50 protein-coding genes and 2 pseudogenes are annotated in these 51003 nt (G+C 70.7%); 17 read left to right on the top strand and 35 right to left on the bottom strand.

The annotated features are described in order from the left end of the window. A partial coding sequence (locus QIS99_RS28030) for a response regulator transcription factor (RefSeq protein ID WP_282516489.1) occupies positions 1-810 on the top strand: 810 nt, incomplete at its 5' end. 107 nt (positions 811-917) lie between these two features. Here QIS99_RS28030 and QIS99_RS28025 read toward each other — a convergent pair. Then, positions 918-1925, bottom strand: coding sequence for a TauD/TfdA family dioxygenase (locus QIS99_RS28025; protein ID WP_282516488.1), 1008 nt, complete (start codon positions 1923-1925; stop codon positions 918-920). A 128-nt stretch (positions 1926-2053) separates the two neighbouring features. After that, entirely contained in the window at positions 2054-2881 is an 828-nt protein-coding gene (locus QIS99_RS28020; RefSeq protein WP_282516487.1) for an ArsR/SmtB family transcription factor, read from the bottom strand. A gap of 64 nt (positions 2882-2945) precedes the next feature. Here QIS99_RS28020 and QIS99_RS28015 point away from each other — a divergent pair, with 64 nt between their 5' ends. Together QIS99_RS28015 and QIS99_RS28010 are read left to right on the top strand one after the other, a co-directional pair. Beyond that, positions 2946-4490, top strand: coding sequence for an MFS transporter (locus QIS99_RS28015; protein WP_282516486.1), 1545 nt, complete (start codon positions 2946-2948; stop codon positions 4488-4490). Between the two features lie 236 nt (positions 4491-4726). Beyond that, entirely contained in the window at positions 4727-5293 is a 567-nt protein-coding gene (locus tag QIS99_RS28010) for a TetR/AcrR family transcriptional regulator (RefSeq protein WP_282516485.1), read from the top strand. A 266-nt stretch (positions 5294-5559) separates the two neighbouring features. Here the strand turns inward: QIS99_RS28010 and QIS99_RS28005 are convergent. From QIS99_RS28005 to QIS99_RS27975, 7 genes and pseudogenes are all read right to left on the bottom strand, one after another. Beyond that, positions 5560-6102 (bottom strand): annotated as a pseudogene (locus tag QIS99_RS28005) (NUDIX domain-containing protein). Next, positions 6050-6811, bottom strand: a pseudogene (locus tag QIS99_RS28000) (tetratricopeptide repeat protein); the annotation flags it as partial. The pseudogenes QIS99_RS28000 and QIS99_RS28005, both read right to left, overlap by 53 nt. Positions 6812-6885: 74 nt before the next feature. Beyond that, positions 6886-7428 (bottom strand): NUDIX hydrolase, encoded by a 543-nt coding sequence (locus QIS99_RS27995; RefSeq protein WP_282516484.1) that lies wholly within the window; start codon positions 7426-7428, stop codon positions 6886-6888. Positions 7429-7433: 5 nt separating this feature from the next. After that, positions 7434-8555, bottom strand: a complete 1122-nt coding sequence (locus QIS99_RS27990; protein ID WP_282516483.1) for an adenosylhomocysteinase — start codon at positions 8553-8555, stop codon at positions 7434-7436. A gap of 52 nt (positions 8556-8607) precedes the next feature. Beyond that, positions 8608-9078: a DUF5949 family protein gene (locus tag QIS99_RS27985; protein ID WP_282516482.1), complete on the bottom strand. Its 471-nt coding sequence runs from the start codon at positions 9076-9078 to the stop codon at positions 8608-8610. Next, on the bottom strand, positions 9075-9476 hold the full coding sequence (locus tag QIS99_RS27980) for an ATP-binding protein (protein WP_282516481.1): 402 nt from the start codon (positions 9474-9476) through the stop codon (positions 9075-9077). Before QIS99_RS27980 ends, QIS99_RS27985 begins: the two co-directional genes overlap by 4 nt. A gap of 8 nt (positions 9477-9484) precedes the next feature. Then, positions 9485-9913 carry a hypothetical protein gene (locus QIS99_RS27975; RefSeq protein ID WP_282516480.1) on the bottom strand — a complete coding sequence of 143 codons (429 nt, stop codon included), beginning with the start codon at positions 9911-9913 and terminating at the stop codon, positions 9485-9487. A gap of 154 nt (positions 9914-10067) precedes the next feature. Here QIS99_RS27975 and QIS99_RS27970 point away from each other — a divergent pair, with 154 nt between their 5' ends. Genes QIS99_RS27970 through QIS99_RS27960 form a run of 3 tightly spaced genes read left to right on the top strand, consistent with a single transcriptional unit; the run spans position 10068 to position 12590 of the window. Then, positions 10068-11189 carry a helix-turn-helix domain-containing protein gene (locus tag QIS99_RS27970; protein WP_282516479.1) on the top strand — a complete coding sequence of 374 codons (1122 nt, stop codon included), beginning with the start codon at positions 10068-10070 and terminating at the stop codon, positions 11187-11189. After that, positions 11186-11854, top strand: a complete 669-nt coding sequence (locus QIS99_RS27965; protein ID WP_282516478.1) for a YdcF family protein — start codon at positions 11186-11188, stop codon at positions 11852-11854. Before QIS99_RS27970 ends, QIS99_RS27965 begins: the two co-directional genes overlap by 4 nt. Further along, positions 11826-12590 (top strand): WbqC family protein, encoded by a 765-nt coding sequence (locus QIS99_RS27960; protein WP_282516477.1) that lies wholly within the window; start codon positions 11826-11828, stop codon positions 12588-12590. The genes QIS99_RS27965 and QIS99_RS27960 overlap by 29 nt, the downstream gene beginning before the upstream one ends. A gap of 97 nt (positions 12591-12687) precedes the next feature. Here the strand turns inward: QIS99_RS27960 and QIS99_RS27955 are convergent, their stop codons facing one another. The 3 genes from QIS99_RS27955 to QIS99_RS27945 form a co-directional block, all read right to left on the bottom strand. After that, a complete protein-coding gene (locus QIS99_RS27955) occupies positions 12688-13113 on the bottom strand; it encodes a hypothetical protein (protein WP_282516476.1) in 426 nt (141 codons plus the stop codon). A gap of 75 nt (positions 13114-13188) precedes the next feature. After that, a complete protein-coding gene (locus QIS99_RS27950; protein ID WP_282516475.1) occupies positions 13189-14370 on the bottom strand; it encodes a pyridoxal phosphate-dependent aminotransferase in 1182 nt (393 codons plus the stop codon). A gap of 67 nt (positions 14371-14437) precedes the next feature. After that, positions 14438-15055 (bottom strand): cysteine hydrolase family protein, encoded by a 618-nt coding sequence (locus tag QIS99_RS27945; protein WP_282516474.1) that lies wholly within the window; start codon positions 15053-15055, stop codon positions 14438-14440. A 147-nt stretch (positions 15056-15202) separates the two neighbouring features. On the opposite strand from QIS99_RS27945, the gene QIS99_RS27940 reads away from it, so the two are divergent. Beyond that, a complete protein-coding gene (locus QIS99_RS27940) occupies positions 15203-17095 on the top strand; it encodes an FAD/NAD(P)-binding protein (protein WP_282516473.1) in 1893 nt (630 codons plus the stop codon). A 78-nt stretch (positions 17096-17173) separates the two neighbouring features. Continuing rightward, entirely contained in the window at positions 17174-17584 is a 411-nt protein-coding gene (locus QIS99_RS27935) for a cupin domain-containing protein (protein WP_282516472.1), read from the top strand. 37 nt (positions 17585-17621) lie between these two features. On the opposite strand, the gene QIS99_RS27930 is transcribed toward QIS99_RS27935, so the two are convergent. From QIS99_RS27930 to QIS99_RS27865, 14 genes are all read right to left on the bottom strand, one after another. After that, positions 17622-18518, bottom strand: a complete 897-nt coding sequence (locus QIS99_RS27930; RefSeq protein ID WP_282516471.1) for a LysR family transcriptional regulator — start codon at positions 18516-18518, stop codon at positions 17622-17624. Further along, on the bottom strand, positions 18515-19123 hold the full coding sequence (leuD, locus tag QIS99_RS27925) for a 3-isopropylmalate dehydratase small subunit (RefSeq protein WP_282516470.1): 609 nt from the start codon (positions 19121-19123) through the stop codon (positions 18515-18517). Before leuD ends, QIS99_RS27930 begins: the two co-directional genes overlap by 4 nt. 58 nt (positions 19124-19181) lie before the next feature. Next, positions 19182-20582: a 3-isopropylmalate dehydratase large subunit gene (leuC, locus tag QIS99_RS27920; protein WP_282516469.1), complete on the bottom strand. Its 1401-nt coding sequence runs from the start codon at positions 20580-20582 to the stop codon at positions 19182-19184. A gap of 314 nt (positions 20583-20896) precedes the next feature. Beyond that, the gene (locus QIS99_RS27915) at positions 20897-21934 is read right to left on the bottom strand and encodes a TauD/TfdA family dioxygenase (RefSeq protein WP_282516468.1); all 1038 of its coding nucleotides are present in this window, start codon (positions 21932-21934) and stop codon (positions 20897-20899) included. Between the two features lie 5 nt (positions 21935-21939). Further along, positions 21940-23079, bottom strand: a complete 1140-nt coding sequence (locus QIS99_RS27910; RefSeq protein ID WP_282516467.1) for an amino acid kinase family protein — start codon at positions 23077-23079, stop codon at positions 21940-21942. Beyond that, a complete protein-coding gene (locus QIS99_RS27905; protein WP_282516466.1) occupies positions 23076-24119 on the bottom strand; it encodes an aspartate-semialdehyde dehydrogenase in 1044 nt (347 codons plus the stop codon). Before QIS99_RS27905 ends, QIS99_RS27910 begins: the two co-directional genes overlap by 4 nt. Beyond that, on the bottom strand, positions 24116-25177 hold the full coding sequence (locus tag QIS99_RS27900; RefSeq protein ID WP_282516465.1) for a DMT family transporter: 1062 nt from the start codon (positions 25175-25177) through the stop codon (positions 24116-24118). Before QIS99_RS27900 ends, QIS99_RS27905 begins: the two co-directional genes overlap by 4 nt. An 81-nt stretch (positions 25178-25258) precedes the next feature. Next, a complete protein-coding gene (locus QIS99_RS27895; RefSeq protein WP_282516464.1) occupies positions 25259-26197 on the bottom strand; it encodes a transporter substrate-binding domain-containing protein in 939 nt (312 codons plus the stop codon). A gap of 118 nt (positions 26198-26315) precedes the next feature. Next, the gene (locus QIS99_RS27890) at positions 26316-27662 is read right to left on the bottom strand and encodes a methylaspartate mutase (RefSeq protein ID WP_282516463.1); all 1347 of its coding nucleotides are present in this window, start codon (positions 27660-27662) and stop codon (positions 26316-26318) included. Continuing rightward, entirely contained in the window at positions 27659-28126 is a 468-nt protein-coding gene (locus QIS99_RS27885) for a cobalamin B12-binding domain-containing protein (RefSeq protein ID WP_282516462.1), read from the bottom strand. The genes QIS99_RS27890 and QIS99_RS27885 overlap by 4 nt, the downstream gene beginning before the upstream one ends. A gap of 197 nt (positions 28127-28323) precedes the next feature. Beyond that, positions 28324-29223, bottom strand: a complete 900-nt coding sequence (locus QIS99_RS27880; RefSeq protein ID WP_282516461.1) for a LysR family transcriptional regulator — start codon at positions 29221-29223, stop codon at positions 28324-28326. Between the two features lie 297 nt (positions 29224-29520). Beyond that, positions 29521-29646: a hypothetical protein gene (locus tag QIS99_RS27875; protein ID WP_282516460.1), complete on the bottom strand. Its 126-nt coding sequence runs from the start codon at positions 29644-29646 to the stop codon at positions 29521-29523. Between the two features lie 45 nt (positions 29647-29691). Continuing rightward, positions 29692-30507, bottom strand: coding sequence for a class I SAM-dependent methyltransferase (locus tag QIS99_RS27870; protein ID WP_282516459.1), 816 nt, complete (start codon positions 30505-30507; stop codon positions 29692-29694). Positions 30508-30909: 402 nt separating this feature from the next. Beyond that, a complete protein-coding gene (locus QIS99_RS27865; protein WP_282516458.1) occupies positions 30910-31836 on the bottom strand; it encodes a ScbA/BarX family gamma-butyrolactone biosynthesis protein in 927 nt (308 codons plus the stop codon). A 119-nt stretch (positions 31837-31955) separates the two neighbouring features. On the opposite strand from QIS99_RS27865, the gene QIS99_RS27860 reads away from it, so the two are divergent. The 3 genes from QIS99_RS27860 to QIS99_RS27850 all read left to right on the top strand — a co-directional run bounded on the left by QIS99_RS27860 (position 31956) and on the right by QIS99_RS27850 (position 34381). Next, the gene (locus QIS99_RS27860) at positions 31956-32609 is read left to right on the top strand and encodes a ScbR family autoregulator-binding transcription factor (RefSeq protein ID WP_282516457.1); all 654 of its coding nucleotides are present in this window, start codon (positions 31956-31958) and stop codon (positions 32607-32609) included. Positions 32610-32617: 8 nt separating this feature from the next. After that, complete coding sequence (locus tag QIS99_RS27855) at positions 32618-33472, top strand: NAD(P)H-binding protein (RefSeq protein WP_282516456.1); 855 nt, start codon at positions 32618-32620, stop codon at positions 33470-33472. A gap of 120 nt (positions 33473-33592) precedes the next feature. Beyond that, positions 33593-34381: an SDR family NAD(P)-dependent oxidoreductase gene (locus tag QIS99_RS27850; protein WP_282516455.1), complete on the top strand. Its 789-nt coding sequence runs from the start codon at positions 33593-33595 to the stop codon at positions 34379-34381. A 110-nt stretch (positions 34382-34491) separates the two neighbouring features. On the opposite strand, the gene QIS99_RS27845 is transcribed toward QIS99_RS27850, so the two are convergent. Continuing rightward, positions 34492-35100 (bottom strand): TetR/AcrR family transcriptional regulator, encoded by a 609-nt coding sequence (locus QIS99_RS27845; protein ID WP_282516454.1) that lies wholly within the window; start codon positions 35098-35100, stop codon positions 34492-34494. Positions 35101-35384: 284 nt separating this feature from the next. On the opposite strand from QIS99_RS27845, the gene QIS99_RS27840 reads away from it, so the two are divergent. From QIS99_RS27840 to QIS99_RS27820, 5 genes are all read left to right on the top strand, one after another. Continuing rightward, positions 35385-36647, top strand: coding sequence for an IS701 family transposase (locus tag QIS99_RS27840; RefSeq protein WP_282516453.1), 1263 nt, complete (start codon positions 35385-35387; stop codon positions 36645-36647). 157 nt (positions 36648-36804) lie between these two features. Beyond that, positions 36805-37536, top strand: coding sequence for a 4'-phosphopantetheinyl transferase family protein (locus QIS99_RS27835; protein ID WP_282516452.1), 732 nt, complete (start codon positions 36805-36807; stop codon positions 37534-37536). Between the two features lie 100 nt (positions 37537-37636). Beyond that, on the top strand, positions 37637-38458 hold the full coding sequence (locus tag QIS99_RS27830) for an AfsR/SARP family transcriptional regulator (protein WP_282516451.1): 822 nt from the start codon (positions 37637-37639) through the stop codon (positions 38456-38458). Between the two features lie 126 nt (positions 38459-38584). Continuing rightward, entirely contained in the window at positions 38585-40069 is a 1485-nt protein-coding gene (locus tag QIS99_RS27825; RefSeq protein WP_282516450.1) for an MFS transporter, read from the top strand. Positions 40070-40115: 46 nt separating this feature from the next. After that, a complete protein-coding gene (locus QIS99_RS27820) occupies positions 40116-40526 on the top strand; it encodes a PPOX class F420-dependent oxidoreductase (RefSeq protein WP_282516449.1) in 411 nt (136 codons plus the stop codon). A 68-nt stretch (positions 40527-40594) separates the two neighbouring features. Here the strand turns inward: QIS99_RS27820 and QIS99_RS27815 are convergent, their stop codons facing one another. From QIS99_RS27815 to QIS99_RS27780, 8 genes are all read right to left on the bottom strand, one after another. After that, positions 40595-41587, bottom strand: coding sequence for an EamA family transporter (locus QIS99_RS27815; RefSeq protein WP_282516448.1), 993 nt, complete (start codon positions 41585-41587; stop codon positions 40595-40597). After that, positions 41584-42567 (bottom strand): hydroxyacid dehydrogenase, encoded by a 984-nt coding sequence (locus QIS99_RS27810; protein WP_282516447.1) that lies wholly within the window; start codon positions 42565-42567, stop codon positions 41584-41586. Before QIS99_RS27810 ends, QIS99_RS27815 begins: the two co-directional genes overlap by 4 nt. Before the next feature lie 74 nt (positions 42568-42641). After that, positions 42642-43661, bottom strand: a complete 1020-nt coding sequence (gene sbnB / locus QIS99_RS27805; protein WP_282516446.1) for a 2,3-diaminopropionate biosynthesis protein SbnB — start codon at positions 43659-43661, stop codon at positions 42642-42644. Positions 43662-43772: 111 nt separating this feature from the next. Continuing rightward, positions 43773-44789, bottom strand: coding sequence for a 2,3-diaminopropionate biosynthesis protein SbnA (gene sbnA / locus QIS99_RS27800; protein WP_282516490.1), 1017 nt, complete (start codon positions 44787-44789; stop codon positions 43773-43775). 225 nt (positions 44790-45014) lie between these two features. Next, entirely contained in the window at positions 45015-45800 is a 786-nt protein-coding gene (locus QIS99_RS27795) for a thioesterase II family protein (protein ID WP_282516445.1), read from the bottom strand. Beyond that, positions 45797-47374, bottom strand: a complete 1578-nt coding sequence (locus QIS99_RS27790; protein ID WP_282516444.1) for a GMC family oxidoreductase — start codon at positions 47372-47374, stop codon at positions 45797-45799. The genes QIS99_RS27795 and QIS99_RS27790 overlap by 4 nt, the downstream gene beginning before the upstream one ends. Before the next feature lie 50 nt (positions 47375-47424). Further along, a complete protein-coding gene (locus QIS99_RS27785; protein WP_282516442.1) occupies positions 47425-47691 on the bottom strand; it encodes an acyl-CoA carboxylase epsilon subunit in 267 nt (88 codons plus the stop codon). Continuing rightward, positions 47688-49259 carry an acyl-CoA carboxylase subunit beta gene (locus QIS99_RS27780; RefSeq protein WP_282516441.1) on the bottom strand — a complete coding sequence of 524 codons (1572 nt, stop codon included), beginning with the start codon at positions 49257-49259 and terminating at the stop codon, positions 47688-47690. The genes QIS99_RS27785 and QIS99_RS27780 overlap by 4 nt, the downstream gene beginning before the upstream one ends. A 278-nt stretch (positions 49260-49537) precedes the next feature. Between QIS99_RS27780 and QIS99_RS27775 the strand changes: the two genes are divergently transcribed. Further along, positions 49538-51003 (top strand): type I polyketide synthase (locus QIS99_RS27775; protein ID WP_282516440.1); only part of this gene is annotated, 1466 nt, incomplete at its 3' end.

Below are 51003 nucleotides of genomic sequence, written 5' to 3'. Positions count from 1 at the left end.
CGGGCGGGGCCCGGACCGTCCGGGCCCGGCCCGCTCGTGGCCACCGCGGTGGCTGGGAACGGAGATCGGAGTATCGGAGTGGAGATGACCGTGGATTACGCGGCGGACGGTCTGGTGCTGCGGTACGAGCAGGAGCGTCCGGACGTGTGCGTGCTGCTCGCCGATGCCGATCCGGTGGCCCGGCATGTGCTCGCGGCGGCGCTCGGCGGCGCGGACGGGGTCACGGTGCTCGGCACCGCCGACAGCCGGGAGCCGCTGCACCGCTGGCCGCTGGCCGGAGTGCAGGTCGTCGTGCTCGCGGACGGCTCGCGAGCCCAACCCGGTCCGCTCGCCGGGGAGTTGGTGCACAAGGGCATCCGGGTCCTGCTCCTCGGCACGGGCTGGACCGGCCGCTCGCTCGGGGCCGCGCTCGCCACGGGCTGTGCGGGCGTCCTCGTCAAGGACCCGGAGATCGGCCGGCTCGCGGCGGCGGTGCGGGCGGCGGCGGCCGGGTACGTGGTGGTGTCGCCGGAGCTCGTGGGCCTGTGGCCGCCGCAGCAGCCCCGGCCCGCCGCGGCGCACCGGCCGCGCCGCGAGGACCGTACGGCCGGTCTGCTCCTTCGCTCCCTCACGGAGCGGGAGCGGGAGGTGCTCACGCTGCTCGCCGAGGGGCTGTCCACGCGCGAGGCGGCCCGCCGTCTCAAGGTCACGCCTGCGACGGTCAAGAGCCATGTCTCGCACGCCCTGGCCAAGTTGTCGGTGCGCAACCGCCTGGAAGCGGTCCTGCTGATGCGCCAGGCGCTGGACGGGGACCGGCCGCCGTGGTCGTGAGTTTCCGGGCCTTTCCGGGTACGCAGATCCGGCCGACGGTGCCCGGGGGCGGGCTGCACCGTCGGCCGGAGGTTCTGGGTCACTGACGTTCTGCGTGTGCGGCCGGGTCAGTCGCCCACGCGCCCGCGCACCCCGTCGAGCCAGCGGTCCGCGTGCTGTTCGGCGGCGGCCGCGTCCCGGAAGGCGTACGTCTTCAGGAGCCAGCGGCGCCGCGCCCTGGCCGGGTCGTTGATCTCCATCTTGTCGCGGCTGTGCAGCCCGTCCTGGTTGGCGAAGGTGAACAGGTCGCCGGTGCGGATGCGGTGCCGGGTCTTGTCCGCGCGCACCATCGCGTTCTTCAGGGCGAGCAGCGCGTCCTTCGCGGATTCGGGGGCGCCCGGGGCGGTCGTGGTGCAGGTGTCCAGGTAGCGGAAGCTGTGGTGGTTCTCCAGGATCGGGTGGACCTCGGAGACCGTCAGATCCTTGTTGTTGTCCCGCGAGAACACGTCGAACGGGGTGATGAACTGCGCCTCCCTGAGCTGCAGTCGGTCCTGATCGCTCAGCTGCGCGAGCAGGTCGCGGCCGTCCGTGAAGCCGGTGTAGACGAAGTCGCCCTCGGGGCAGTTCATGCCGAGCAGCGAGATGAAGTCCGCGCGCACGGGGTGCGCCGTACGGTCGTTGTGGTAGACGAGCTCGCTGTCGCTGAAGCCGGTCTGCATGCCGCTGTAGCGGTTGATCGCGACGACGTCCGTGAAGAAGTCGCCGTTGAACCGCGTCGCGTACGACAGCAGCGGGGTCTGCACCAGCTGCGCGAACAGTTCGAGGAACGCCTCGCCGACGAAGGTCTTCTTCTTCGCGTGCTTGTCCGCGACCGGGTCGTCCAGGTCGAGGACCGGGATCTCCTCGTCCAGCGGGCAGTTGCGGAGCACATGGGCGTCGGAGGCGCCGCTGCTGCGGTCGGCCCTGATCCGCGCGCAGACCTCGGTGAAGAACCCGGGCACCTCTCCCCGGGCCACCACGTCGCCGACGGCGCGGGAGAAGTCCTCGTAGTCCTCGTACGGGTGCTTGGCCACGGAGAGCAGCACGGCGGCGAGCCGGTCGCGCTCGGCATCGGAGAGTACGTAGGTCGGTTCCATGCCCGCAGCCTCCCGCCCGCCCGACCCCCGCACATCGGCTGACGGAGGAGCCCGGCGCGGGGGCGTACGCCAACGGTGGGGGCGGGGTCGGCCGAAGGTGGAGGGCGCCCGTGCAGTCCTGTCCCGGGTCAGTCCGAGAGGACCAGGCCCAGGGAGCGTTCCAGGCCCACCGCGCCCTCGTCCGTCAGGTGGACGACTCGGGGGGCCGTGCCCCAGCGGATCCAGCCGAGGGTGAAGAGGCGGGACGTGAGGGCCGCGCCGAGGCCGCCGGCCAGGTGGTGCTGGTGTTCGCTCCAGTCGACGCAGTAGCGGATCGCGGGGCGGCGGGGCGGAAGCCGGCCGGCGTCGACGCCGAGTCCGGCCAGGGTCGTGCGGCCCTCGTCCGTGAGGTCGTAGTGCACGTCGCGGCCGTACGCGGAGGGGCGGTCCCGTACGGCTTCCTTCGGGCGGTGGATGCCGTCGTGGCCGGTCAGCACATTCCGTTCGATCAGGGTCCGCATCAGGGCGACGCCGAGCTGCCCGGCGAGGTGGTCGTAGCACGTGCGCGAGCGGTGCAGGGCGTTGGCGCGGCTGCTCTGCCGGAGCGAGGTGATGGCCAGGGGCGGGGCGATCAGGGCGAGCGCCTCCAGGGCGGCGCTGACGTCTGGCCCCGCCAGGCGGTAGTAGCGGTGGCGGCCCTGCTCCTTGACGGTGAGCAGCTCGCCCTCGACGAGCTTGGCGAGGTGCGCGCTGGCGGTCGCGGCGCTGATGCCCGCCTCGCCGGCCAGCGCACTGGCGGGCAGGGCCCGGCCGTCGGCCAGGCACTTGAGGATGCGGGCGCGCGACGGGTCGGCGACGAGGGCGGCCGCGCGGGCGATGTCGGTCTGATGCTTGAGCGGCTCGCCGGGCTGTCCCTCCGCAGCGGGCTGTCCCTTGGCCTTACCGGTCTGTCCCTTGGCCTTGCTGGCTTTCGGCATGGTCTCAGCGTACGACAACGACACTTCGGTGTCTGACGAAGCGTCTGGCGCTGATGCTTTCTCCATGACCAGCGTAGAGATCACCCCCGGTACGCCGCGGACGGCCCAGCAGCCCGCCGCGCCCGCCGCGCCCGCCGCCCCAGAAACTCCCGCCGCGGCGCCGGGCGGTGGCAGGCCCGCGCTTGCCCTGCCGCCGCTGCTCGCGCTCAGCCTCGGCTACTTCCTGGTGATGCTCGACGTCACCGTCGTCAACGTGGCCATCCCCGACATCCGCGCCTCCCTGGACACCGGCACCGCCGCACTCCAGTGGATCGTCGACGGCTACAGCACCGTCTTCGCCGGGCTGCTGCTCCTCGGCGGCGGCCTGGCCGACCGGCTCGGGCACCGCCGGATGTTCCTCACCGGCCTCGGCGTCTTCAGCGCCGCCTCCCTCGCCTGCGGCCTCGCCGCCACCCCCGGCGCGCTGATCGCCGGGCGGCTTGCCCAGGGCGCGGGCGCCGCGCTGCTCGTACCCGCCTCGCTGGCGCTGCTGCAGGCCACCTACCCGGACCGGGCCGTGCGGGCCAGGGCCATCGCGATCTGGGGCGCCGTCGCCTCGGTGGCGTTCGGCGCGGGACCGGCGGTCGGCGGGCTGCTCGTCGCCGGGTTCGACTGGCGCGCGGTGTTCTGGCTGAACCTGCCGGTCGCCGCCCTCGCCATCTGGCTGACCCTGCGTCACATTCCGCTCTCCGCCCGCAAGTCGGACGCCCGCGAGTCGGACGCTCGCAAGCCGGACGGCCGCAAGCCGGACGCCCGCAGGATGGACCCCGCCGGTCAGATCCTCGGCATCGTCGGACTCGTCGCCCTGGCCGGCGGCCTCAACGAGGCGGGCTCGCAGGGCTGGACCTCGCCGCTCGTGCTGTCGGCGTTCGCCGTCGGCGTCGCCGCGCTGACCGCCTTCGCGCTGGTCGAGCGCACCCTGGAGAGCCGCGAGGCGCAGGGCCGTACCCGGCGCGCACCGCTGCTGCCGCCGTCCCTGTTCCGCTCCCGCGCCTTCACCTCGACCGCCGCGATCGGCCTGCTGATCAGCCTGGGCTACTACGGCATGCTCTTCCTGACCACCCTCTACTTCCAGCAGGAGCGCGGCTTCAGCGTCCTGGCCACCGGTCTCGCCCTGCTGCCCTCGGTCTGCATGGGCCTGATCGCCGCCCCGCTGTTCAGCCGCGTCGCCGCCCGCACCGGCCCGTACGTCCCGATGGCTGCCGGGCTCGTCCTCGGCACGGCGGGCTTCCTCGGCTGGCTGCTCGCGGGCCCCGGTACCTCGTACCCGGTGCTGCTGTTCGCCCTGGTCGCGACCGGTCTCGGCCAGACCATGACCGCGCTCGCCGCCACCGCCGCCATCATCGAGTCCGCCCCCGCGTCGGGCGCCGGCATCGCCTCCGCCGTCTTCAACGTCTCCCGGCAGGTCGGCAGCGCCGTCGGCGTGGCCCTGTTCGGCACGTTCGCCGCGACCGCCGCCGACTTCACCACGGGCCTGCACCTCTCGGCCACTCTCGCCGCGGCCGCCTTCGCCTGCGGGGCGGTCCTCGCCTGGACGGTACGGCGCAACGTGGAGCGGCGGGACGTGTGAGGGGGCGCCGGGGGAGCGTGAAGTGGGGGCCGGGCGGAACGTATGCGGCGGGCCGCCGGAACGTGTGCGGCGGCCCGGCGGAGCACGTACCGCAGCCCGGCGGAGCACGTACCGCAGCCCGGCGGAGCACGTACCGCAGCCCAGCGAAAAGCCCGAACGGGCGCATCGAAAGGTCCGATCGGCGGCCCTGTCCAACCCTTGGGAAAGACTCCCGCCCCGTCGATAGAGTGCCGCGCATGGCGACCCCAGAACGGCTGATCGAGGCCACCCGCGAACTGCTCTGGGAGCGGGGCTACGCAGGCACCAGCCCCAAGGCGATCCTGCAGCGCTCGGGCGTCGGCGTCGGCAGCATGTACCACCACTTCGACGGCAAGGCGGGCCTCGCCCGCGCGGCGACGGAGCGCAGCGCACAGGAGCTGATGGACGCGGCCGAGGCGCACTTCTCCGGCCCCGGCCCGGCGACCCGGCGCATCGCCTCGTACCTGCTGCGCGAGCGGGACGTGCTGCGCGGCTGCCCGGTCGGCCGGCTCGCGATGGACTACGACGTCGTCGAGAACCCCCGCCTCCGCGCCCCGCTCGACGAGCTGTTCGGCTGGCTCCGCACCCGCCTCGCGGACCTGGTCGCCGAGGGCCGGTCGGCGGGCGAGATCGACGCCCGGCTCGACCCGCAGGCGGTCGGCGCGACCCTGGCGGCGGTGGTGCAGGGCGCCTACGTGACGGCCCGCTCCGCGGAGTCCACCGAGCCCTTCGAGGCGGCGGTCCGGGGGGCGTTGCAGCTCATCGGGTACGAGGAGGAGTGTTAGCCGGGCGGCAGGGGCGGGGCGCCCGGGACCGCCGACGCGCTCAGACGGCCTCGTACTGCGCGGCCAGACCTTGCGGGTCGTCCTCAGGCCGTGCCTGCTCGTACACCGCGCCGGCGGCCTGCCGTTCCCATTCGGGGGTGTCGTCCCAGGGGGTCACGTACCCGGCCTTCGGCTCGCCGGGGAAGTGCTCACGTACACCGGCGATCCAGGCCTCGCGGAAGAGCCGGGCCCCTTCGGTCTGCGACCGGCTTACCCCATTCTCGGGATCAGGGACGGGTCCAGCCGTCGAGGGAGACCTCGGGGCCGCCGTCGAGATAGCGGCGCAGCGCGCTGTGCGTGGTGTCCACGAACTCCTCCGGAATGGCATCGGCATCGACCCACCGCACCTGGGCGTGCTTCCGCGGCTCCCGGTTCTCGGGTTCTCCCGTCTAGTCGTGCGCGGCGAAAACCACGGTGAGGAAGCCGTTCGGGGCCTCGACTCCCCAGGCGCCGTGGATGATGTGGGCGACCCTCAGAGCTTGCGGCTGCACGGTCAGGCCGGTCTCCTCGTACAACTCACGCACCGCGGTCCCGGTGATGGGCTCGCCGGGCTCACTCTTGCCGACGGGGAGGTCCCACATGCCCTGGGCGAACTTCGCGTTCTGACTGCGCTGCAGGAGGACGATTCGGTCGGCGGCCCGGTCGTGGACGATGACGGCGGCGACCAGCAGTGTCATGGAGTCGAGGGCGGGCTCGATGGCCTTGGGCTGTTGGTCGTCAGTGGTCGGCTGAGCCACGGTGGTCCCTTCGTCGGCCGGGTTGTTCGGCATGTTGGGCGAGCGCTTCGCGTGCTCTGCGGGCGAGTTCGGCAGAACCGGGCACGCCGCGGCGTCGGTAGACGGCGAGAGTGGAGAGCAGGGACGTGACTGCCTTATGGGTGCGGTCGGAGACCATGCCTCCCATCAGCGTCAGTGCCTGATCCCAGGCCGCCACTGCCTCGTCCGCGCGGGCCTGCGCTGCGAGGCTGTCCCCGAGATCGGCGTGCGTCAGGGCGTGGACGCGCTTGAACTTCACGGGGTCCCAGCGGGCCAGGGCGTCGCGGTGCTGCTGCTCGGTGCCGATGTGGTCCGCAAGGTCGGTGAGCGTGCGGGCGGTATGGCTGGCGACCGTTCCGGCCGCCGGGCCGCTGACGCGGGAGTAGCCGGGCTGCGGCCCGTCCTCCCGAAGCAGTGCGTCCTCGGCGGCCAGAAGCGCGCGGGCGGCGGAGGGGCTGTCTCCGGTGGCCGCATAGGCGCGCGCGTGCGTGATGTGGAGCAGGGCCTCGGTCTGGCCGTCGACGTGCCCGGCGCCGCGAGTGAGGGCGGCTGCCGCGAGGTCGATGCAGTGATGGGGTTGCTTGAGACTGAGAGCCTGATGGGCCAGGGCTCGCATCATCCAGGCGGCGTGGCCGTGGGGGTCGGCTTCGCAGGCAAGTTGGTATCCCACCTGGTAGTAGCGCTGCGCAGCGCCTTCCTGGCCGAGGTCGTGGTGCTTCCAGCCTGTCGCTGGGCGGGCTGGGAGGCCGCCCCCGCGCGCGTCGGGGGTCGCAGGCGCAGGGGCGGCCGGTCTTGGGGTCAACGCAGTGCTTGGGCGACGCGCTGACCCAACCTCTCGTCGTGGAGGGCGCCGACCGTTCGCCAGGCAGCGTCGGAGACTTCTTCGGCCTGGAGTTCGCCGATGTCGGCGGTGGTGCGGAAGAGGAAGCGGAAGTCGAAGTGCTGGTGGGCGGGCTCGCCCTTGGCGAGGTTGGCGTCGATGGGGTGGATGTCGATGTGGAGCGGAGTCTCGCCGTGCGGGGTGACGACGTGGGGCGGGATGCCGGTCTCCTCTGCGAGTTCGCGGCCGGCGGCCTGCAAGAGCGTCTCATCCGAGGGCTCCAGATGACCGCCGGGCAAAAGCCACTTCTGGGTGACGTTGTGGAGAATGTGCAGGATGCGGCCGTCAGGGCCGACGAGGATAGCCCCTGCGGTGACGTGGCCGGGCAGGGTCTTGCGGTTGGTGAGGTCGTCGCCGTCGTCCAGGAGGCCGAGGACGACGCCGAGTTCGCGCTTGTCCTCGGGGTGTTCGTCGAGGTAGGCGGCGATGGTGGTGCGGATGTGGTTGGCCGTGATGGTCATGGTGATCACCTGTTGAAGTAGGAGAGCCAGGTCGCCGCGATGGCTTCGCGGTCGGGTGCGGGGACCTCATGGATGCCGGGGGCGAGGTCGCCGCGGGTGAGCATCCTGATCGCGGCGAGGATCTCGGCCTGGACCAGGAAGATGAACGGCCCAACGCTGGCGCCGTGGATGAAGTTGACGGCGTTGCCGCCGTTCGCCAGATAGAAGTAGTGACCGGTGGTCTGGTAGCGGGTGACGTGGTCGCCGACCTGGGTGCGGGTGTAGACGTCGGGGAGTCCGGCGAGGTCGAGTTCGTCCTCGCTGCTCGTGACGGTGGCGACGTAGGCGCCATTACGCAGGTGGGAGAAGTCCTCGCCGCGCAGGGAGACGGCGCCGGTCGCGCAGAGGACCAGGCCGGCGCCGGTCAGGGCGGCTTCGCGGTCGCGGGCGACGGTGAATCCTTGGGAGAGGGCCTGGGTGCGGCGGACGGGGTCGATGTCGAAGACTGTGACCTGGACGCCTTTGGCGTGCAGGAGGCGGGCGATCGAGCTGCCGAGCTTGCCGAAGCCGATCACCAGGGCGGGGCGGCCGTGGAGGATGTCACCGCGATCGCGCATGACGGCCTCGGTGGAGAAGACTACGGACTGGCCGACGAGGAAGTCTTCGGGGTCCTTCAGCGGTGAGCGGGCGACGGAGATGACGGGGCAGGGCAGTTTGTCGAGGTCCTCGTAGCGGCGGTGCCCGTTCTCGGTGTCCTCGATCACCCCGGCGAGCTGGCCGGTGAAGCGGTTGTGGACGTCGGCGAGGCTGGGGGCGAAGTAGCCGCCGACGTCCAGCAGGGTGACCGTCTGGTCGGCGGCACGGGATTCGAGGTAGTCCAGAGCGTCGTCGGCCTGGGCGAACAATTCGCGGGTGAGGGTGTCGACCATGTGCGTCTGCTCGACCTCGCGCTTCGCGGCCGGGTGGACGGACTTCGGCTTGGGCAGCACCGCGGTGAGCCGGGTCATCGCGGCGACCGCGCGGACGAACGCGGGACGCTCGGCCAGCAGGTGCGTGATCAGGAACGACGCTGTCTGCTCACCCGGGGCGAACTGGGCGGCGATCCGGGCGAAGTAGGCGTCCAGCCGGGCGCGTTCGAAGGTTTCCATGGCAGTTCCCTCTCATCCGTTCCGTCCGGGGGCCGTGCGAGGAGATCCGGTTTCAGCGGGTGCGGGCGCGTCCTAACAGCAGCCGGTCGGCTGCGAGCGCTGCATCCAGGTAGGCGTCGACCTTGGCGGCGTCAGCGGACTGCGGCAGGGGGTCCAGCCCGAGCAGGAGAATTGCCTCGCCGCTGCGGGCGACCAGTTCGGTCCAGGACCGACGGGTAGGCAGCCGCAGCCGCCGGGAGGCGCCGGGGAAGTGCACCAGCACCTGGTCGCCGACGATCTGCAGGCAACGCTCCAGCTCCGGGATGACCTCCCGGGCGCCGGCCAGGCCACCGAGGCTGGCGGACAGCCGCCGCATCCGGGCCTCGGCCGTCTCAGCGGTGCCCGAGCCGGTCAGGGCAGGGGTGTGGGTGATCAGGATGTGCGCGATCTCGCGGCCGTCCGGGCGGGTGCCGGTCCAGGTCCAGGCGGCGAGCGACACCAGCAGCCGCAGCTCAGGGCCGGGCGGAGTGAGCAGGACGCTCATGCTGTCGTGCCTCCCGTGGCCTTGAAGCAGGACCAGATGATCTTCCCGAACGGAGTGCGGTCCTTGACTCCCCAGCCGTCGGCGAGCGCGTTCACCAGGATCAGCCCGCGTCCGGAGGTGTCCGTGTCGGCGGCCTGCCGGGCTTCCGGGTGGTGGCCGCGGCTGTCGTGCACTTCCAGGCGTACGACTTCCTCGTCGGCGTCGAGCTTGACCAGGAAACCGTGTCCGGGGGCAGTGCCGTGGACCAGGGCGTTGGTGGCGAGCTCGGAGACGCAGAGCCGGACGTCCTCGGCGCGGTCCGGCAGGCCCCAGTCGGTCAGGGCCTCAGAGGTGAAGGACCGTGCCTGGCTGACCGACTCGGGCCGCGCGTCGAAGAACCGCTGGGTCGTCTTGGTCATCACGGTCCTCATGACTCGGCGTCCAGGACGCGGGTGGTGCCTGGGTGACGGCGACGGACGGGACCGCTGCGGGAGACGGAGTGGTGGGCCGTGCGGGGCCCCCGGACCAGCAGCACCCGCGAGCCGGCCGCCTCGATCCGCCACCCGCGTTCAGCGGCTATGGCCTTCGGCCCCAGGTGCGACATGGCCGGGGCGACGACGCCGTAGACGTCTGGCAGCGCGAGCACGTCCAGCAGCCCGGTGAACGCCGCCGAGGCGGGACCGGCGGACGCGTCGCGGTCGGTGAAGACGCCGGACAACTGCAGCTCGTGGCTGCGGCAGTACTCGACGAGCGAGGCGACCAGCGCGTCCTGCCGCGCCTGGGAGACCCGCACCAGCCGCAGGAAGCCGTAAACGACCGGGCCGCTGACCGGGCGATGCTCCGTGAGGGGTTCCATGCTCAGGACCATGCAAAAGACTCGACAAGTGGTGACGCTCTGAGCGTGGCGCCCGGCCAACTCGCGGCCAATCACCGGCCGTTCTACTTCCGTTCCACTTCCGTCCCGCCGACTGCACGGATCTGCTTCGATGACTGGTGGAAGGGAGTGACGCGTGGCGACCGTGCACCACTGGACCGGCCTGGAGGCCAAGGCCCTGCGGCTCGCCCTGCGACTGAGCGTGCGGGCCTTCGCCCAGCAGCTCGGCCTGGCCGTCGAGACCGTGTCCAAGTGGGAGAGCAAGCTCGCCGACACCGAGCCCAGACCCGACACCCAGGCCATCCTCGACACTGCCCTCGGCCGCGCGGACGCCGCCGTCCACCTGCGGTTCGAAACGCTCCTGTCCGAGATGACCAGCCCGGTGCAGAACGCCGGCCGACGCCGCGTCACCGCCTCCGGTCCCAGAACCTGGGAGTACGAGTCCTGGGCCGACGACCTGGACCGCGTCGTGGTCGCCCTCTCTCGGCAGAACTTCGCCTCCGCCAACAGTCTTATTACCCGGTGGCTGAGCCGGTTCAAGGCCCCTGACCTGGACGAGAAGGGCCTCTACCTCTTTGCTCGTTCCACCGCTCTGCTCGGCGACCTTAAGCGATACCAGGGGACGTTCGAGGGGCTGATGTCCGCCCGGCACTCCTATGCCGGCGCCCGCGCGGTCTTTACCCAGCTCGACATCCCCCGCCGAGTCGCCCAGCTCGATCTGTCCCTCGCGGTGGTCGCCGAGATGTCCGGCAAGCTGAAGGTCGCCGCCCGCGCCTACGAGACCCTCGCCGTCGACGAACGGCTCTCCTCTCTTGACCGGGCGAGGGCCCAACTATGGGTGGGGACCGCGCTGAGCAAGGACGGCGAGCACGACTACGCGACCCGCGTCATGCAGGCCGCGACCCGCGACTTCGAGAATCTCGCCGAGATCGACGACTGGTCGGTCGCCCACCAGAAACTCGCTCTCGCCCGCCGAGGGGCCGGCGACCTCGCCGCAGCGTTCCGATTCCTCGATATCGCCTGCACCACGGGCAGCGCGGAGTCCCCGATGCAGCGGGTGCAGCTGACCACCGCACAAGCCCACATCCTGCGCACCGACCCTGCCACCCACGATGCAGGGCTCCGCCTTCTCGACGACGCGGCACGCATCGCGGCCGAGGCCGGTCTGGGACATCAGCTGCGTAGCATCGAGGCGATCAGACGCACGTGCGAGGGAGCATTCAGATCGCCGCATCAGCGAACAGGGAGTGCAGAGTGACGGACGAACGACCGCAGGAGATTACCGAGAGCCAGCGGCAGGCCGCCCAACTGATCTGGGATTACCACCACATGGGGCACGATCTCCACGCGTGCGACGCGGCAGTGGCCCTGGGATGCAACGACCTCGGCGTCAGCACCTACAGCGCCAACCTGTACAAGACCGGCCTCTTCCCCACTCTCGTGTTCACCGGCGGCAACAGCTCAGCCACCAGCGACGTATTCCCCCGTGGCGAGGCCGTGCATTTCCGCGAACACGCTCTCACGCTCGGCGTTCCCGACCAGGCGATGCTGCTGGAGCCGAAGGCCGCCAACACCGGCCAGAACATCGCCTTCGCGCGCGACGCCCTCGCTGCCGCCGGCTCACGGCCGCGTTCCGTACTGCTCATCACCATGCCGTACATGGAGCGACGGGCGTTCGCCACCTGCCAAAAGCAGTGGCCCGACGTCGAAGTGATCTGCACCTCCGACCCGTTGTCGCTCGACGCCTACCTCAAGGGCATGGGCGACGAGAAGACAGTGATCAGCATGATGGTCGGCGACCTGCAACGGGTCATCGAGTATCCGGCACTCGGCTTCGCCATCTCCCAGCCTGTCCCGGAGGATGTGCGTGCAGCGTACGAGCTCCTCGTCCATGATGGCTTCACCGCCTACCTCGCCGCGTGACCTGCCCGAGCCGGGCGGGTTGTGTGCCATCCACCAGCCGAATTTCCTGCCCCGGCTGACCACGCTGGCCAAGCTGTTCGCGGCGGACTACTGGATCGTCCTGGACGACGTGCAGTTCACCCGCCGCGACTACCAGCACCGAGCCCGCCTCGCGAACCTCGGCGACCCCGCCGGTCAGCAGTGGCTTACCATCCCCACCCGCCTGCCGAGCGGACGGCCCACCCTCATCCGCGACGCCGTGATCGACTACCCGGACCTGGCCCGCCGCAGGACCGCAGGGATGCTGCGGCAGCACTATGGGGCCAGCCCTCACTGGCCCGCCCTCGCCGAGGCCCTGGATCCGGTGCTGGATGCATTCGACACCGGCAAGACCGCGACGGTTGCCGAGACCTCCACCCGCGTCCTGCTGGACCTGCTGGGCTGGAAGGGCCAGGTCCTCACCAGCAACCCTCTGCCGGCCCGGCCGGGCCGCTCCGTCCGGCTCGCGGACCTTTCCGCGGCGACCGGCGCCCGCGCGTATCTGTGCGGGACCGGCGGCATGACCTATCTCGACCAGAACCCGTTCGCGGACCAGGACATCGCCGTGGCACCGTTCCGGCCGCCCACCACCGGCATCTGGTCCTCCGGCCGACGGCTCAGTGCCCTGTGGGCGATGGCGGCGCGCGGTCCGCAGGCCGTGGCCGCCCGCCTTCAAGTCCTCGCATCCGACCAGACCACGCTGCAGACCGCCGCCTGATCGCGGCCGTCCCCCTCCTTGAGGAGGGGGACGTACCACCGAACGTCCCCAGTCGCGTACGACTTCCTCGTGCACCATCGCATACCGATGTCTGCGCTCAGCTGCATGATCCGAAGGGAGCTGAGCCGGGGCGGGCGGCGGGCAAACGCCGCACGTTGCCAGCTGCGGCAGCCTGCTCCCGCAGCTGTTCGATCTCCTGGTGCTGGGCGGCCAGCCGGGAGATCGCGAGGGTCTTGAAGGCCGTGAGCTCGGCGAGATCCGCGTCTCGTTCGGTGAGCCGTTCCTTCAGCTCGGCGACCTGGGCCTTCAACCGCTCGATCTGGGAGACCTTGGGGTCCGTGACCATCCCGGTTGCCTGGGCCTCCTTCACTCGCCGTTCGAACTCCTCCGCGAGGTGCTGGTAAGGGCCGGGACGTTCTCCCTTCGGATAGAAGCCCGTTCGCGTCACTCCGGCCTCGGCCGCCAGGGTCTTGAGATCGCACCCGCCGCCCGGCGGGATCGTTCCAGCCAGCAGCCGGTCCATCGCCGCCCGGATCGCTGCTTCGTGCGAGGCAACGCCCCCGGCCGCCCCCCGATCAGCCGCAGTGGGCGCCGCCCTTCATGCCCGACCGCCCAACGCCCGCCCCATCCGCTCCACCGCCTCCCGCAGCACCCGTGGGGACGTCGCGAAGGACAGGCGTACGTAGCCCTCGCCGCCCGGGCCGAAGGCTGTGCCCGGCATCAGGGCCACGCCTGTTTCCCGCAGCAGCCACTGCGTGAACGTCGCCGCGTCGGGGAAGTCCGTGGCGCGGATGTCGGCGAAGGCGTAGAACGCTCCGTCCGGAGGTGAACAGGCCACCCCGGGAAGGGAGTTGAGGCCGCTCACCACGAGGTCGCGGCGGGCCGCGTACGCGCGGGCCATCTCCTGGACCGGCTCCTGCGGGCCCGTGAGCGCCGCGACGCCGGCGCGCTGGACGAACGAGCCCGCGCAGCCCACCGTGTGCTGCGCCACCTTGAGGAGCTGGGCCATCAGGTCGGTGGGGCCTGCCGCGTAGCCGAGGCGCCAGCCGGTCATCGCGTAGCCCTTGGAGAAGCCGTTGACCGTGATCGTGCGGTCGGCGCAGCAGGACAGGGAGGCCAGGCTCAGGTGCTCCGTGCCGTCGTACAGGATCTTCTCGTAGATCTCGTCGGCGATGAGCAGTACGTCGTGCTCGGCCGCGAACTGGCTGACGGCGCGGGCCTCTTCGAGGGTGAGAGCCCGGCCGGTGGGGTTGTTCGGCGAGTTCACCAGGAGGGCCTTGGTGCGCGGCGACACGTGCTGTTCGAGCAGCTCCCGGGTGATCCGGAAGCCGTTCGCGCCGTCGAGGGCGACCTGCACGGGCTGCGCGCCGATCAGCCGGGCCATCGCGGTGTAGCTGACCCAGCTGGGTGTCGGTACGAGGAGTTCGTCGCCCGGGTCGAGGACCGTCATGAGGGCGGCGAACAGGGCGTGCTTCGCGGACGGTGTGACGACGACGCCGCTCGCCGGGTCGACCAGCACGCCGTTGTCCTTGGCGAGCTTGTCGGCGACGGCCTGAAGCAGCGCGGGCACGCCGCGGCTCGGGGTGTAGTGCGTGAACCCGTCGTGCAGCGCGCCCACGGCCTCGTCCACGATGTGCTCGGGGGTGTCGAAGTCGGGTTCGCCACCGCCCAGGTCGAGTACCTCCACGCCCTGCGCGCGCAACGCGGCGACCTGGTCGAAGACGGCGTACGTCGCCGACGCGCCGACGGTGCTGAAGCGGGATGCGGCCCGGTTGGCCATGAGTCCTGAACGTCCTTTCCTGACAGGGGAGTTGCAGCAGCTTGTGAGTGCGGCGATCTCAGTGATCTCAGCCGGTCGAGGGCAGCGCGCCCTCGACCGTCGTCACCGTGGCGATCCGCGACAGGACCTTCAGCGCCGCCGCGTGGATCTCCGCGTCCCCCGCGAGCGTCGCGTCCTCCAGGACCTGCACACGGAAGTCGAGGTCGTGCCCGGCCTGCGCCGTCGTCAGGACGACGAGTTCGGTGGAGACCCCGGTGAGCAGGAGTGTGTCGATCTCCCTTGTACGCAGCAGGAGTTCGAGGTTCGTGCCGTGGAACGGGCTGATGCGGTGCTTGGCAACGACCGGCTCCCCGGGCTCGGGCGCCAGCGCGTCGTGCACCTGCGTCGCCCACGTCCCCAGCTTCAGCCGCCCGTCGGCCCTGGCCTTCTCGAAGACCGGTGAACCGGCGGGCCACTCGGTGTAGTCGGCGCTGAAGCCGACGACGACGTAGATCACCGGTATGTCCGCCGCGCGGGCCCGGGCGATCGCCTCGGCGGTCCGCTCCAGGACGCTCCGGTCGCGGGCCTGTGCGAAGTAGCCGTCCGCCGCGTACTTTCCGTCGGGGTGCACGATCTCGTTGATGAGGTCCAGTACGAGAAGTGCCGGGCGCCGTCGGCCGCTGTTGCTGTTGCTGTTGCTGCTCATTTTCTACTTCCCTCTTCCCTTCGCGGCGACATTGCATGAAGAACACTCATGCAATGCATCAATAAACCTGTCTTGAACCGTAGATACAGCGATCCGTATCTTTTTGGTGCGGTGAGACGGATACCGCCGACCGAAAGGTGCAGATAAATGAAGGTGGCAATAGTCGGCAGTGGCCCCAGGGGACTTTCCGTCCTGGAGCGCATGGCGGCCCGCCTCGCCGAGAGCCCCGTCGAGAGCCCCGTCGACGAGAGCCCCGTCGCCGAGAGCCTGGAGATCTATCTCATCGACTCCCACCAGGTGGGCAGCGGCCGCATCTGGCGCACCGACCAGCCGTCCTGGTTTCTGATGAACACGGTCGCCGACGAGGTGTCCGCGTTCTCCGGGCAGCCGGACGGCGGCCCGGCGCGGCCGGGTGCGGGCCCCTCGCTCGCCCAGTGGTGGAGCGCCGGCGACCCGCACTGTCCGGGGCCCAACAGTTATGCGCCGCGCGCCCTGCACGGCCGCTACATGCAGTTCGTTCTGCGGACCATCGAGGAAAACCTCCCCGAGAAAGTCAGGCTCATTCCGGTCAAGGCGACCGTGAATACGCTGCGACGCACCGGCGACGGATATCTCCTCGCCCTCGAAGAAGGCGCCCACCTCACCGTCGACCGGGTCGTCCTGACCACCGGGCACACCACGCCCGAACTCACCGGAACTCAAGCCCGCCTCGCCGCCTTCGCCGAGGAGCACCCGCACCTGCGCCATATCGCGGGCGACTCGGCGGCCGACATGCCGCTCGACGCCGTCCCGGCCGGTTCGGCCGTCGGCGTCCTCGGCCTGGGCCTCTCCTTCTACGATGTGCTCGCGGCGTTCACCGAGGGCCGCGGCGGCGTCTTCGAGGACGACGGCGACGGTGGCCTCGTCTACCGGCCGAGCGGCCGCGAACCCGTGATCGTCGCCGGCTCGCGCAGCGGAATGCCGCTCCCGGCCCGGGGCCGCAACCAGAAGCACCACGACCACCGATACGACCACGTGCTGTTCACGACGGAACGCGTCCTCGCGCACAGCCGCCACGGCGCGCTCTCTTTCGCCGACGACGCCCTGCCCTGGCTCCTCGCCGAGGTCGAACTTGTCTACTACGCAATGACATTGACGGGCCGTCACGGTCCTGGTCGGGCCGCCGCGTTCGAGGCCGAGGTCGTCGCCGCCGCTGAGAACGGCGTGCCCGACGTGGTCGAGATCGCCGCCGGGTACGGGCTCGGTGACGTGCCGCGCATCGACCTGGACGAGCAGGCACGCCCGTTCGCCGGCCGCCACTTCGACAGCCCCGAGGAGTTCCGGCGCGCGCTCACCGCAGCGATCGCCGACGACCTGGCGCACGCCGAGGCCGGTAACGTCGACGACCCGCTGAAGGCCGCGCTCGACGTCATCCGCGACTCCCGCGCCGTGATCCGGGCGCTCGTCGACTTCGGCGGCCTCACCCCGGACTCGCACCGCGAGGACTTCCTCGGCTGGTACGTGCAGCGCAGCTCGTTCCTCGCCGCCGGGCCGCCCCGCACCCGCCTGCGGCAGGTCCGCGCGCTCCTCGACTGCGGCGTGCTGCGCATCGCCGGGCCCGGCACCCGCTTCCTGCCGGACGCCGCATCGGGACGCTTCGCCGTGCACTCGCCGTACGTGGCGGACTCCCGGGTCCTCGTCGACACCGTCGTCGACGCCCGCGTGCCCACGCCCGATGTGCGCCTGGACCCGCACCCGCTGACCCGCAGCCTCCGCGAGCAGGGCATCTGGACCTCGTACGTCAACCACGGCGCGGACGGCGGCCGTTTCGACACCGGCGGGGTCGCCGTCACCGAGGCGCCCTTCCACCCGCTGGACCGCGCGGGCAGGCCCGACGAGGGGCTGTACGTCCTGGGCATCCCCACCGAGCACACCCGCTGGTTCATGCAGGGCGGCAGCAGCAGGCCCGGATTCTGGACGGACTTCGTGCAGAACGCGGACGCCATCGCGGCCGACGTGACCGCGCCCGTCCTCACCTCGTCCGCCCAACTCGCCGCCTAGCAAGCCCAGTTGAACACCCGCAGCCCCACCGCTGCTGGCTCCCGCCGACGCCTTTGACCCAGGAAAGCGAGTACGCCCATGTCCGTCGTCACCAGACCCGCGGCCCCCGAAGCCGAGCCGCAGGAGCGCCATGTCACCGTCGTACGCGACATCTTCGACCCCGTCGGCCTCGACGCGCTGCGCTGGGAGCGCTGGCAGGAGCCCGGCCGCGCAGGCGTCGACGTGCACCGCCTGTACGTCACCGACGACGACGCCTCCGGCGCCGCGATGATCACGCGGATGGCGCCGGGCGCCCACGGCGACCTGCACGAACACCTCGGCTACGAGCTGATCCTCGTACTCGAAGGGGAGCTCTGCAACGACAACGGGGACCGGTACCGGGCCGGTGACCTCGTCGTCGAGGAGCCCGGCAGCGTGCACCGGGTCAGCACCGGGACCGGCTGCACGGTGCTCGGGGTGCGGCACGCGCCGACCCGCCCCGTCGTCTGACCTCCGCCCCGCGCAGCTCGACCGGCGGAGGGCCTGCCTAACTCGCAACGGGCAGCCTCCTCCAGTCGTCGCGCAGCGCCAGTGACCGCGCCACGTCGATGAACGCCGCCACCACCGGGGAGCCCTGCGCCCCCGGTCGGGTGCCGATCCCCAGGTGCCGTACGACCGGCGGCGACAGCGGGACCAGGCGCACCGCGGGCAGCGCCGCCGGGAGCGCGAGCCGCGGCAGGACCGTCGCGCCGAGCCCGGCGGCGACCATGGCGAGCAGCGCGTTGACGTCCCGCACGTGATGACTGATCGCCGGTTCCAGGCCCGCCGTGCGGAAGGCGGCGCGGACCAGCGCCTCGATGCCGCCGACCGGCATCAGGAACGGCTCCCCGTCCAACTGGTCGACGGCCAGGGCCTGTTGGGCCGCAGGAGCGTGACCGAGCGGCAGCACCGCGAACATCTCGTCCTGGAGGAGTGGCGCGGTGGCCAGGCCCCGCTTGGGCAGGCCTACGATGCCGATGTCGATGGCGCGGCCGTGCAGCCACCGGGCGATCTGGGTGTCGCTGCCCTCGCGCAGCTCGATCTCCAACAGCGGGTAGCGGGCGTGCAGTTCGGACATCAGGCCGGGCAGCAGCCGGGCCGCGAAGCTCTGGCTGGTGCCGATCCGCACGGTTCCCTCGGGCTCGGAGCCCGCCCCGCGCGCCGCCTGCCGGACCCGCTCGGCCTCGGCCACCGTGGCGCGGGCCGGGTCCAGGGCCCGGCGGCCGGCGTCGGTGAGCTGCACGCCCGAGCGGTCCCGCACCATCAGCGTCACGCCCAGCTCCGCCTCCAGGCCGGCCATCGCGTGGCTCACCGCGGACTGGCTGATGCCGAGCGCGCGGGCGGCGTTGGTGAAGCTGCCGGTGTCCGCGATGGCGGCGAACGCCGCGCACTGCGACAGCTTCATCGTGCTGCCGCCGACGGCCGCCGCGTCACCGGCAGCGCGGGCCGCCGGGTCGCCTCGTACGCCGCGATGTCCGCCTCGAAGCGCAGGGTGTCGGCTATGGCGTCCAGGCCGCAGAGGAGGCGGCGCCGGGCGTCCTCGTCGAGGGTGAAGCCCTGCACCAGGCCGGCGCACCGCACCTGAAGACGCTCCAGGTCGACGGTGACCGGCACCGCCGGGTCGGCCTCCGTCAGCTCCCACAGGCGCTCCACCACCGCGTCCGGGGCCACGACCGTGAGCAGGCCGTTCATCAGCGAGTTGCCGCGGAAGATGTCCCCGAAGCGGGGCGCGATCACGGCCCGGAAGCCGTAGTCCTGCAGCGCCCACACCGCGTACTCGCGCGACGATCCGGTGCCGAAGTCCTGGCCCGCGAGGAGCACGGACGCGCCGCGGCGTTCCGGTTCCTCCAGGACGAAGCCGTCCTCGGCGCGCCAGTCGGCGAACAGGGCGTCGGCGTGGCCGGTGCGGCTCGTACTGGCGCAGAACCGGACGGGGATGATCTGGTCGGTGTCGACGTCGGTGCGACGCAGCGGGACGGCGGTCCCGCTGTGGACGGTGAACTTCTCCATGACGGTCTCCGGCTCGCGGGTGGGCGGTTCACGGAACGGTGGTTCACGGAACGGCGGTTCACAGGTCGGCGGGCGAGGACAGCCGTCCGGTGACGGCCGTGGCGGCGGCGACGGCGGGCGACACGATGTGGGTGCGCGACCCGCGGCCCTGCCGGCCCTCGAAGTTGCGGTTGCTGGTGGAGGCGGCGCGCTGCCCGGGCAGCAGCCGGTCCTCGTTGAGCGCCGCGCACATCGAGCAGCCCGCCCCCACCCGGAAGTCGGCACCGGCCTCGGCGAACACCCGGTCGAGGCCCTCCTCGACGGCCTGCAGCCGTACGCGGGCGGAGCCGGGCACGATCATCAGGTGCAGCCCGTCGGCGACCTTGCGTCCGCGCAGGACGTCGGCGGCGGCCCGCAGGTCCTCGATCCGGCTGTTGGTGCAGGAGCCGAGGAACACGGTGTCGACGGCGACGTCCCGCAGCGGCGTGCCCGGCTTCAGGTCCATGTAGTCCAGGGCCCGCTCGGCCGCGGCCCGCTCGGCGGCCGTGGCGAAGCCGTCGGCGGCGGGCACCCGCCCGTCGAGCGGAACGCTCTGCGCCGGATTGGTGCCCCAGGACACGTACGGGCTCAACTCGCCCGCACGGAGGGTGACTTCCTTGTCGAAGCGGGCGTCGGCATCGCTCACGAGGCTGCGCCAGTACGCGACCTCCTCGTCCCACGCCGCGCCCTGCGGCATGCCGGGGCACTGCGCGAGATACGCGTACGTCGTCTCGTCCGGGGCGACCGTCCCGGCCCGCGAACCGGCCTCGACGGTCATGTTGCACAGCGTCATCCGGGCCTCCATCGACAGCGCCCGCACGCCCTCGCCGCGGTACTCGACGATGTGCCCCTGGCCGCCCGCCGTGCCGATCCGCGCGATCAGGGCGAGCACCAGGTCCTTGGCGCCGACACCCGCGGGCAGGGTGCCGTCCACATGCACGGCCATCGACTTCAGCGGGCGCATCGGCAGGGTCTGGGTGGCGAGGACGTGCTCGACCTGGCTCGCGCCGATGCCGAAGGCGAGGGCGCCGAACGCGCCGAGCGTCGTGGTGTGCGAGTCGCAGCACACGATCGTCATCCCCGGCCGCACCAGGCCGAGTTCGGGGGCGATGACGTGCACGATGCCCTGGCCGGGGTCGCCGAAGCGGTGCAGCGGGATGCCGAACTCGGCGCAGTTCGAGCGCATCAGCTCGGCCTGCCGGCGCCCCTCGCGGTCCTTGATGACCCGGTCGAGCGCCAGGGTGGGCGTGTTGTGGTCCTCGGTGCCGAGGGTGAGGCCGGGGCGGCGCACGGTGCGGCCCGCGGCCCGCAGCCGGTCGAAGGCCTGCGGGGTGTTCACCTCGTGGAGCAGCTGCAGATCGATGTAGAGCAGGTCCTCGCCGCCGCCCGTGCGCCGCACGACATGGGCGTCCCATGTCTTCTGCGCCAGTGTCGTACCCATGATCTCCCTCGACTCGCCGCGTACCGCTGCCTGGTGGGTACGTCGATCATCGGCCGCGCGAGGGCCGTGCGCGGCGGTCGGCGGATGGCCGCGGCGGGCATGACCGGTCGCGGCCATGCCGGGGCCCGGAGCGGTTTACCGCGGTAAATCGCAGCCGCATAACGGTAATTCAGCGGACAGAGCATTGGAAAAGGTGAAGCCCCGCACGGCGCCGGGGGTCTCCCGGCGCGGTGCGGGGCGGAGCGGAGGGGCGGCCGCTGGGAACCGCCGGGTCCCGGCGGCACCCTTCACGAGGGCGCGTACCGGCGTGCGGGTCAGTGGTGGACCCGGCGGTTCTCCTCGGTCACGCGGTAACGCACATTCCACAGGCTGCGGCGTACGTACGTCCGCTGCAGCCAGCGGTCCCGGCCGTCATAGCGCGCGGTGAACGTGGACCGGGCGTGCACCCCCTTGCGGTTGTTGATCAACAGGGCCTGGCCGGGCCGCAGCTCGACGCGGTGGGCGACCGTCCGGCACACCTCCTGCAGCGTGTCCAGGGCCTTGCGGGCGCCGCCGGTCAGCGCGTGCACACCGTTCGCGGAGATCGCGATCTCCGGGTAGTCGTCGTGCCCGTTGATCATCGGCACCGGCTCCGAAAGCACGTCCTGGCCGCCCGCCACGTCCCGGACGTAACTGCCCGGCGCGTTCAGCCGGAACAGCGGACTGCGCAGCAGCTCCAGGGTCTCCACAGGCAGCGCGGCCGAAATGTCACGGGCGTCCGCGTAGAAGGTGGAGGCGATGCCCTCGTGGTCCGGCCGCAGGCAGCTGAGCACCAGGAAGTCGGGGTTCGACACGTCATAGCGGCCGATGACGTCGTGCATGATGTCGCTGTGGAAGTTGAGGAAGGCCTCTGACCCCTGGTTCGTCTGGGTCATCGAGCCGCCCTCGACCGGGATGACGTCATGCACCAGCTGCCCGGCCTTCTCGGTGAGTACGCCCATCGGCTCGCCGAGCAGACCGCTCAGCCCCAGCAGCACCCCCTCGGCGACGAACGTCTTCTTGCCGGAGCTCGGACCGCCGTCCGAAGGAGTGTCCGGCAGCTCGGCGTCGACCGGCAGATTGCTGACCAGGCTGACGCCGGGGGTGTCGATATGGCGGCCGAAGTCCAGTATCTCCTGGAGCAGTCCGGTCGGCAGGGCCGCGAAGAGCTGCAGCAGCCGGGTCGTCGAACGGTCGATGTCGGCGTTCGGGTCGGGCAGCTGCGCCAGCTGTGCGCCGAGGGCGTCCCGCACCGCGTCGGGCAGGGCGGTCTCGCGGAAGGTCTCCGTGCCCGCGGAGGCGGCGGGGACCGTGTGGTCGGTGGTCGCGGTCATCGCTGTCAGGCTCCTTGCATCTCTAGCAGTGGCGCGTTCGGGTCCACGTCCGCGCCGGGACGGTTCACGTAGTCGTGCAGGCGCTGCGAGACGTGCAGCGCGTCCTCCTCGCCGTCCGCCAGCTTGGTCGCCACCTGGCTGCCGCGCACCGCGGTCACCGGCACGCCCGCGTACTCGCCCGGGACGATGCCGTTGCGGCGCTGGAACTCCGGCAGATCCACGAACCCGCCCGTGATCGCCACCAACGGCCCCGAGGTGAGGCGTACGACATCGATGTTCGCCCCGTGGAACACGGCGAAGGCCTGGTCGGCGAGCTCGTCCGTCGGGTAACGCAGAGCCGTGGAACGCTGGTTGAGCACCACCGCGGCCACCGAAGAACCGGCACTGCCGATCACCGAACCGGCCGGGAACGGCGCCCTGTTGTAGCGGCACACGATCTCGATCCGGTTCCGCTGGGCAAGCCGTACCGCCCTGCGGTGCAGCACCTTCGCGCCGTACAGCGACATCAACGCGGCCGTGTTGTACGACACCTCGGCCAGCAGCTGCGCGCCCGTGACCAGATGCGGGTCCGAGCTGTAGATGCCGTCGACGTCCGAGTGGATCTCACAGGCCCCGGCGCCCACGGCCGCGGCGACCGCCACCGCCGACAGGTCCGAGCTGTTCTTGCCCAGCCACGTCGGCCGGCCCTGCTTGTCCGCGGCCTGGCCGCCCGGCACCACCACCACCTCGTTGTCGTGCAGGGCGGCGCGCAACGGCTCCGGGTCGGTGTGCTCCAGCCTCGCCCACATGAACGCCGAGTCGGTGACCAGGCCCAGCTGGTGCCCGGCCAGCACCGTCGCCGTGCGGCCCTCCCGGTGCAGGGCCGTCGCCAGGAGCTGCGCGCCCACCGTGTCGGCCAAGGTCAGCAGGCCCGCGACGGTCTCGTCCTCGGGGTGCCGGTTGACCTGGTTCAGGCGCTCCCGGAACTGCTCCGTCTCGCCCGGCCGGCCGCTCACCACGACCACCAGACGCGTGCCGTCCTCGGCCACCCGCCGGCTCAGCGCCTCGGCCAGTTGCCCGTACGAGGCCAGAGTCCGGAAGCTGGAGCCGCCGAACTTCAGGACCGCGACCGGCCGCCGGTGCGCCGTCGCCTCGGAGCCCGTCACAGGGTCTCCCGGGCGATGAGCTCCTCGGCGATCTGGATCGCGTTCAGGGCGGCGCCGATGGTGAGGTTGTCGGCGACCAGCCACAGCCAGAAGGCGCGCGGATTGCTGGGGTTCACCCGGACCCGGCCGACGTGCACCCGGTCCGGGTCGTCGATGGTGGCGGGCGTGGGGAACTCCCGTACGGCCTCACGGTCGTGCACCGTGACCTCCGGCAGCGCGGCCAGTACCTCGACGAGCTCCGTACGGTCCACCACACCCTGCGTCTCGACCCACACGGCCTCCGAGTGGCCGTTGACCACCGGCACGCGGACACAGGTGGTGGTGACGTCCAGGTGCGGAATGCCGAGGATCTTCCGGGACTCCTGGAGCATCTTCTGCTCCTCCAGGGTGAAACCCGTGTCCAGGAAGCGGTCGATCTTCGGGATCACGTTGAACGCGAGAGACGGCGTGAACTCCTTGCTGGGGTACGCCTCCTCGGGGTGCTCCAGCGCGGCGCGGCTCGCCTCGTGCAGCTCCTCCACGCCGGGGTGGCCGAGTCCGGACGCCGCCTGGTAGGTGGAGACGACGGCCTGGCGCACGCCCCACCTCTCCTCGACGCCCTTGAGGAGACGGACCAGCGGGATCGTCGAGCAGTTGGGGTTGGCGATCACGCCGGACACCGGGCGCCGGTCCAGCTCCTGCGCGTTGACCTGCGGCACGACCAGCGGGGTGTCCGGGTCCATGCGGTACGCGATCGTGTTGTCGATGACGACGGCCCCGGCCGCGGTCGCCACGGGCACCCACCGCTCGCTGGCCTCGGTGCCGGCGGAGAAGAACGCCAGGTCGACGGAGGAGAAGTCGAACGCGTCGACGGCGTGCACCGGGCGGGCGACACCGTCCACGGTCAGCTCGGTGCCCGCCGAGCGGGCCGAGGCGACCAGCTGGATGTCGCGGTAGCGGAGCCCGCGCTGCTCGATCAGGCCGATCAGGGTGTTGCCGACGGCTCCGGTCGCACCGACGATGGCGATGCGCGGGGCCTTCGGGTCGGTGACGAGGGTCATCGGGTGCCTCCGGACTTGATCTCGACCTTGGATTCGGCTGCGGCGCCGCCCGCGGCCACCGGCTCCTTCGCCGCGCCCGCGGCGGGCTCGGCAGCCTTGGCGTTGGCGTTGGCGTTGGCGTTGGCGTTGCCCCTGCCCCTGCCCCTGCCCTTGCCGTTGCCCTTGCCCTTGAACGACCAGCCCAGGTTGATGCCCAGGCTCGCAGCCACGATCAGCGGGATGCCGAGCGCCTGCAGCAGGCTCACGCTGTGCCCGTACACGGCCCAGTCCATGAGCATCGCGACCGCCGGGTACACGAACGCGAGTACGGCGATCTTCGGGGTGGGCAGCTTCTGGTACGCGGAGTACATCAGGACGTACATCACGCAGGTGTGGATCAGACCGAGCCCGACCAGCCAGCCCCAGTCCGCACCCAGACCCTCGGTCTCGCTCAGCGTGGTGAACGGCAGCAGCAGGAAGATGCCGAGCACCAGCTGCACCAGCGCCACCAAGTGCGGCCGCACACCCGTGACCCGCTTGGTGATGACGGTCGAGGCGCCGTAGAACACGGCGGCCAGCAGGGCGTAACCGAGGCCCGTCAGATAGGCGCTGTCCCCGCCGCCGGTCAGGTCCGACGCGGACACCCCGGCGACCAGCACCAGGCCCACGAAGGCCACACCGAGCCAGCCGAACTTGGTGGCCGTGAGCTTGTCACGGAACAGCAGGGCGCCGAGCAGCATCACGTAGAAGGGCTGCGTGTGATAGACGACCGTCGCCACCGAGATGGACGTGCCCTCGTACGACTCGAAGAGAAACGCCCAGTTGAACACGATGAACGCGCCGCCGAGCGCGGCCAGGCCCAGCTTCCTGGGCGTGAAGCCGTGGTTCTTGAAGAACCCGCGCAGCACGCAGTACAGGCCGAGCGCGGCGGCGCCGAACAGACAGCGGAAGAAAACCACGTTGAAGGGCGAGGTGCCGGACTCGATGACGAAGACGCCGAGCGTGCCGGAGAGCACCATGGCGGCGGTCAACTCCACCGCGCCCTTCGTCTCACCGGCCGGGCGTGTGTCGGAACTCATGGGCAGGGGGCCTTTCTCAGAAGGAGGCTGACAGGTGGGGCGGATGGGGTGGTGGGTGGATGGGGCGGATGGGACGGATGATCAGTGCAGGGGCACGGCGTACTGCAGGCCGCCGCGGGTGAACAGCGCGTTGAGCCCCCGCGGCACGTTCAGACCGGTGGCGGGGCCGAGATTGCGCTCGTAGACGTCGGCGTACGTGCCGACCGCGGCCAGGACCCGGGCGGCCCAGTTCTCGTCGAGGCCGACCGCAAGGCCGTGCCGGCCCGCCGCCTCGGCGGCCTCGGCCAGCGCCTTCTCCCGCTCGCCGACCTCCTCGACGTGATGCTCCGCCGAGACGAGCAGCTGCAGCACCCAGCGGCACAGCCGGAACCAGGCGGCGTCGTCGTCGCGCACCGCGGCCGCCATCGGCTCCCGCGAGATGGCGGTGTCGAGGATCCGGTGCGCGCCCGGGTCCGCGAGCGCCGCCCGCTCCCCGGCGAGAGCGACCCGGTCCAGGACGTACGCCGCACACCTGCCGTCGGCGTACGCGGCGAGGGTCTCGGCGGGCGTGGCACAGGCCACCGGCTCGACGGCGAGGCCCCGCCTGCCGTACCAGGACGCCAGGTTGGCGGCGCTGGTGGTCCCCGCCTGCACCGCGACCCGCTGCCCGGCCAGCTGCTCGGGAGCGGTGATGCCGCTGTCCGCACGGACCAGGAAACCCTCGCCGTCGTAACAGGTCACACCGGCGAAGAGCACCGGCAGGGACGCCTCACGGCCGAGCGTCCAGCTCACGTTGGACACCGTCAGCTCGGCCTCACCCGCGGCGAGCCGGGAGAGCCGGTCGGCGGGATCGGCCGGAACCCAGTCGACCGCCTCGCCGTCGCCGACCGCCGCGGCCGCCACGGCACGGGCGACATCGGCGTCGAGCCCGGCCCAGCGGCCGTCGTCGCCACGCAGCGACAGACCGCGGATCCCCCGGCTGACGACGGCGCGCAGGGCGCCGCGGCCGCGTACGGCATCGAGAGTGGGAGTGCTGCTCACGGAATGCTCCTCGGATCGGAACGGAAGCTCAGGCAGTAGCTGTTCAGGGACCGCGCGCTCACGGCACGCGCGCTCACGGCACGCGCGCTCACGGCACGCCCGCTCACGGCACGCCCGCTCACGTCAGGCCCTGCCGGGAGGCGCGCCCCGGGTACTGCAGGCCCCGCAGATGACCGTGCGTCAACTGCTCGCGGTCGAAGCGCTGTTCGTTGAACCCCAGCATCGTCAGCAGACCCTTCGCGCTGACCGGCCGCCGCGCCGCGCCCCGCCCGACCCGCAGCGGCATCCGTCCGGCCTCCGCCCACTGCAGCATCCCGGCCGGATCCACGTACGCCCGCGACCGGTTGGCGTTGTCCTGGTGCAGGCAGTACGGCACGTCCAGATGCCCGCGCTCGAACGCCCGGATCAGCGCCTCGCCGACGGTCGGCGCCAGCTCCAGCGTGCTGTCCACGAGGAGTCGGGCCTCCTCGTAGACGCCCGACTCGGCCGGCGCCGCATCGCAGCCGCGGGCCGCCTCGTCGCGGGCGATGGACGCGGCGAACTCCAGGGCGTCCACGTTCTCGGCGATCGTCGGAATCCGGTGGGCCTCCGCCGGCGTCTTCACGATCAGCCGCTCGCTGCCGCTGCGCACCGCGAGCCGCACACTCTCCTCAAGGATGCGGTACGACCCCACGGACGTACGCGGGAACACCCCCATGAACGTATAGAGCACGATGTGCCAGTCGGCCTCCGCGAGCCGCTCGCCCGCAAGCCGCCGCAGCGCCGCGACGGCCTCCAGATCCTGGCCCGGATGCGTCTGCTGGGCGTAGCTCAGCGAAAGGTCGCTCAGGCCGTGCTCACGGAAGAAGAGACCCTCAAGCACACTCAGGGCGACCAACAGACCCGGCGGGCACAACTGGCCCAGCATGCAGCCGCCGAAGCTCTCCAGATGCATCGGATCGGGCTGCGCCGCGATCAGTTCACAGCACTGCGCCCACGCCTTGACCGCCTCGCTGATCGGGGCCCGGCTGTACGGCAGGCAGTACGAGACGGGGCCGCCCTCGGTCGCGTCGACACCCGCCGCCGTCATCGCCTCGAACAGCGGGTACGGCAGCGCCGAACCGTGACGCACCTGCACCGGAAAGCCGGGACCCGACACCGAGCCGAGCAACTCCCTTGTGGCGCCGGGGCCGTGGGCCACCAGCGGGAACCCGTTCAGCTCCGCGCCCGTGCGCAGCGCCTGCCGGGCGGAGTCGTGATCGTTGACGCGGGTGTAGCTGTCCAGGGTGACGGTGCCGGTCGCCGTGGCGTCGGCGCCCCGCACCGCGAGCAGCCCCTCGCGCATCGTGGCCAGATCGGCGAAGCCCATGCGGGGCTGGACCACGAGCCGGCCCTCGGCGTGCGCCCGGTGCACATGGCGGGAGAACCGCCCCCCGGCCCGGGCCGCGGCCACCGCGTCGCCCGGCATACTGACCGGCGTGCTCACGCGGCCACCCCCGCTGCGGCGAGCGCGGACTGCCCGGCGGGCGCGTCGAGCGTACCCAGGAATTCCTGGAAACTCTCCATTCCGCCGTCCGCCTCGAACACCGCGTCATAACCACTGAGCGCCAATTCCTCCGCGAATACGACGTTCTCCGCGCCGCGCACTCCCAGCTTTCCGCCGATCACCACCCGGAGACCGGCCAGATCCGGATCGCTGCGTATTCGGCGGATCAGCCGCAGACCGTCGAGATGGCCATGCCCGTTGACCGTGCTGATGACGAGGGCATCGGGCCGCGAACGACGGCACTCCTCGACGATGAGGTCGTCGGGAACACAGGCCCCCAGGTTGGTGACCTGCGCACCCTGCTCCTCAAGGAGCAGCTGAAGAAAGACGAGATTCCACATATGGGCATCGGAAGACACGCTCGACACGACAAACCTTTTCGCCGGGAGCATGACCTGGGACATGAGGTTCTCCTTGTTCCTTTAACTGGGACTCCAAAAGTCTCCGCAGTGTCGGAGGTGAAGTCCAGGAGATCCATTCGACGTCCCAGATGGGCGATATCGACGCTGCCTATGGATGCATTGAATCCACTCATACGCAGCATGCGGACCGCTCCTGCGAACGCAACTTCCGGGGCTCTGCGAGGCCGGCTCCGCCGATATCAGAGTTCCTGGTACTCGTGGCTGAGGAAATCGATGACCTGCTCCACGAACACCTGGCGCTCCCGGGACAGCGCGGAGCCCTTGCGCCACGCCAGCTGCGTATACAGCTCGAACGGCGGCTCCCAGGCCAACGGCACGAGCGAGCCCGCCGCCAGCTCGTCGGCGACCGTCATCCGAGGCAGCAGACTGATGCCGAGGCCCGCCCCGACGCCCCGCTTGATCGCCTCGACGTTGCCGAACTCCAGGAACGGCACCGGCTCGCCCGTACCATCGTTCAACTCGGCCTCGAACAGCTCCCGGTACGCGCAGCCGGCCTCCGGCGCGAGCACCGACTCGGACCGCAGCTCGTCGGTGTCCACCTTCGCCGCGTCCGCCAGCCGGTGACCCGGCGCCGCGACGATCAACAGCGGTTCCACGCCCAGGACTTCGCTGTGCACGCCGGAGTGCTGCGTCTCGGCCTCCATCAGGAAACCCGCGTCGAACACACCCTGTCGCAGCGCGTGCAGCGTCTCCGCGCACAGGCTCGGACGCAGCGAGATCTGCAGACGCGGGTAGCGGTGGTGGAAGTACTCCAGGACAGTCGGCATCCGGTAGGACGTGATGCTCTCCATCGTGCCGATCGTCAGCAGGCCCTCGGGCTGCGCGTCGGGCGACGCCACCCCGCGCGCCTCGTGCGCCAGCGAAAGCAGCTGCCCGGCGTACGGGAGCAGACGCGTACCGGCCGGGGTGAGCTTGACCTTCCCGGCGACCCGCTCGAACAGCTCGCTGCCCAGGGACGCCTCCAGGCTCTTGATCTGCGCGGTCACACTCGACTGCGCGTAGTTCAGCTCGGCGGCCGCCCGGGTGAAACTCCCCAGCGAGGCCACTCGGTGAAAGGTTCGAAGCTGCCGGATATCCATTGGTTTCTCTCCCGGTGGGATGCGAGACGTCGACGGTCACAGAGGGGTCAGCACACCGAGCCTGCCGAGCAGACGCCCCCCGACGGAACAGCCCAGGGGTGGCACACAGTGCCCGCGACCGGAATGTGCCGGGGGCGGTGGGGGGTTGGGACGGGGGCGGTCGTGGCAGGGCCCGGGCGGAGCCGACGATGTGGCGGGCGCCACCAGGCGGCGCACACCGGCCAAGAGGAACCTGCAAAACGCATCGAGCAGGCGTACCGGACGGTCCGCCGCCGGGACACAGCCCGCTACCTCTCCTCAAACGCCTCGACTCACGACGGCGCGCTCGGCATCGCGTCCGGCGCACAACTCGATCCGCAGCCGTGTGGCGGCATCCACGAGCAGCGTGCCGTAGACGTCTGCGTACAGTGCGAAGTCATCCACGCCCAGCACCCGCAAGGCGGTTCTCGGGCAGGTCTGAGGGCGCTCTCACCGTGAAGCGTCAGATCGACCGCTCCCAGGATGCGTGACCCGGAGCTTGGACTGGCCGTGCGGCAGCGCCTCCCAGTCGTCCATGAACCGGGCGGCCAGACCGTGCTTTTCGGCAAGGCGGATCAACGTCCCGGTGCGGTAGTAGAAGTCCTCGCCGAGCACCTGGTGTTCGGTGCCCTCGGTGCGGTCGAAGGTGAAGTCGAAGAAGCCGTCGGAAGCCAATACCCGCCCTACGTGGGCAAGGCACTGATCGATGACCTCCAGCGGCGAGTGGGAGAAGACGCTGTGGGCGTGCACCACCGTGAAGTAGGCGTCGGGAAGGAAGTCGAGCGTCAGATCGGCGACGGGCGTCAGATGCGGCACCTTCTGCTGCAGGCCGTACCGGACGAGGGTCTTCTTCCCCTCGATGAGGATGTCCGGCGAGATGTCGATCCCGAAGTAGTTGCCGGGCTCCAGATAGTCGATGAACCGCCACCCGGCCCGCAGATTCCCGCACCCGATCTCCAGCATCCGGTCCTGCGGCTTCAGCCCGTGCCGCACCAGATAGTCGTACTGCATCTGCCCGAGGGCCAGCCAGCGTGCGTGCGACGGCCGGCCACCCACCGCCGCCTCGGCACTCCTCGCCGTGTCCGACGCCATCACCGCCCGGTAGTACGCGATGTGCCCCCCGCGATGTCGCAGCCGCAGCCAGCCGTTGCGCGCAAGCCGGCGCAGGTGGGGCAGCACACGCCGGGGATGACGCAGCGCGTACCGCACCTGGTGACCAAGCCGCGAACGGTCCCTCCGCAGAGGTTCAGCCGACGAACTGTGCATGACACCCTCCGAGCCTTCATCCGTAGGCAGCGCTTGCCCGGATGCTAAGGACCGGCCGCCGACACCGCCCGCTCACGCAACTCCAACGAGTACTTCCTGGGTGCAGCCATGGTCGATGCTCCTCTCATGAGAACCATCTGACCCTCTGTCACCACCTGCCGCATCCCGGGGGTACCTCAGGTGTGAGTTTCGCGTGGCGGGCGTTACCGAAGGCGTCGTCTCGCGGGTGAACGACGGCGTACTTCCCCACCCTGAACGCGGCGAAATGGGCCGTGAGGACGGCGGCGCTGCAACCGCCGTCCCCGCTGAGGGCGACGACCTGCCGCTCTGGCTGCGCGCGGAGAGCGCACCGACTCAAGGAGCGGTGCGCTCTGCGGCTTCAGGGACGGGGTTCGCGGTCCGTCAGCGGCCGGAGACCGGCTCGGTGGTGACGATGGTCGACGCGACCAGGTGCTGGCCCTGGACCGCGGTGAGCCGCACGTCGGATTCGGTCAGCGGTTCGGCGGTGATCCAGCAGGGCTGGTCGAGTTCCACGTAGCGGCGGAAGGTGGTGTCGAAAGCCACGGGCAGCGTCCGGTACGGGGCCGAGAGCAGCTGCGTGGCCTGGCTGAACGCCTCCAGGATGACCATCCCGGGAATGTGGTCGTGCGGGTGGTCGAAGAGCACCGTGTGACTGATGTCGGCCCGCAGCTGCCAGCGGTACGGGTCCTCGGTGGGGGAGAGGACGACATCGCGCTCGTCGTCCCGGCCGACCAGGGAGGGAGAGACGGCGGGGCCGTGCGGCAGGGCGGTCGCGAATGCCTGCTTGGCGTCCGCGTACCGGCCGCGCAGCCGGTTGTAGATGGCCCCGGGGTGGGTGACGTAGCGGATGTCCGCGGTGCCGAGGTGCTCGCCGTCGCGCGTGGCTTCGATATGCGCGGTCAGATGGGTGGAGCCGAGCCGGCGCCGGGTGACGGAGGTGTGGGTGATCTGCAGATCCACGGCGACGGGCTCCGACGTCCTGCGCAGTGCTGCGGGAACGGCGGTGGAGCTGAACGACTCCCAGCCGAGGCGGTGGTCGAGGGGTATGCCGAACGCCGTGTGGGAGAGGACGGCCAGCCCCTGCCGGATGCTTTCCGTGTAGAGGAGGGGGCTGTAGAAGTCGGTGTCCGGGGCGTAGAAGCTGTGTGTGCGCGGCCATGCGGCGGTCACGACGTGCTCGGTGTCCGAGATGGCGCGCCAGCTCGTGACAAGCGCTTCGGCCGGGTCGGTCTTGCGAACGAACCGCGTGGTCACTGCGGAAGGCGCGCTGGTGGGAACGGTCGGAGCGTCGGTGACGGTGAAAGCCATTGCGAGTTCTCTCCCCATGGAACATCGAATGCAGGCAAGCGTGGCGCTCGGGCCTGTGGCCGGAGCACCCATGGCTGTAAAATAGAGAGTATTCTTTTTTTTGTCGAGGGAGGACCGTGATGACTGAGGTGCCCGACGCGGGCGGTGACAAGAGGACTGTGAAGCAGGAACGAGCCCTGCGGACCAGGGCTGTTCTGGTGCGAGCGGCGGCGGAGGTGTTCTCCGAGGCGGGTTTCGCCGGGGCGAGTGTGGCGAAGATCGCTGAACGGGCCGGACTGACGCTCGGGGCGATGTACTTCCACTTCAGGAACAAGGACGCGCTCGCCCGGGAGATCGTCCGGATGCAGCCGGGCCGGGTGAGCGTGCCGCTGGAGTCCGTGGGGCTCCAGCGGGCCGTGGACATCACCCTGGCTTGGGCGTACCAGATGCGTGACGACCCGTTGCTGCTGGCCGGTGCGCGTCTGGTGATGGATCAGGAGCAGTTCATCCCTCCCGAGGAGAACTCCCACGGGCAGTGGTCGGACGTCCTGGCGGAGGAGCTCGCCGAGGCGGCGGGCAGGCGTGAGCTGAGGGCCTCGGTCGATGTCTCCGTGCTGGCCCGGCTGTTGGTCAATGCGTGCACCGGCGCGCAGATGCATTCGCAGATGGAGTCCGGGAGGGTCGATCTGCCCGACCGGATCGTGGAGACCTGGAGGTTCCTGCTTCCGGCGGTCGCGGTGCCCAGCGCCGTCCGGCGCATCGAGCTGGGCGAGGCGCGCGGGAGGGCTCTGTGATGGCTCCGATGCGGATTGCCGTGACCGGGGCGACGGGGGCGGTGGGGTGTGAAGTGGCCCGCGCGCTCGCCGGGGAGAGCGGTGTGCGGCTGGTGGTGCGTGATGTGGACAAGGCCGCCCGGATGGGGCTGCCCGGCGAGGTCCATGCCGCCGACTACGGCGATGTCCCCGCCCTGGAGCGGGCTTTGGCAGGGGCCGAGGCTCTGTTCGTGGTGACGGGGAACCCGCTGCGCCCCGAGCACGATGAGCACATTCTGGCCGCGGCGAAGGCTGCCGGGGTGCGGCATGCAGTGAAGATCTCCTGGACCGCCGTCGCCGACCCGACGGCAGACGATCTGGTCGCTCGCTGGAACCGGCGGAGCGAGGAACTGCTGCGTGACTCAGGACTGTCCTGGACGGTGCTGCGCATGCGTACGCCGATGTCGAACGCGCTCGGCTGGGCCGCTTCGATCCGGGACGAGGGCGTGGTCAGAGCCTTGGGCGGTGCGGACCGCACCGCGTGCGTGGACCCCCGCGACGTCGCGGCCGTGGCCGTCGAGGCCCTGCACGGCGCGGAGCACGCCGGGCGGACCTATGCCCTGACAGGCCCGGAGCCCATCAGCGTACGGGAGCAGGTCGAGGAACTCGCCGGAGTGCTGCAACACCCCATCCGCTTCGAGGAGTTGACGGAAGAACAGGCGTTTGCGCGATGGTGCCGGCGCTTCCCGGATGAGGTTGCCCGGGCTCTTCTGCAGGGCGCGCAGCGGCGGGCTGCCGGCGCCTCGGCAGCGGTCGAAGGGACCGTTGCCGCCGTCACCGGCAGGGCGCCTGCGAACTTCGCCCGGTGGGCGGCGGATCACGCGGACCGTTTCCGCGCACGCTGACCGGCCGCCATCAGTGAACCGCAACCGTGCCGTAACCGCCGCTTGCGCGGGGGGCGGTACGGTGCCCGGCACCGTAAACGATCAAGGAATGGCCAGGGGGACTCAAGAGTGGAGATTTCTGTGCACGGTACGCATGCGGCGAGCGCTTCCGGACTTCTGGAAGGCAAGACGGCCATGATCACGGGGGCGTCCAGCGGGATCGGGGCAGCCGCCGCGCGGCTCTTCGCGGCCGAGGGCGCGGCGGTCGTCCTGATGGCACGGAGGGAGAAGCAACTCCTCGCGGTGGCCGAGGAGATCGAGTCCGCCGGGGGGCGTGCGGTGGCGGTCACCGGGGACGTGACCGCTCCGCACGACGTCGCACGGGCCGTAGAGGCGGCCGTGGACGGCTTCGGTGGTCTGGATGCGGCGTTCAACAACGCGGGTTGGGGTGCCAGGGGCACCGAGCTGCACGAAACGGACGACGAGGTCTATGAGCAGATCATGGACGTCAACGTACGTGGTGTGTGGAACTGCCTGCGCAGTCAGATCCGGGTCATGCTGGAGCGCGGTGAAGGCGGGGCGATCGTGAACACCTCCAGTACGGCGGGGGTGTTCGCCACGGGAGCGCTCGCGCCCTACGTGGCCGCCAAGCACGCGGTCCTCGGGCTGACGAGGTCGGCGGCTGCGGAGTACGGGGACCGGGGGATCCGGGTCAACGCCCTGGTCGTGGGCAGCACGCGCACGGAGCTGATGGAGGAGGCCTACCGGGGCATCCCCGAATCGGAGTGGACCGGGGGCAACCGCGCCATTCAGCGACGTCTGGCCGACCCGAACGAGGTGGCCCAGGCTGCCGCCTGGCTGTGCAGCGACCGCTCGTCGTTCGTGACGGGCGGTGCCGTCCCGGTGGACGGCGGCTGCACGGCAGTCTGAGCCGGGCAGTGGTGCGGGGCCGCGATGTCGGCGCCGCATTCGGGCCGGGGCCGGGGCGGGTGTCGCCTGCGGTTCTGCGTGGAGTGGGAGCGGCCGGGGCGACACCTGTCTCATGCCCGCTCCGGCTCGCGCCGGCGCCGCATGGCCCGGACCGTGGGTGCGGTGATGCCGTGTATCACCGCCGCCCAGATGCGGGACAGTTCGGTCGCCCGGTGCTCGCCCTGCTCCGTACCGCGCAGCGAGGACGCCGAACCGTGGACGAGGTGCGAGGCCAGGCGTACCAGCGTCTCGACCTTGACCGCCGAGTCGAGGAGTTGTTGCTGCTCGGCCTCGAACAGCAGTAGCCGCACTGTGGGCATCCAGATGTCGTCCCAGTCCGCAGCCGGCTCCGCCAGCTGCCTGGTGGCCTGCACGCCGGCGTCACTGGCCAGCAGATCGGCCAGCTCGCAGGTGACGGCGACGACCGACTGCAGCGGGTCGTCGGTCGCGTGCAGGACCCGGTCGATGGCCTGGCGCGTGGTCTCCGTCCCCACCTCGGTGACCGCAGCCGCCAGGTCGCGCTTCCTGGCGAAGTGGAAGGTGAGGGCTCCCATGGAGACACCGGCTCCACGGCACACGTCCTGCAATGACGTGCCGGTGTAACCCTGGCGGGCGAACGCGTCAGCCGCTGCCCGGACCATGCGGTCCCGCGTCAGCAGGGCTCGCTCCTGCTTGACCATGGTGTCCCCACCCTTCTCTTCCCAAGGGGTCCTCCGGCGCGGACCTGGAGATCCAGTACGCCTCGTTCGAAGCTACTGCCGGTCCTCCCCGGGCGGGTCCCGAGGCGCGGGCATCCACTGCCTTCTTGGCAAGTCCTCTTCTGCGGGCCCCTGCTCGTGCCCGAACGAGCGGGCGAGATGGCTAAGTCGTCTCCGGCGGCTCCCTCGCGGAGAAAAATAAAAAAAATGCGTTATTCTTTTTTTGAAGGTCGCTTACGCGGACCCGTCACGAGAGGAGAGCTGACATGCCCGACCGACCGGACACGGCTGAACCCGCCACCGGGCCGCAGCTGAGGAAGACCGGGGCGGACGGCGGGCTGGACGCGCTGACCCGCCGGCTCTTCCGCGAGTTTCCGCGCGCCGATCAGCGCCGCTGGGCCGCCTCCTACGTCTCGGGGCTGCTGGACACCCCGGGCAAGAAGTCCGTCCGCAACATGGGCCGTTCGGTCTCCGCCTCACACACCGCCCCGCAATCCCTCCACCAGGTCGTCAACGAGAGCACCTGGCCCTGGAACGCGGTCCGCAGGGAGCTGTTCGACTGGTGCCGAGAGCATGCCGGGGCGCGGGGCTTGACCCTGGCTCGGATCCCGCTGCCCAAGCGGGGCAACTGCTCCGCCGGAGTGCACCGCAGGTTCGACGCGGCGAGCGGCCGTACCATCAGCTGCCAACTGGGCCTCAGCCTCTTCCTGCTCACCGACCGCGGCGCGGTCCCCGTCGACTGGCGCCTCTACCTCCCCGAGAACTGGGTCGACGACGCGTCGCTGCGCCGTCGCGTACGCATCCCCGACGCCACTCGGGCCCACACACCGGGCCGCCTCCTGCTGGACCTGGCCGCTTACGCCGACGGCGCCGGGCTCGACGTTCCACTGGCCGTCGAGGCCGAGACGGTCGCCGAAGCCGTGGAACTGGTGGCCGGACTGGGCGCGCTCGACGCCGAATCGGCCGTCGCCGTCCCCCTGACCACCCCGGTGTCCGCCGTCCTGCTGCCTGGTGCCAGGCGCGCGGGAGCCGCTGCCGTGGGCGGCGGACGGCCGACCGCCGGAGGACTGGCCGAACAACTCGCCGCCACGGCCCAGCCGCTGCCCGCCCCAGGCGCCGCCGGACTCCGCCTGCTCCCCGCCGTCGTGCACACCTCTGCCCTGGCGCGCCCGATGCGGCTCATCGGCTCCTGGCGCCCCGGGGAGCGCAGGCCGGACCGGGTCTGGCTGACCGGGGCGGACGAGCATCGGTTGCACCGTATGGTCCCGCTGCTCGCGCACCCGGGAGCGGCGCAGGAGACGTTGCATCTGCTCGACGACTGCGGAATGCGTGACTTCGAGGGCCGCTCGTACCCCGGATGGCACCGCCACATGACCCTCGTGGGTGCGGCCTGCTCCTATCGGGTGCTGGGCGGCGGGACACAGGAGGAAGCGCGGCCCGTCGAGCGGACGAGCCGGCGGCACGGTGCGCGGGAAGAACAGCACGCCGACTCGCGTGCTGCCGCCAGTGCTTGGGGGCGGGCCGCATGACCGAGACCCTGACCCCGCCCATCATGGACCGTTTCGTCAAAGGATGGCTGGGCGTCAAGAGGGTCCTGCAATGGCGCACCTGGCTCAGCTCCGCCACGACGCACGACCCCGAGTGGGAAGCAAGGGAACTGCCGGCGTGGCCGGGGCGGTGGCACCCATGACCACGTTCCTGGACCTGTGGCTCCTCAGGCCGCCCTCGACCGGGCGGGGCGCCACCCTGGTCGACGCCTCCGAGCTGGACAAAGACGAACGGTCACGGGCAAGCGCCTTCATCACCCCCGCCGACCGGCTCCTCTACCGCTCGGCGCACATCGCCCTGCGGCGCGTCCTGGCCGCGTACACCGGCTGTGCTCCCGCAGAGGTCGCCTTCGTACGCGAACCGTGTTCCGGGTGCGGCGACTTGCACGGAAGGCCCGTCCTGGCCGGGCCCGCCGGGCAGCCGCAGTTCTCCCTCTCCCACACCAAGGGCCTCGTCCTGATCGCGGTGGCGGCCGAGCGGGTGGGCGTCGATGTGGAACGCGTGCCGGGAGCGGAGGTCGTGGAGCAGTGCACCCCGTCCCTGCACCCTGGGGAGGCGGTGGAGGTCGGGGCGGCGCCTCCGGACGGGCGCAGGGCGGCCTTCGGGCAGATCTGGGCACGCAAGGAGGCCTATCTCAAGGGACTGGGGACGGGTCTGAACCGTGACCCCAAGTCCGATTACCTCGGTGCCGATCCGGTCCGCAGACCCGTCGGCTGGTCGGTCCTGGATCTCGCATGCGGCCCCGGACACCACGGAGCCGTCGCCGTCCGCACCAAGCTGTCCGCACCGGGTGCGGTACGGGAACTTCCCGCCCATGCGCTGCATGCGGGATACCGGCTGCCGCCCCCGTGGCGCCCCTTGCCCGCGTGAATCCCCACCCGCCCACTCATTTACCTACGTGATTCCCCTGAGCCGCTGACAGGGAGCCAGGAATGTCCACCTCTGTGTCTCGAATACGAAGTGAGGGATCATGCATTTCCGCATACTGGGCCCACTGGAAGCCGTCGCGGGAGGCCGGCCCCTGCCGCTGGGCGGCATCAGGCAGCGCTCCGTTCTCGGTCTCCTTCTGCTCCAGCCCAACCGCGTCGTGTCGACGAGCAAACTCATGTCGGCCATGTGGCCCGAGCAGCCGCCGGCATCCGCCCGGAAAGTCGTACAGAATTCGATCTGGAGTCTGCGCCGCCTCCTCGCCTCCGGCGAGGGCGGCCCCGAGCCGTCCGAGCACCGGGTGCTCCTGCTGACCAGGGCGCCGGGATACAAGCTGTGCCTCGACACCGACCGGGTCGACCTGCACCGATTCCAGCGGCTCGTCGAACAGGGCCGGGCAGCACTCGCGGCCGGGTCACCGGAGCAGGCCTCCCTCGTACTGCGCCAGGCCCTGGACCTGTGTCAGGGGCCTGTTCTCGCCGACCTGGGCGAGTCGGGCATCAACAGCGCCGAACTCGCCGCCGTGCAGGGCCATGAACTGGCCGCCCTGGAGGACTACTTCGAGGCGGAGCTCGCCTGCGGACGGCACTTCTCCGTCCTCGCCGAGCTGGAGCCGACGGCCCGCGCCCACACCCAACGGGAGCGGCTCTGCGGACAGTTGATGCTCGCCCTCTACCGATGCGGCAGGCAGGCGGACGCACTCGCCGTCTACCAGTCGACACGGACCGCGCTCCGTGAGGGGTACGGCCTGGAGCCGTGCCATGAACTGCGCCGACTTGAGGTCGCGATCCTCAACCAGGACCCGGCGCTCGTCCTCCCCTGCACCCGTATCGAATACGCGCTGCTCGGCAGAAGTGTGGCTTGAACAGAAGCCCTGCCCGATTTCCCCGCCACAGGGAACTTCACGGGCCGCTCCGCCCTGCCATTTTCCGGCCATTTCCCTTGCCCCTGCCTCGTTTCACTCCTCACACAGAAAGTCAGGGAACCAGAGATGACTGTCTCATCGGACACCGCACAGCACGAAAGCGCGGTAGCCGCCCCCCTCCAGGAACATCAGGAGCCGCAATCGCAGCGCATGGGTGCGCGGCGCTGGTGGATTCTCGCCGTGCTGTGCGCCTCACAGTTCATGGCGGCGCTGGACTTCTCGATCGTCAGCGTCGCGCTTCCCACCATCGGAGAGGAGCTCGGTTTTGAACTGTCCAGCCTTCAGTGGGTGATCACCGCGTTCGCGCTGCCCTCCGGCGGTCTCCTGCTGCTCTTCGCGCGAGCCGGTGACCTGTACGGGCGCCGCAAGTGGTTCCTCGCGGGGCTCGCCCTGTTCACCGTGACCTCGCTCGCGGGTGGTCTCGCCCAGGACCCGGCGCTGCTCCTCGCCGCCCGGGTGGGCCAGGGCCTGGCGACAGCGATGCTGGTGCCGTCCGGCCTCGCGCTGCTCACCACGTCCTTTCCCGAAGGGCCGCTGCGGAACAAGGCGCTGGGCATCAACGGCGCCCTGCTCTCCCTCGGGTTCACGGCCGGCGTGATCCTCGGCGGGGTCATCACCGAATCGCTGGACTGGCGCTGGACGATGTTCATCAACGTGCCGTTCGGCATCGTCGCGATCGCTCTCACGCTGCTGCTCGTCGCCGAGTCCCGCAACTCCGGCAAGGACAGCCTGGACCTGCCCGGCGCCGTCTCGGTCTCCGCCGGACTCCTCGCGGTGATCTACGGCGTCACCGAGGCCGAGAAGAGCGGCTGGACCGGCCCGGTCGTGCTGCTGTCCCTCGCCGTCGGCGTCGCACTCCTGGTGGCCTTCGTGGTGATCGAGACGCGCAGTGCGTCCCCGCTGGTCCCCGTGCACGTACTGAAGCGCCGCTCGGTCGGCTGGGGCAACTTCGCGGGGCTCGTCACCTTCTCGATGATCACCTCGGTGGTCTTCCTGATGACGATGTACATGCACCAGGTGATGGACTTCAACCCGCTCCAGATCGGCCTCTGCTTTGCCTCTCTGGGCGGCGCGATGATCGTCGCCGGACCGCTGGTGCCGCACCTCGTCAGGAGCTGGGGCCCCGGCACCACCCTGGGCGTCGGGCTGACCGTGCAGGCGACGGGCACCGCCGTACTGCTCCTGCTGGGAGCCGACGGCGACCTCGGCGTGCTGCTCGTCGGTACGGGTATCGCCGGCTGGGGCCACATGATGGCTGTCGTCTCGTACACCATCGCGGCGACCAACGGCCTCTCCAACGCCCTTCAGGGCGCGGCCAGTGGCCTCGCCACCACGGCTCAGCTCGTCGGCCTCACCCTCGGCACCCCGGTCATCGGCGCCATCGCCACCGGCCGTATCGCCACCGTGAAGGGCTCTGTGGGCGCCAAGGAGGCCACCGTCGCCGGTGTACACCTCGGAGTGATCGTCGTGGTCGCGTTCCTCGCCGTGGGCGTGGTCACGTCCCTGGCCTTCCTGCGGCCGCAGCCGGACACGGCGGCGAAGAGCTCCTGAGCCGCAAGACACAGCAAGCAGAGAACCAGAGAAGGAAGGCACACCCATGCCCGTATCCCTCCCCGAGCCGGTCAAGAAGCTCCTCGACTCGCCCGTGTTCGGCACCGTGGCGACACTCCAACCCGACGGGAGCCCGCAGTTGACCGTCGTCTGGGTCACGGCCGACGGCGACCAGATCCTCTTCGTCACCTCCTACGGCACCCGCAAGGAGAAGAACCTCCGCAGGGACCCCCGGACGACCGTCCTCATCAACCCCTCGGACGCGCCCTACAGCTACGCGTCCATCAGCGGCCTCGCCGAGTTCACCGACGAGAACGCCGCCAAGCTCCTCGATGAGCTGTCGGTGAAGTACAGCGGCAAGGTGTACGCGGAGTTCAGCCCCGGCAATGTGCCCGAGGCGGACCAACTCGTCGTCGTGCGGGTCACGCCGACCAGGGTCGCGGGCAACATCCGCTGAAGTGGCTCACGGGCAAGGGGCGTTGACCGGTCGGCCGGCCAACGCCCCTTCTGCGTGCCGCGGACGGGTCAGCCCACCCGCTGCAGTGCCGGCTCCGACTCCGGCCGGGTACCCGCCGATTCCGTGTCCCGGCGCTGCGCCGGCCGGTCCGTGGCGGACGGGGTCGCGCTCTGCGCGATGAACGCGCCGGTCAGCACCATCAGCCCGCCCACGATCTGCGGAGCCGCCAGCCTCTCGTCGAGCAGCGCCCAGGCCAGCACGGTTGCGATCACCGCCTCCAGACAGGCCACCACCCCGGCCACCTGCGGCGATAGCCTGCGCACCGCCACCACACCGGTCAGGAACGCGATCACCGTGGAGACCAGCACGATCCACCCGACCAGGGCTGCCTCCGGCACCTCCTGGCCGCCCAGGACGGCCTGCCCGCTCAGCTGGGACCAGTCCAGCTGCCAGGGCCGGGCCACCACGGTGAGCACCGCGGCGCCGATCAGCAGCCCGTACGAGATGATGGCGACCGGCGACACCGAGGCGTCTCCCTCGCTGCCCTTCTCCGAGAGGAGGAAGTACGCCACCTGGCAGGCGGCAGCGCCCAGCGCGAGCAGCAGGCCCAGCGGGTCGAAGGCGAGCCCCGACCACACCTGGACCACCCCGGCCAGCCCGCCCACGGCGAGCAGCACCCCCACCGCGGCGGCCTTCGTCACCGGCTTGCGCTGCACGAAGCGCACCCACACCAGCACCAGCGCCGGCGCCAGATACTCCACCAACAGCGCCACACCCACCGGGATGTAGGAGATCGAGGCGAAGTAGAAGCCCTGCACGCCGGCGACGGCAAGCAGCCCGAAGCCGAGCAGCAGACCCGGCCGTCGCCGCACCGCCGACCTGTGGTGCAGGGCCAGCGGCAGCATCACGAGCGCTGCGCCTGCCACCCGCAGCCAGACCACGTGCAGCGGGTCGACACCGGACTCGATGAGGGGCTTGGCCGCGACCCCCGAGCCGCCGAACGCGAAGGCGGAAGCGGCGGCCAGGGCAAGCCCGGCGCGGGAGTTGCGGGCCCGGCTCACGAGACGGTCACCGTGGCGGCACGGGCAGCGGTGGCCGCCGGGTTCACCAGCCCGCCGACCGGCAGTCCGAGGAACGCGTTGCGGACGGCACCCAGCACGGTGGACGCCGCGCGGTCCTGGGCCTCGCGGGTGCCGGCGCCGATGTGGGGAGTGCACACCACGGAGTCCAGGTGCGGAAGCGGCGAGTGGGTGGGCGGCTCGGTCTCGAAGACGTCGAGGGCCGCGCCTGCGATCCGTTCCGCGGCCAGCGCGCTCGCCAGCGCCGTCTCGTCGACGATGCCGCCCCTGGAGGTGTTCACCACCCGCAACGACGGTTTGGCGAGGGCCAGTTCACGCGCACCGATCAGTCCGGTGGTGGCCGGGGTGCGGGGCACGTGGACGGTCAGCACGTCGACGGTGGACATCAGCTCGTCCAGCGGCATCCACCCCACGCCCTGGGCGAACGCGAACTCGGCGGTGACGTTCGGGTCATGGGTGAGCAGCTCCACCTCGAACGGGGCGAGCCGCTCGGCGACCAGCTGGCCGATCCTGCCGAAGCCGAGGATGCCGATGCTCTTGCCGCTCAGCTCGGAACCCTGGAAGTCCGCGCGCCGCCACTCACCGGCCCGTACGGAGGCGTGGGCTGCCGGCAGGTGCCGGAACATCGACAGGATGAGCCCGACGGTCAGCTCGGCGACGCTGGTCACGTTGGACACCGGGGCGTTGACGACCATCACTCCGGCCCGGGTGGCCGCATCGACGTCGACATTGTCCAGGCCCACCCCGGCGCGGGCGATGATCCGGAGCCGCGGAGCGTGGTCCAGCACCTCCTGGTCGACGCGGGTGGCGCTGCGGATGATCAGTGCCTCGGCCTCGGGGACGGCGGCGAGCAGGGCGGCGCGATTGCTCCCCGTGCACTGACGGATCTCGAAGTCCTCGTTGAGCTCGGCCGTGAGCCGGGTCGGCAGGGGATCCGAGATGAGGACGACGGGGTGGGACATGGGAGGTTCCCTTCGCAATGGTGGGCGTGGGGCGTTGACGGTGGTGCGTCGGGTGCCGTGGCGCCAGGCGCGGCTTACGCGTAGCGGTTGAGGTCGTGGAAGAAGCCGGGCGCGGGCTGGTCGAGTCCGAGTCGGGTGGCCTCCGCGTACACATGTGCACCGACAGCGAGGTCGAGGACGCCGAGGCCGAACGGGGAGAAGATGACGGGCTTGTCACGCGGGGGCGTCACGGTGCCGCGCAGGACGTCGTAGAGGGTTCCGTCGACGAAGTCACGGTTGCCGGTGGCCTGTTCCAGCAGGTGCGGAGAGGTGTCGGCCTTCAGGCAGTGCTCGATGTCGTCGAGCACGTTGAACGAACCGCGGAGGATCTCCGGGTTCAGATCGCGCAGCGATACGTGCAGCACAGTCGGGTTGTGGTCGAACCACGAGGAGTCGTGGACGTGCGGGGTGCCCGCGGTGGTGGCGAAGACGACCAGCTCGGAGGCGCGCAGGGCGTCCTCGGCGGAGTCGCGGACGGTGATGCGTGCGGACGAACGGTCGGCGAGGGTGCGGGCGAAGCTCTCCGCGTACTCCCGGCTGCTGTCGTGGATGCTGATCTCGTCGAACTCCCAGCCTGTGCCCTGAAGATAGGTGTGGATGTAGCGGGCGATCAGGCCGGTGCCGAAGAAGGTGATGCTACGGGGACGCTCCCGGTCGCGGTGCAGCTCGGCGGCGGCCAGTGCCGCCGAGGCAGCGGTGCGGGTGGCGCTGATGATGGAGCTCTCCAGGCACGCGAACGGGTAGCCGGTGGCGTGGTCGTTGAGGATCAGGACCGCCGAGGCCCGGGGCAGTCCGTTGGTGATGTTGCCGGGGAAGCTGGAGATCCACTTGATGCCGTCGACAGCGCTTCCGCCGCCGAGGGACGCGGGCAGGGCGATGATGCGGGAATCGGGGCGGTCGGGAAAACGCAGGAAGTAGCTCGGTGGATTGACGGTCCGGCCCTCGCCGTGGGTGAGGTAGGCGGCGCGCACCACATCGAGGATCTGCGGCTCGTTTCCGGCGAGGACCTCGTGGACGGCCTTGCCGCCGATGACAGAGAATTCGGGTGCGGGCATGGGAGTCTCCTGAAATCGAGGTTCTTAAGGGAAGAGGAGGGAAGAGGAGGGAAGAGGGACGGGGGAGCGCGGAAAGGAAGGAGAGGCGGGGCGGACGAGGCCGCGCTCGACCTAGCCGTGCACGAACTCCGCTGCCCCGGCGGGCGAGAGCGGATCTTCGTCCGTGATGGTGCCGAACCGGCTGTGCACCCACGCGTCGTCGTAGACCGAGTCGAGGTAGCGCTCCCCGAGGTCGGGTGAGATGCCGAGGGCCAGCGCACCGGGGTTCTCCTCGGCCAGCCGCTGCCGGGCCCCGGCCAGTACGGTCCCGGTCGAACCGCCGAGCAGATAGCCGCGGCGCGCAAGCGATCGGCACATGCGCACCGCTTCTCGCTCCGGAACCATCAGCACCTCGTCGACCACGCTCTCGTCGACGATTTCCGGGCGTCGTCCCGTCCCGAGGCCGGGAATGTGCCGGGTGCCGGCCGGGCCGCCGAAGGTCACCGAGCCGACGCTGTCCACGGCCACGATGCGCACCGGGTGCCCGATGTCCTTGAAGAAGCGGGCGCAGCCGGTGAGCGTACCGGTGGTGCCGGCGCCGATGAACAGGAAGTCCACCTCGGGAAAGGCCCGTACTATGGCGGGTCCCGTGCTGCGGTAGTGGGCGCGCCAATTGTCGTCATTGGCATACTGGTTGAGCCACAGGGCCCCCGGAGTGCTCCGGCACAGCTCACGGACCCGGCGGATGCGTGCGCCGAGCAGGCCCTCGACCGGATCGGGCTCCGTGACGACCACGACCTCGGCGCCGTAGGACCTCATGGTCCGCAGATGGCGGTCGGTGCAGCGGGAGTCGGTCACACAGACGAAGGTGTAACCGCGCTCAGCCGCCAGGGCGGCCAGCGCCACACCGAGGCTGCCCGACGACGACTCGACGAGGGTGGAACCAGGGTGCAGCAGGCCCATCTCCTCCGCGCCGTCGACCATGCTCAGTGCCGCCCTGGCCTTCACCGAGCCGGCGAAGTTGAAGCCCTCGCATTTGAGGAAGAAAGGCCTTTGGAAGGACGGGGTGAGATCGACGAAGACATCGTCCGGATTGAATTCGAGTGGGGATGTGACGGTGTTTCGGTGAGTGGTCTCCCCGGCAGGCATGGAGAGGCCCGGCGAATTCCTTTCTGTTTGCATGAGGGAGACGCTACGGGGCGCCCGGGCGCCCGCGCAATCGCGAACCTGCCTGAAAGGACCGGGAATTACTGGGTCGTTGCCTGAATTCGCGCAGGAGGGCGCGGGTGGAAAAGTCAACGTCTCCGGCGGCCTCAACTGAATGCTGAGGCCGCCGGAGACGTACTGTCTTCAGCTGTGCTTTTCCGCGTTCGGCTACGTCCAGGCCGCTTCCGGCAGTGCGTCGGACACCAGCTCCGCCAGTTCCTCCGTGAAGGCATCGAGATAGAAGTGACCGCCCGGGAACATGCGCATCGAGACCGCCCCCGTCGCCAACTCCCGCCAGGCCGCGACCGCTTCGGTGGTCACCGTCGGGTCGGTGTCGCCGATCAGCACCGTGAGCGGACACCGCAGCGCCTCGCCCGGCACCCAGGCGTACGAGCGCAGCGCACGGTAATCCGCGCGCAGTGCCGGCAAGGCCATGCGCATCAGTTCGGGGTCCGCCAGAGCCCGTCCCCCGGTGCCGCCCAGTCGGCGCACCTGCGTCAACAGCGCCTGGTCGCCGGCCGGTTGGTCACCGGGGGCGGCACCCTTCGAGGGGGCGCCGCGCCCCGATACGAAGAGACGCTCGGGGCCGGCGTCCGACCGCTGGAGCCTACGGGCCGTCTCGTACGCGATGACGGCGCCCATACTGTGCCCGAACAGCGCGTACGGCTGTTCGCCGCGTTCCTCGATCTCCGCCGCGAGCACATCGGCGATCCGGCCGAGGTCTTCCAACGGGGCCTCCCGGTAGCGGTCTTGGCGACCCGGATACTGCGCCGCCGCCACCGAGATCCGCCGCCCCCCGGAGCCGCGCCGCCCGGCCAGCGCCCGGCTCAGCCCACCGTAGGCGCCTGCCGACCCCCCGGCGTGCGGAAAGCAGTAGAGCCGCAGTCCCGCGGCACCGCCTGCCGACAGCTCCCGGAACCAGGCGGCGTCCGTACCCCGCCCGGCAGCCGTCACCGTGCGCCTCGGATCAGGTCGGCCGCCCGCTCACCGATCATCACGGCCGGGGCGTGCGTGTGCCCGCGGGTGATCGTCGGCATGACGGAGGCGTCGGCGACACGCAGCCCGGTCACCCCGTGCACCCGCAGATACGGATCGACAACGGCCTGCTCGTCGTCTGCTCCGCCCATCCGGCACGTGCCGACCGGGTGGTAGAGCGTGTCGCCGTGCTGCTGCACCGTCCTGGCCAGCCCGGCGTCGTCGACCGTCCCGGGCCACGGCGCCATCGGGCCGCTGACCAGCGGGGCCAGCGCCTTTGTAGTGAACAGCCGCTCCGCGAACCGCAGACCCGACAGGAACACGCGCAGGTCCTCCTCGGCGGTGAAGTAGCCGGGGTCGATGAGCGGTGCGGCCGTGGGGGCGGCTGCGTCGAGGGTGATGCGGCCCCTGCTCTGCGGCTGGAGCAGAATCACGCCGAGGGTGAGCCCCTGGCGCACCGCGGTTCCGTGGTCGGTGAACGGGATGGGCGCCCAGATCAGCTCCAGGTCCGGGGCTCCGGGCCCGCCGTCCCCCCGGAAGAACGCCACGGCCTCCGCGATGTTCGAGGTGAGCGGGCCGAGCCGGTCCCGCTCGTAACGCAGCCTGTTGGCGGGGGTGTACGCGTCGGCGAGCGGCACCGGCACCGTCGCCTCCATGAGCAGGTTCAGGGTGAGGTGGTCCTGGAGGTTGCGGCCCACCCCCGGCAGCGCGGCCACGGGAGCGACCCCGGCCCGACGCAGCTCTTCGGGGTCGCCGATGCCGGACAGCATCAGGAGGTGCGGAGAGCCGACGGTGCCCGCACTCAGCACGATCTCCCGCCGGGCGCTCAACGTGTCCCGGTCGGTCTCCACACCAGTGGCCCGGCCGTCCTTCAGCAGGACGCGCCGCACCTGGGTGCCGGTGAGCACAGTGAGGTTGTCGCGTGCCAGGGCCGGGCGGAGATAGCCGTCGGCCGCGCTCCAGCGCTCGCCACGCAGCTGGTTCAGCGGAGTGACCGCGCAGCCTGTGTGGTCGGCGCCGCCGAGTCCGTCAACCAGCTCCGGCAGGCCGGCCTCGGCACAGGCGTCCAGGAAGCGCTCCGTCGTCGGGTCCGGGTCACGGGGCTCGGAAATCCACAGCGGACCCTCGGTGCCGTAGCTCGCGCCTCGCCCCGGATCGCCCGCCCACCGCTCGGACTTGCGGAAGTACGGCTCCACCGCCTCCCACGACCACAGGCCCTTCGTCGCCTCGGCCCAGGGCCCGTAGTCCTCGCTGTGACCCGGTATCCACATCTGGGCGTTGACCGAGGACGACCCGCCGAGCGTCCGGCCGCGCGGCCAGAACATCTCACGGTCGGCCATTCCTGACTGTGGGGTGGAACGGAACGCCCAGTCGTCGTCGGTCCCCATGAGCTTGAAGAAGGAATACGGGACCTTGATGTCCGGATTCGTGTCCGGACCGCCCGCCTCGACGACCGCCACCCGCACGGCCGGGTCCTCGGAGAGCCGGGCGGCGAGCACACAGCCCGCGGAACCCGCGCCCACGATGACGTAGTCGAATACGTTCTTGCTCACCGCTCCGCCTGCCTTCCTGTTCTGCTGTCCTGTCGAGGGGCACGACCCGGTCACAGGCCGGGCCGCCACGCGCCGCCGGGGCATCCACCCGACCACCCCACCGCTGCGGGCCGGCCGCCGCCCACGCGCCGCGGCCAGTGCGCGGCGGCCGGCCCTTGTGCGGGATCTTCGGCGACAGCCGCGGCCGGCGCCGCGACACGCGCGCACAACACCGCCACCACGGCGGCCAGTTCAACCGCGTCCGGGTTGCCCTTGTCGACCCGGAACATGGCCGCACCCACGGTGCCGGGAGGCGCGCTGCCGACGGCCGCGCTCACTGGGGCTGGTTCCCGTGCTTGCGCGACGGCAGCGGCGCACTCTTCGCGCGCAGCATGTCCAGCGCCTTGATCAGCCGAATCCGGGTCTCCGCCGGGTCGATCACATCGTCGACCAGACCGCGCTCCGCCGCGTAGTACGGGTGCATCAACTGGCTGCGGTACTCCTTGATCCGGGCGGCCCTGGTGGCCTCCGGATCGTCGGAGGCCGCGATCTCCCGGCGGAAGATGACGTTCGCCGCACCCTCCGCGCCCATCACCGCGATCTCGTTCGTCGGCCACGCCAGCGACAGGTCGGTGCCGATGGACCGGGAATCCATCACGATGTACGCGCCCCCGTACGCCTTGCGCAGAATCAGCTGAATACGAGGCACCGTCGCATTGCAGTACGCGTAGAGAAGTTTGGCGCCGTGCCGGATGATTCCGCCGTGCTCCTGGTCGACCCCCGGAAGAAACCCGGGAACATCCACCAGGGTCACCAGCGGGATGTTGAAGGAATCACAGGTCTGGACGAACCGTGCAGCCTTTTCACTCGCCGGAATGTCCAGCACACCGGCCAGCGCCGCAGGCTGATTGGCGACGATCCCGACCACCTGCCCGTCAAGCCGGGTCAGCGCACACACGACATTCGTCGCCCAGTTCTCGTGCACCTCGAAGAACTCGCCGTCATCGACGATCTCCTCGATCACCTTGCGCATGTCGTACGAACGGTTCGGGTCGGCCGGCACCAGCTCGGCCAGTTCCTCGGTGCGCCGGTCGGCCGGATCGTCGCACTGCTCCGCCGGGGGCTGTTCCCGGTTGTTCTGCGGCAGCAGGGACAGCAGGTGCCGGACGTCCGCCAAACAGCTCGCCTCGTCGTCGTAGGCGAATCCGGAAACCCCGGACAGAGAGGTATGGGTGTCCGCGCCGCCGAGCCCCTCCTGCGATATCTCCTCGCCGGTGACCGCCTGCACCACATCGGGCCCGGTGATGAACATCTGCGCGGTGCCACGCACCATGAACACGAAGTCGGTGAGCGCGGGCGAGTAGGCGGCACCGCCCGCGCACGGCCCGAGGACCACGCTGATCTGCGGAATCACCCCGGAATTGCGTACGTTGCGCTGGAAGATCCCGCCGTACCCGGCAAGTGCGGTGACGCCCTCCTGGATCCGGGCGCCGGCCCCGTCGCACAGCCCGACCACCGGGGCGCCGGCGGCCTCCGCGAGGTCCATCAGCTTGTGGATCTTCTCCGCGTGTGCTTCGCCGAGGGCGCCTCCGAAGATCCGGAAGTCGTGCGCGTACACGAAGACGGTCCGGCCGAATACCTTGCCCCAGCCGATGACCACGCCGTCCGTGTGCGGTCGCTTCGCCTCAAGTCCGAAGCCGGTGGCCCGATGCCGCCGCAGTGTCTCCACCTCGTTGAAGGTGCCCTCGTCGAAGAGGAGGTCGATGCGCTCGCGGGCCGTCAGCTTTCCCTTGGCATGCTGGGCGTCGGTAGCTGCACGACTCGGGCCGTTCCTCGCCTGTTCATAGAGGGCATGCATTTCTGCCGAATGCCCGTGGGTCTCGGGACGTTCATGCACGACTGTCATGTCCTGGAGCTCCATTCGGACGCGGTTTCCCGCGTGCTGTTCGCCGGGAAAACACCTGCTTCCTGGACCGTACTGGCGATCGAGAATCGTCGGGGAACGGGCGTTCCAACACCCGTTAATCAGAGGTCAATTGAACGGTAATCGACCGCTCTTCCCGGCCCTGCGGGGCGGCCGATTACCGAAGAATGTGTGAGGCGTTGAAACACCTCTACTAGCGTCGGGAGCCCCTTCGATAAACCCCCGATTCGACACATACGCAGTACGAGCGGAGCCCGGAGATGATGGATTCTGAGGTGAGCAGGGCCACCGGCGCCCTTGCGGAGGACGATTCGATCGCGGTGATCGGCCTGTCCTGTCGGCTTCCCGGGGCACCGGACCCCGACGCGTTCTGGACCCTCCTGCGGGAGGGGGCCAACGGAATCACCGAGGCTCCGCAAGACCGTTGGGACACCGAATCCCTCTACGACCCGGACACGTCGCTGCCTGGCCGGATGAGCACCAAGTGGGGCGGTTTCCTCGACCGGGTCGGCCACTTCGACCCGGAGTTCTTCGGTATCTCACCGAAGGAAGCAGCCGCCATGGACCCGCAGCAGCGGCTCCTGCTCGAACTGAGCTGGGAGGCCCTGGAGAACGCCCGTATCGTCCCCGGCACCCTGCACGGCACCGCGGCCGGAGTCTTCGTCGGAGCCATCAGCAGCGACTATGAACTCCTGCTTCATCAGGGCGGTCGCTCCGCCATCGACCGGCACTCCCTCACCGGCACCCAGCGCAGCCTGATCGCCAACCGGGTCTCGTACACCCTGGGCCTGCGCGGTCCCAGCCTCACCGTCGACTCGGGCCAGTCCTCCTCCCTCGTCGGAGTCCACCTGGCCTGCGAGAGCCTGCGCCGTGGCGAGTCGGACATCGCGCTCGCGGGCGGTGTCAACCTCAACCTGGCGCCCGAAGGAACCATCGGCACCAGCAAGTTCGGCGCCATGTCGCCCGACGGCCGGTGCTACACGTTCGACGAGCGCGCCAACGGCTACGTACGGGGAGAAGGCGGCGGCCTCGTCGTCCTCAAACCGCTCGCTGCGGCACTCGCCGACGGCGACCCGATCCGCGGCGTCATCCGAGGCAGCGCCGTCAACAACTCCGGCGACGCCACAACGCTCACCACCCCTGACCGCGAGGCACAACAAGCCGTGATGGCCGCCGCTTGCCGCCGGGCGGGCATCGACCCCTCAGACGTCGGCTACGTGGAGCTGCACGGCACCGGCACCAAGGTCGGTGACCCGATCGAAGCGGCTGCCGTCGGCGCCGTCTACGGCACCGGACGCCCCGCCGACCAGCCGGTGCGGGTCGGCTCGGCCAAGACGAACGTCGGGCACCTGGAAGGCGCGGCGGGCATCGTCGGCCTGCTCAAGGCACTTCTGGCACTCACCCACCGGCAGCTGCCGCCGAGCCTCAACTTCGAGCGCGCCCACCCCGACATCCCGCTCACCGAACTCAGGGTGCAGGTGCAGCAGCAGCTTGAGGAGTGGGACACCGGGCGGCGAGCCGATCGTCGGCTTGCCGGGGTCTCGTCCTGGGGCATGGGAGGTACGAACGCTCATGTCGTGGTCGAGGAGGCTCCGGTCGGGGGCCCGGCCGAGGTTCCGGTTGAGGAGGCTCCGGTCGAGGAGTCTTCTGTCGAGGTTGCGGGTGTGTCGAATGTGTCGGGTGTGGTGCCGTGGCTTGTTTCGGCGCGGAGTTCGGAGGCCCTTGT

The sequence above is a fragment of the Streptomyces solicavernae genome (assembly GCF_029968095.1).
Taxonomy (GTDB): domain Bacteria; phylum Actinomycetota; class Actinomycetes; order Streptomycetales; family Streptomycetaceae; genus Streptomyces; species Streptomyces solicavernae.
The sequence above is the reverse complement of the archived record's forward strand: the minus strand, read 5'-3'. Positions and strand labels throughout refer to the sequence as shown.

Bases quoted from the DNA above. Each gene is read 5' to 3' on its own strand.
- QIS99_RS28025 (WP_282516488.1), bottom strand. From the start codon at position 1,925: ATGGAACCGACCTACGTACTCTCCGATGCCGAGCGCGACCGGCTCGCC.
- QIS99_RS28020 (WP_282516487.1), bottom strand. From the start codon at position 2,881: ATGCCGAAAGCCAGCAAGGCCAAGGGACAGACCGGTAAGGCCAAGGGA.
- QIS99_RS28015 (WP_282516486.1), top strand. From the start codon at position 2,946: ATGACCAGCGTAGAGATCACCCCCGGTACGCCGCGGACGGCCCAGCAG.
- QIS99_RS28010 (WP_282516485.1), top strand. From the start codon at position 4,727: ATGGCGACCCCAGAACGGCTGATCGAGGCCACCCGCGAACTGCTCTGG.
- QIS99_RS27995 (WP_282516484.1), bottom strand. From the start codon at position 7,428: ATGACCATCACGGCCAACCACATCCGCACCACCATCGCCGCCTACCTC.
- QIS99_RS27990 (WP_282516483.1), bottom strand. From the start codon at position 8,555: ATGGAAACCTTCGAACGCGCCCGGCTGGACGCCTACTTCGCCCGGATC.
- QIS99_RS27985 (WP_282516482.1), bottom strand. From the start codon at position 9,078: ATGAGCGTCCTGCTCACTCCGCCCGGCCCTGAGCTGCGGCTGCTGGTG.
- QIS99_RS27980 (WP_282516481.1), bottom strand. From the start codon at position 9,476: ATGACCAAGACGACCCAGCGGTTCTTCGACGCGCGGCCCGAGTCGGTC.
- QIS99_RS27975 (WP_282516480.1), bottom strand. From the start codon at position 9,913: ATGGAACCCCTCACGGAGCATCGCCCGGTCAGCGGCCCGGTCGTTTAC.
- QIS99_RS27960 (WP_282516477.1), top strand. From the start codon at position 11,826: ATGGCTTCACCGCCTACCTCGCCGCGTGACCTGCCCGAGCCGGGCGGG.
- QIS99_RS27955 (WP_282516476.1), bottom strand. From the start codon at position 13,113: ATGGACCGGCTGCTGGCTGGAACGATCCCGCCGGGCGGCGGGTGCGAT.
- QIS99_RS27950 (WP_282516475.1), bottom strand. From the start codon at position 14,370: ATGGCCAACCGGGCCGCATCCCGCTTCAGCACCGTCGGCGCGTCGGCG.
- QIS99_RS27945 (WP_282516474.1), bottom strand. From the start codon at position 15,055: ATGAGCAGCAACAGCAACAGCAACAGCGGCCGACGGCGCCCGGCACTT.
- QIS99_RS27940 (WP_282516473.1), top strand. From the start codon at position 15,203: ATGAAGGTGGCAATAGTCGGCAGTGGCCCCAGGGGACTTTCCGTCCTG.
- QIS99_RS27935 (WP_282516472.1), top strand. From the start codon at position 17,174: ATGTCCGTCGTCACCAGACCCGCGGCCCCCGAAGCCGAGCCGCAGGAG.
- QIS99_RS27930 (WP_282516471.1), bottom strand. From the start codon at position 18,518: ATGAAGCTGTCGCAGTGCGCGGCGTTCGCCGCCATCGCGGACACCGGC.
- leuD (WP_282516470.1), bottom strand. From the start codon at position 19,123: ATGGAGAAGTTCACCGTCCACAGCGGGACCGCCGTCCCGCTGCGTCGC.
- leuC (WP_282516469.1), bottom strand. From the start codon at position 20,582: ATGGGTACGACACTGGCGCAGAAGACATGGGACGCCCATGTCGTGCGG.
- QIS99_RS27915 (WP_282516468.1), bottom strand. From the start codon at position 21,934: ATGACCGCGACCACCGACCACACGGTCCCCGCCGCCTCCGCGGGCACG.
- QIS99_RS27905 (WP_282516466.1), bottom strand. From the start codon at position 24,119: ATGACCCTCGTCACCGACCCGAAGGCCCCGCGCATCGCCATCGTCGGT.
- QIS99_RS27900 (WP_282516465.1), bottom strand. From the start codon at position 25,177: ATGAGTTCCGACACACGCCCGGCCGGTGAGACGAAGGGCGCGGTGGAG.
- QIS99_RS27885 (WP_282516462.1), bottom strand. From the start codon at position 28,126: ATGTCCCAGGTCATGCTCCCGGCGAAAAGGTTTGTCGTGTCGAGCGTG.
- QIS99_RS27880 (WP_282516461.1), bottom strand. From the start codon at position 29,223: ATGGATATCCGGCAGCTTCGAACCTTTCACCGAGTGGCCTCGCTGGGG.
- QIS99_RS27870 (WP_282516459.1), bottom strand. From the start codon at position 30,507: ATGCACAGTTCGTCGGCTGAACCTCTGCGGAGGGACCGTTCGCGGCTT.
- QIS99_RS27865 (WP_282516458.1), bottom strand. From the start codon at position 31,836: ATGGCTTTCACCGTCACCGACGCTCCGACCGTTCCCACCAGCGCGCCT.
- QIS99_RS27860 (WP_282516457.1), top strand. From the start codon at position 31,956: ATGACTGAGGTGCCCGACGCGGGCGGTGACAAGAGGACTGTGAAGCAG.
- QIS99_RS27855 (WP_282516456.1), top strand. From the start codon at position 32,618: ATGCGGATTGCCGTGACCGGGGCGACGGGGGCGGTGGGGTGTGAAGTG.
- QIS99_RS27845 (WP_282516454.1), bottom strand. From the start codon at position 35,100: ATGGTCAAGCAGGAGCGAGCCCTGCTGACGCGGGACCGCATGGTCCGG.
- QIS99_RS27840 (WP_282516453.1), top strand. From the start codon at position 35,385: ATGCCCGACCGACCGGACACGGCTGAACCCGCCACCGGGCCGCAGCTG.
- QIS99_RS27835 (WP_282516452.1), top strand. From the start codon at position 36,805: ATGACCACGTTCCTGGACCTGTGGCTCCTCAGGCCGCCCTCGACCGGG.
- QIS99_RS27830 (WP_282516451.1), top strand. From the start codon at position 37,637: ATGCATTTCCGCATACTGGGCCCACTGGAAGCCGTCGCGGGAGGCCGG.
- QIS99_RS27825 (WP_282516450.1), top strand. From the start codon at position 38,585: ATGACTGTCTCATCGGACACCGCACAGCACGAAAGCGCGGTAGCCGCC.
- QIS99_RS27820 (WP_282516449.1), top strand. From the start codon at position 40,116: ATGCCCGTATCCCTCCCCGAGCCGGTCAAGAAGCTCCTCGACTCGCCC.
- QIS99_RS27810 (WP_282516447.1), bottom strand. From the start codon at position 42,567: ATGTCCCACCCCGTCGTCCTCATCTCGGATCCCCTGCCGACCCGGCTC.
- sbnB (WP_282516446.1), bottom strand. From the start codon at position 43,661: ATGCCCGCACCCGAATTCTCTGTCATCGGCGGCAAGGCCGTCCACGAG.
- sbnA (WP_282516490.1), bottom strand. From the start codon at position 44,789: ATGCCTGCCGGGGAGACCACTCACCGAAACACCGTCACATCCCCACTC.
- QIS99_RS27780 (WP_282516441.1), bottom strand. From the start codon at position 49,259: ATGACAGTCGTGCATGAACGTCCCGAGACCCACGGGCATTCGGCAGAA.